Annotated in this window: 54 protein-coding genes (1 of these 54 running past the window's edge); 21 read left to right on the forward strand and 33 right to left on the reverse strand. The window is 64.9% G+C overall.

All coding sequences use genetic code 11. From position 1 onward, the window contains the following. Positions 1–258: 258 nt before the first annotated feature. The 4 genes from BMI87_RS18080 (at position 259) to BMI87_RS18095 (ending at position 4,699) form a co-directional block, all read left to right on the forward strand. Positions 259–981, forward strand: coding sequence for a GIY-YIG nuclease family protein (locus BMI87_RS18080; protein WP_146681661.1), 723 nt, complete (start codon positions 259–261; stop codon positions 979–981). An 81-nt stretch (positions 982–1,062) separates the two neighbouring features. Further along, positions 1,063–3,150, forward strand: coding sequence for an AAA family ATPase (locus BMI87_RS18085; RefSeq protein ID WP_146681662.1), 2,088 nt, complete (start codon positions 1,063–1,065; stop codon positions 3,148–3,150). A gap of 260 nt (positions 3,151–3,410) precedes the next feature. Then, a complete protein-coding gene (locus BMI87_RS23040; RefSeq protein WP_168175233.1) occupies positions 3,411–3,710 on the forward strand; it encodes a helix-turn-helix domain-containing protein in 300 nt (99 codons plus the stop codon). Then, complete coding sequence (locus BMI87_RS18095) at positions 3,599–4,699, forward strand: site-specific integrase (protein WP_078522942.1); 1,101 nt, start codon at positions 3,599–3,601, stop codon at positions 4,697–4,699. The genes BMI87_RS23040 and BMI87_RS18095 overlap by 112 nt, the downstream gene beginning before the upstream one ends. A gap of 251 nt (positions 4,700–4,950) precedes the next feature. Here BMI87_RS18095 and BMI87_RS18100 read toward each other — a convergent pair whose 3' ends face one another. From BMI87_RS18100 to BMI87_RS18190, 19 genes are all read right to left on the reverse strand, one after another. Then, the gene (locus tag BMI87_RS18100) at positions 4,951–6,852 is read right to left on the reverse strand and encodes a bifunctional sugar phosphate isomerase/epimerase/4-hydroxyphenylpyruvate dioxygenase family protein (protein ID WP_078522943.1); all 1,902 of its coding nucleotides are present in this window, start codon (positions 6,850–6,852) and stop codon (positions 4,951–4,953) included. A 13-nt stretch (positions 6,853–6,865) separates the two neighbouring features. Beyond that, positions 6,866–7,747: a shikimate dehydrogenase gene (locus tag BMI87_RS18105; protein WP_078522944.1), complete on the reverse strand. Its 882-nt coding sequence runs from the start codon at positions 7,745–7,747 to the stop codon at positions 6,866–6,868. Beyond that, positions 7,747–8,202, reverse strand: a complete 456-nt coding sequence (locus BMI87_RS18110) for a type II 3-dehydroquinate dehydratase (RefSeq protein WP_078522945.1) — start codon at positions 8,200–8,202, stop codon at positions 7,747–7,749. Before BMI87_RS18110 ends, BMI87_RS18105 begins: the two co-directional genes overlap by 1 nt. A gap of 25 nt (positions 8,203–8,227) precedes the next feature. Further along, complete coding sequence (locus BMI87_RS18115) at positions 8,228–9,523, reverse strand: TRAP transporter large permease (protein WP_078522946.1); 1,296 nt, start codon at positions 9,521–9,523, stop codon at positions 8,228–8,230. Beyond that, entirely contained in the window at positions 9,520–10,053 is a 534-nt protein-coding gene (locus tag BMI87_RS18120; RefSeq protein ID WP_078522947.1) for a TRAP transporter small permease, read from the reverse strand. The genes BMI87_RS18115 and BMI87_RS18120 overlap by 4 nt, the downstream gene beginning before the upstream one ends. Before the next feature lie 61 nt (positions 10,054–10,114). Then, positions 10,115–11,107 (reverse strand): TRAP transporter substrate-binding protein DctP, encoded by a 993-nt coding sequence (gene dctP / locus BMI87_RS18125; RefSeq protein WP_078522948.1) that lies wholly within the window; start codon positions 11,105–11,107, stop codon positions 10,115–10,117. A 167-nt stretch (positions 11,108–11,274) separates the two neighbouring features. Continuing rightward, entirely contained in the window at positions 11,275–11,961 is a 687-nt protein-coding gene (locus tag BMI87_RS18130) for a GntR family transcriptional regulator (protein ID WP_078522949.1), read from the reverse strand. A 186-nt stretch (positions 11,962–12,147) separates the two neighbouring features. Further along, positions 12,148–13,200 carry a ketopantoate reductase family protein gene (locus tag BMI87_RS18135; RefSeq protein ID WP_078522950.1) on the reverse strand — a complete coding sequence of 351 codons (1,053 nt, stop codon included), beginning with the start codon at positions 13,198–13,200 and terminating at the stop codon, positions 12,148–12,150. Between the two features lie 23 nt (positions 13,201–13,223). Then, entirely contained in the window at positions 13,224–14,012 is a 789-nt protein-coding gene (locus BMI87_RS18140; protein WP_146681663.1) for an SDR family NAD(P)-dependent oxidoreductase, read from the reverse strand. 14 nt (positions 14,013–14,026) lie between these two features. Further along, positions 14,027–14,884: an intradiol ring-cleavage dioxygenase gene (locus BMI87_RS18145; protein WP_078522951.1), complete on the reverse strand. Its 858-nt coding sequence runs from the start codon at positions 14,882–14,884 to the stop codon at positions 14,027–14,029. A gap of 14 nt (positions 14,885–14,898) precedes the next feature. Next, a complete protein-coding gene (locus BMI87_RS18150) occupies positions 14,899–15,963 on the reverse strand; it encodes a maleylacetate reductase (protein WP_078522952.1) in 1,065 nt (354 codons plus the stop codon). 60 nt (positions 15,964–16,023) lie between these two features. Next, positions 16,024–18,546 (reverse strand): ATP-binding cassette domain-containing protein, encoded by a 2,523-nt coding sequence (locus BMI87_RS18155; RefSeq protein ID WP_210402489.1) that lies wholly within the window; start codon positions 18,544–18,546, stop codon positions 16,024–16,026. A gap of 86 nt (positions 18,547–18,632) precedes the next feature. Then, the gene (locus tag BMI87_RS18160) at positions 18,633–19,700 is read right to left on the reverse strand and encodes a substrate-binding domain-containing protein (protein WP_078522954.1); all 1,068 of its coding nucleotides are present in this window, start codon (positions 19,698–19,700) and stop codon (positions 18,633–18,635) included. Then, complete coding sequence (locus tag BMI87_RS18165; RefSeq protein WP_210402490.1) at positions 19,687–20,715, reverse strand: ABC transporter permease; 1,029 nt, start codon at positions 20,713–20,715, stop codon at positions 19,687–19,689. Before BMI87_RS18165 ends, BMI87_RS18160 begins: the two co-directional genes overlap by 14 nt. A gap of 28 nt (positions 20,716–20,743) precedes the next feature. After that, entirely contained in the window at positions 20,744–21,724 is a 981-nt protein-coding gene (locus tag BMI87_RS18170) for a zinc-binding dehydrogenase (protein WP_078522955.1), read from the reverse strand. A gap of 1 nt (position 21,725) precedes the next feature. After that, entirely contained in the window at positions 21,726–22,760 is a 1,035-nt protein-coding gene (locus BMI87_RS18175) for a Gfo/Idh/MocA family protein (protein ID WP_078522956.1), read from the reverse strand. Continuing rightward, positions 22,760–23,044 (reverse strand): YciI family protein, encoded by a 285-nt coding sequence (locus BMI87_RS18180; RefSeq protein WP_078522957.1) that lies wholly within the window; start codon positions 23,042–23,044, stop codon positions 22,760–22,762. Before BMI87_RS18180 ends, BMI87_RS18175 begins: the two co-directional genes overlap by 1 nt. Before the next feature lie 10 nt (positions 23,045–23,054). After that, complete coding sequence (locus BMI87_RS18185; RefSeq protein WP_078522958.1) at positions 23,055–24,128, reverse strand: SDR family oxidoreductase; 1,074 nt, start codon at positions 24,126–24,128, stop codon at positions 23,055–23,057. A 33-nt stretch (positions 24,129–24,161) separates the two neighbouring features. Beyond that, on the reverse strand, positions 24,162–25,229 hold the full coding sequence (locus BMI87_RS18190) for a 2,3-butanediol dehydrogenase (RefSeq protein WP_078522959.1): 1,068 nt from the start codon (positions 25,227–25,229) through the stop codon (positions 24,162–24,164). Positions 25,230–25,433: 204 nt separating this feature from the next. On the opposite strand from BMI87_RS18190, the gene BMI87_RS18195 reads away from it, so the two are divergent. Then, positions 25,434–26,354 (forward strand): NAD(P)-dependent oxidoreductase, encoded by a 921-nt coding sequence (locus BMI87_RS18195; RefSeq protein WP_078522960.1) that lies wholly within the window; start codon positions 25,434–25,436, stop codon positions 26,352–26,354. Positions 26,355–26,416: 62 nt separating this feature from the next. After that, on the forward strand, positions 26,417–28,093 hold the full coding sequence (locus BMI87_RS18200) for an extracellular solute-binding protein (RefSeq protein ID WP_168175234.1): 1,677 nt from the start codon (positions 26,417–26,419) through the stop codon (positions 28,091–28,093). Positions 28,094–28,575: 482 nt separating this feature from the next. On the opposite strand, the gene BMI87_RS18205 is transcribed toward BMI87_RS18200, so the two are convergent. From BMI87_RS18205 to BMI87_RS18235, 7 genes are all read right to left on the reverse strand, one after another. Further along, on the reverse strand, positions 28,576–30,195 hold the full coding sequence (locus tag BMI87_RS18205; protein WP_078522962.1) for a Na/Pi cotransporter family protein: 1,620 nt from the start codon (positions 30,193–30,195) through the stop codon (positions 28,576–28,578). A 151-nt stretch (positions 30,196–30,346) separates the two neighbouring features. Continuing rightward, positions 30,347–31,183 carry an energy transducer TonB gene (locus tag BMI87_RS18210; protein WP_078522963.1) on the reverse strand — a complete coding sequence of 279 codons (837 nt, stop codon included), beginning with the start codon at positions 31,181–31,183 and terminating at the stop codon, positions 30,347–30,349. After that, positions 31,180–31,566, reverse strand: coding sequence for a biopolymer transporter ExbD (locus BMI87_RS18215; RefSeq protein ID WP_078522964.1), 387 nt, complete (start codon positions 31,564–31,566; stop codon positions 31,180–31,182). The genes BMI87_RS18210 and BMI87_RS18215 overlap by 4 nt, the downstream gene beginning before the upstream one ends. After that, positions 31,563–31,937, reverse strand: coding sequence for a biopolymer transporter ExbD (locus tag BMI87_RS18220; RefSeq protein ID WP_246832739.1), 375 nt, complete (start codon positions 31,935–31,937; stop codon positions 31,563–31,565). Before BMI87_RS18220 ends, BMI87_RS18215 begins: the two co-directional genes overlap by 4 nt. Position 31,938: 1 nt before the next feature. Beyond that, on the reverse strand, positions 31,939–32,619 hold the full coding sequence (locus BMI87_RS18225) for a MotA/TolQ/ExbB proton channel family protein (RefSeq protein WP_078522965.1): 681 nt from the start codon (positions 32,617–32,619) through the stop codon (positions 31,939–31,941). Then, the gene (locus BMI87_RS18230; protein ID WP_078522966.1) at positions 32,616–33,029 is read right to left on the reverse strand and encodes a hypothetical protein; all 414 of its coding nucleotides are present in this window, start codon (positions 33,027–33,029) and stop codon (positions 32,616–32,618) included. Before BMI87_RS18230 ends, BMI87_RS18225 begins: the two co-directional genes overlap by 4 nt. Beyond that, complete coding sequence (locus BMI87_RS18235) at positions 33,023–35,122, reverse strand: TonB-dependent receptor domain-containing protein (protein ID WP_078522967.1); 2,100 nt, start codon at positions 35,120–35,122, stop codon at positions 33,023–33,025. Before BMI87_RS18235 ends, BMI87_RS18230 begins: the two co-directional genes overlap by 7 nt. Positions 35,123–35,329: 207 nt before the next feature. Here BMI87_RS18235 and BMI87_RS18240 point away from each other — a divergent pair, with 207 nt between their 5' ends. From BMI87_RS18240 to BMI87_RS18265, 6 genes are all read left to right on the forward strand, one after another. Next, the gene (locus tag BMI87_RS18240) at positions 35,330–36,373 is read left to right on the forward strand and encodes a hemin-degrading factor (protein ID WP_146681664.1); all 1,044 of its coding nucleotides are present in this window, start codon (positions 35,330–35,332) and stop codon (positions 36,371–36,373) included. Beyond that, the gene (locus BMI87_RS18245; RefSeq protein ID WP_078522968.1) at positions 36,370–37,209 is read left to right on the forward strand and encodes a hemin ABC transporter substrate-binding protein; all 840 of its coding nucleotides are present in this window, start codon (positions 36,370–36,372) and stop codon (positions 37,207–37,209) included. Before BMI87_RS18240 ends, BMI87_RS18245 begins: the two co-directional genes overlap by 4 nt. 10 nt (positions 37,210–37,219) lie before the next feature. Beyond that, complete coding sequence (locus tag BMI87_RS18250) at positions 37,220–38,275, forward strand: iron ABC transporter permease (RefSeq protein WP_078523035.1); 1,056 nt, start codon at positions 37,220–37,222, stop codon at positions 38,273–38,275. Between the two features lie 2 nt (positions 38,276–38,277). After that, positions 38,278–39,057 (forward strand): heme ABC transporter ATP-binding protein, encoded by a 780-nt coding sequence (locus tag BMI87_RS18255; RefSeq protein WP_078522969.1) that lies wholly within the window; start codon positions 38,278–38,280, stop codon positions 39,055–39,057. 121 nt (positions 39,058–39,178) lie between these two features. Further along, complete coding sequence (locus BMI87_RS18260; RefSeq protein ID WP_078522970.1) at positions 39,179–39,514, forward strand: DUF1992 domain-containing protein; 336 nt, start codon at positions 39,179–39,181, stop codon at positions 39,512–39,514. A gap of 109 nt (positions 39,515–39,623) precedes the next feature. After that, positions 39,624–40,457: a CPBP family intramembrane glutamic endopeptidase gene (locus tag BMI87_RS18265; RefSeq protein WP_078522971.1), complete on the forward strand. Its 834-nt coding sequence runs from the start codon at positions 39,624–39,626 to the stop codon at positions 40,455–40,457. A 17-nt stretch (positions 40,458–40,474) separates the two neighbouring features. Here the strand turns inward: BMI87_RS18265 and BMI87_RS18270 are convergent, their stop codons facing one another. Continuing rightward, a complete protein-coding gene (locus BMI87_RS18270; RefSeq protein WP_078522972.1) occupies positions 40,475–41,302 on the reverse strand; it encodes a DUF6544 family protein in 828 nt (275 codons plus the stop codon). Positions 41,303–41,652: 350 nt separating this feature from the next. Here BMI87_RS18270 and BMI87_RS18275 point away from each other — a divergent pair, with 350 nt between their 5' ends. Then, positions 41,653–42,405 (forward strand): SDR family oxidoreductase, encoded by a 753-nt coding sequence (locus BMI87_RS18275; protein WP_078522973.1) that lies wholly within the window; start codon positions 41,653–41,655, stop codon positions 42,403–42,405. A 17-nt stretch (positions 42,406–42,422) separates the two neighbouring features. Here the strand turns inward: BMI87_RS18275 and BMI87_RS18280 are convergent, their stop codons facing one another. Then, entirely contained in the window at positions 42,423–43,163 is a 741-nt protein-coding gene (locus tag BMI87_RS18280; RefSeq protein WP_078523036.1) for a sulfite exporter TauE/SafE family protein, read from the reverse strand. A gap of 30 nt (positions 43,164–43,193) precedes the next feature. After that, positions 43,194–44,699, reverse strand: a complete 1,506-nt coding sequence (locus BMI87_RS18285; RefSeq protein ID WP_078522974.1) for a PLP-dependent aminotransferase family protein — start codon at positions 44,697–44,699, stop codon at positions 43,194–43,196. Positions 44,700–44,953: 254 nt separating this feature from the next. Here BMI87_RS18285 and BMI87_RS18290 point away from each other — a divergent pair, with 254 nt between their 5' ends. The 4 genes from BMI87_RS18290 to BMI87_RS18305 all read left to right on the forward strand — a co-directional run bounded on the left by BMI87_RS18290 (position 44,954) and on the right by BMI87_RS18305 (position 49,146). Continuing rightward, positions 44,954–46,327, forward strand: coding sequence for an aspartate aminotransferase family protein (locus BMI87_RS18290; RefSeq protein ID WP_078522975.1), 1,374 nt, complete (start codon positions 44,954–44,956; stop codon positions 46,325–46,327). Between the two features lie 93 nt (positions 46,328–46,420). Continuing rightward, positions 46,421–47,419, forward strand: a complete 999-nt coding sequence (gene tauA, locus BMI87_RS18295; RefSeq protein ID WP_078522976.1) for a taurine ABC transporter substrate-binding protein — start codon at positions 46,421–46,423, stop codon at positions 47,417–47,419. A 78-nt stretch (positions 47,420–47,497) separates the two neighbouring features. Beyond that, a complete protein-coding gene (locus tag BMI87_RS18300; RefSeq protein WP_078522977.1) occupies positions 47,498–48,283 on the forward strand; it encodes a taurine ABC transporter ATP-binding protein in 786 nt (261 codons plus the stop codon). Beyond that, on the forward strand, positions 48,280–49,146 hold the full coding sequence (locus BMI87_RS18305) for an ABC transporter permease subunit (protein WP_232621617.1): 867 nt from the start codon (positions 48,280–48,282) through the stop codon (positions 49,144–49,146). Before BMI87_RS18300 ends, BMI87_RS18305 begins: the two co-directional genes overlap by 4 nt. Positions 49,147–49,252: 106 nt before the next feature. On the opposite strand, the gene BMI87_RS18310 is transcribed toward BMI87_RS18305, so the two are convergent. The 3 genes from BMI87_RS18310 to BMI87_RS18320 form a co-directional block, all read right to left on the reverse strand. Then, positions 49,253–50,377, reverse strand: a complete 1,125-nt coding sequence (locus BMI87_RS18310; RefSeq protein ID WP_078522978.1) for a PQQ-dependent sugar dehydrogenase — start codon at positions 50,375–50,377, stop codon at positions 49,253–49,255. 239 nt (positions 50,378–50,616) lie between these two features. Further along, the gene (locus BMI87_RS18315) at positions 50,617–51,237 is read right to left on the reverse strand and encodes a DnaJ domain-containing protein (RefSeq protein WP_078522979.1); all 621 of its coding nucleotides are present in this window, start codon (positions 51,235–51,237) and stop codon (positions 50,617–50,619) included. Positions 51,238–51,514: 277 nt separating this feature from the next. Then, positions 51,515–51,913, reverse strand: coding sequence for a hypothetical protein (locus BMI87_RS18320; RefSeq protein ID WP_078522980.1), 399 nt, complete (start codon positions 51,911–51,913; stop codon positions 51,515–51,517). A gap of 175 nt (positions 51,914–52,088) precedes the next feature. On the opposite strand from BMI87_RS18320, the gene cobS reads away from it, so the two are divergent. Beyond that, positions 52,089–53,060, forward strand: a complete 972-nt coding sequence (cobS, locus tag BMI87_RS18325) for a cobaltochelatase subunit CobS (RefSeq protein WP_078522981.1) — start codon at positions 52,089–52,091, stop codon at positions 53,058–53,060. Continuing rightward, a complete protein-coding gene (locus tag BMI87_RS18330) occupies positions 53,057–53,644 on the forward strand; it encodes a hypothetical protein (RefSeq protein ID WP_078522982.1) in 588 nt (195 codons plus the stop codon). Before cobS ends, BMI87_RS18330 begins: the two co-directional genes overlap by 4 nt. 91 nt (positions 53,645–53,735) lie before the next feature. Here BMI87_RS18330 and BMI87_RS18335 read toward each other — a convergent pair whose 3' ends face one another. After that, complete coding sequence (locus BMI87_RS18335) at positions 53,736–54,335, reverse strand: NADPH-dependent FMN reductase (protein WP_078522983.1); 600 nt, start codon at positions 54,333–54,335, stop codon at positions 53,736–53,738. 279 nt (positions 54,336–54,614) lie between these two features. Between BMI87_RS18335 and cobT the strand changes: the two genes are divergently transcribed. Then, positions 54,615–56,492, forward strand: coding sequence for a cobaltochelatase subunit CobT (gene cobT / locus BMI87_RS18340; RefSeq protein WP_078522984.1), 1,878 nt, complete (start codon positions 54,615–54,617; stop codon positions 56,490–56,492). After that, positions 56,492–56,771, forward strand: partial view of an aminopeptidase P family protein gene (locus tag BMI87_RS18345; protein ID WP_078522985.1) — the beginning only. Its footprint extends 1,520 nt past the window's final position; the window shows 280 of its 1,800 coding nt (coding positions 1–280); it begins with the start codon at positions 56,492–56,494; its stop codon lies beyond the right edge, outside the window. Before cobT ends, BMI87_RS18345 begins: the two co-directional genes overlap by 1 nt.

Below are 56,771 nucleotides of genomic sequence, written 5' to 3' on the forward strand. Positions count from 1 at the left end.
GCGTCCGGAACGTTTGCTGCCTTCAGACCGGAAACCATCTCCTGCATGAAGCCCGTCGGGCCGCAGATGAAGTAGTCCGCCCTAGCGGGATCGCTGATCTGCACGAGCCAGTTCGGATAGAACACCCTTGCGCTCGAATGCGAGACCTGCGGCAACATTCATGCGAGCCGATATTACGTGCTGATGAATTTCCAGCCCGAATGCCCGCATTGCGTTGAGGCGAGGTGGCAAGAGACGGCGCGCGAAGCTGGCTTCGAGTTGCTGCGACGCGATCCCCAGGACCGGCACTATGCCTTTTACAGGGCGCTGTGCGGCCATGAGGTGCGGCGGCAGTTTGGCTCTGTGCTGCGTGTCGCGCGTGGCGAGTTCGGGCCCGAATGTGAGGCCTGCCAAGAGGCCCGCGATCGTGAAGACGCCCGAGCCAGGGGCTGGGATCTGGTCGGCGCTGACCCGAAAGGCAAGGCCGATTACCGGATCTATTGCCATGCCGATGGCTGCGGTGCGCTGTCCCGGATCACGCGTGGCAATATGGTCACTGGGCGCTTCACCTGTCCTGGCTGCGGAGCGGGATGGTCGACCGAGCCGAGCTATCTCTACGCGATGCGCTTCGAGCTGCAGCCTGGCAAGCACGCCGTCAAGCTGGGCTACTCGCGCATTCCGGAGTCGCGGTTGAACTATCAACTGCACCGCGACCCGGAGTTGCCGCGCGAGCTGCTTTGCAAGGTGCCGATGCGCACGGGGCGCCACGCGCAGCGAATTGAGAAACGCGCCCACAAATGGCTCGCCACGCAGCACCCCGGCATGGAGCTGCCGCATTCGGAATTTGCCGCATATCTTCGGGTCAAATCCGAGGTTTATCGCGCCGAGCTCGAACCTGTGATCCTGCGCCTGCTCGATCGGATCGCGCGGAAGGAAGCGCGTGCCGCCACCAAGAGCTTCGCGCGGCAACGGTCGCGCTCGAAGCGCATGCGCGACTCCTGACCTGTCTCTGCGCCCCCTCCTGCCCCCGGGTGGGAGAGGGCTGTGTATTCTTCCTTTCCAACCTCGACCGAGGATCCGTTCATGCCCCACTCCCTTCCCACCACTTCTTCCCCCTTAAAAGAACTCTTCAACTCCGACCGAAAGGTCGCTTTCGCGGAGAAATTTCTCCGCCACCTAATGAAGCCCTGCGAGCCTCCATCGGCCTCCGATCCGGAGGAGCTCGACGACGATCAGGCGGAGATGTTTGCCTTCTCGATCGAGACCCTCGCCTTCGCGCTTCGCTTTGCGCATCTCCTTGGAGATGAGGCCGCCGCTCATCGGATGCACGAAGGCGGCAGCTGCACGCTGGTTCAAGTGCGCCCTGGACGCGATCTCGTGCTGGCGATGGCCGATCTGCCGGGCCTCCTCCCCCGGTTGAGAAAATTCCTTGGCTTGCGCCGCAAGGAAGACATCAGACTTGTTGCGCGCGTCGACGCCTCTCCGCGCGGCGCGTCGGCCTCCGAACGGGCGCGTCAACATCAACGCTTCCGGCAGACGCAAGACGAAGCCATCAGCTTCGGCGATCCGCTTCTCGCCGTCGCAGCCGACCCTTCTGCTTTTACGAGCGTTGCGCGAACGATCTGTCCGGCCCCCCTCGTAATGCCGCCGGTTTCGCGCGCTCTGATCCTCGAGCTTCTGCGCATCACGCATCCCGAGACCGAAGAGAGGTCTTGGGGCGCGCTTAACGACGCTCTGCCCACCGATGACGCACTTCGCCGTCTCGACGGCCCGTTGCTGACGCCGGCTTTCAAGGCAGCAACGGCAGCCGAAGTTGCCGAAAGGCTAGTAGAATACTCTGCTGCCTGTGCACCGAAACAAGTCCGCGCGCTCGATCGCGTGCAGGGTCTTGGGCCGATCCGTCCTCAGCTCGATCGCCTACTTGCAGGCTTCAGCTGCTGGCAATCTGGCGAGGCCGACTGGTCGGCGCTAAACACGAGTGCGTTGATCTCGGGGCCAACCGGCTGTGGCAAAACAATGCTAGCGCGGGCAGTCGCCGAAGAGCTCGGCGTTCCGCTGGTGGCCACGAGCTATGCAGAGTGCCAAAAGGCCGGACACCTCGGAAAGATGCTCGCATCTCTTGACGAAGTCGTCTTGGAAGCGATCTCGAAGGCGCCCTGCGTCCTCTTCATCGACGAAATGGACAGTTTCACAAGCCGTGGCACCAACCACCAAAACAGCGAATATCAACGACAGGTGATCAATGCCATGTTGCTTCAACTCACGCGGCTGGCCGAGACACCGGGCGTGATGGTGCTTGCAGCAACGAACCATCCAGACGTTATCGATCCGGCGCTGCGGCGCGCAGGGCGGCTCGATCTGCACCTGAGGATGCGCTACCCGGACCGAGCCGGGCTCAAAGCGATCTTGCGCGATACGCTCGGCGCACCGGATCTCAATGTGACGCAAGGCGCGGACCTCTTGCTGGGCGCCAGCGGGGCGACCGCTGCCAGCGTCGCGCGCTCCGCGCTTGGCATTGCTCGGCAACTCGGACGCGCAGTCACCTCTGACGACCTTTGGCATGCCGCGCTGGAGGTCGCGCCGGCCGCCGCGACTGACCAACTCGAACGGATCGCAATCCATGAAGCGGGCCATCTCCTTGCGGCGTTTAGCCTGTTGCCGACGTTTCCTACACGTGTCGTGATCGGGCCGTTCGGCGGATACATCGAAGGGGCCGATGCGCCATTGCTCACCGAGAACAACATTCGTGCCGCGATTACTGTTGGTCTCGCGGGGCGGGCTGCGGAACAGGTTATGCTAGGATCGGTTTCGCGCGGCGCCGGCGGGTCGGAACACTCCGATCTCGGCGTCGCCACCCGCCTCGCCCTCGATACCGTGACGAAAATGGGATTGCTTGGAGGAGAGCTATTCTGGGCACCAGTTAAGAGTGATCAACTCGTGTCTCTGCCTGAGCAACTGCGCGCCCACGTCGTCGGAATTCTCGATGAGGCATATCGCGCCGCGACAAATTTGATCGCGGAAAATACGCAGTCGCTCGAATTCCTCAAAAATACGCTGCTCGAACACCGGGAGCTCGAGGCAGACCGCTTGCAAGATCTCGCATCACGAGTGTTTCCGCATTCCACCCGACTGGGAAGGAAAATTCTGGACACCCATCTCAAACCCAAATGATGGAATCCGCGATGTTGCACGGAGCTTCTCGGCGCATGATGTTCGTAGATGCGAAAAAATCGCAACTATCCTGAGTTATCAACATCTTCGAACGATGCTGGCGAGCAAATACGCGGTTTAGGCCAGAGACATAGCTTAGAATTGATGCATCAGCGGGCCCCGTGAGCTTGCGGGGATGCAACCGAGCGATGCGGCTATGGCAAGGCAAGACAAAGATAGAAACTGGGTCCGCTTCTCTCCCCGACATATCGGGGGGTGGGATGGATGATATTCCGAGACTCTTAACCCCGAGAGAGGCAGCGGACCGGCTGCGCGTTTCCACAAAAACGCTGCGGCGCCTCCGCGCGTCTGGCCTGCCGTTCATCACCCTCACAAGTGGATCAATCCGCTACGACGCACGCGATCTCGCCGACTTTGTCGGACGGAACACGAAAAGGATCGAACCGAAATGCCCTATCGACCCAAAGGTTCGCGCAACTGGCACTACGACTTCCAAATCAGGGGTCATCGATTTTATGGATCTTGCGGGACCGACGACTTCGAGGAAGCGAAGGCAGTAGAGGCAGAAGCTCGGGTCGCCGCGCGAAACGCTCCCGAAATTACGCGAAACTTCACGCTGTCCGAAGCACTCGGAACCTACTTCGCGGATGTCAGCCAAGACCAGCCAAGCGCTAGGACAACGAGAAGTCAGTTCAGATCGATCCTCACGGTCATAAAACCTGCGACACCTCTTTCCCAGTTGACTGATGCAGACCTTATGCGGCTCCGGTCCAGCCGGCGCTCAGAGGTATCAAACGCGACTGTAAACCGAACTTTTGCCTCGCTTGCTCGCGCCCTTCGGCATATGGAGAACAAGCACGGCGCCGCAGTTCCAAACCTCAATTTCAGCGCGACGAGGCTTCCCGAGCCGAAAGAACGCGTCAGGGAACTGACGATCGCCGAGCAGAAACGGCTGTTCGAACATCTTCGCCGCGACCTGCATCCGCTGGTCCAGTTCGCACTCATGACGGGCGCGCGACAGGGATCAATCTGCCAACTGCGCTGGCGTGATATTGACGTCGATACAGGACGAATGAAGTTCAAGATGAAGACCGACACCGGCACATCTGCAAAGTCGATGAATTTTCCGATGAGCCGGGAGATCAAGGCAATGCTCGCGACGCTTGAAAAATCTGACGATCCCGATCACGCCCCTTACGTCTTCACATTTCGGGTCCACAATCGAAAGAGAGCGGCACGTCGGCGCATTCTCCAAAACTCGACCGCGTTCGAGCATTTCCGAAAAGCTGTGAACGCGGCCGACATCGAAGACTTTCATTTCCATGATCTCCGCCACACCTTCGCGACGCGGATGCTTCGGCAGACACAAAACATTAAGCTGGTGTCCCGTCTCTTGGGTCACTCTGAGATCACGACGACGAGCCGATATGCCCACGTTTTGGACGAAGATCTGGCAAATGCTATCGATGGTTTTTCAGCGTTGTCCAACAATGCCTCCCGAAAACTCTCCCGAAGCCCCAAGAAAATCAAATCAAAAACAACGACTTGAACGAATCCCTGTCAGCTTCCCAAGCTGAACGCGCGGGTTCGATTCCCGCTACCCGCTCCAGCTTACTCGAAATCGTAAGAGACTGATTTCTGGTGAAAATCACACCAGAGACTGAGCATGCCGCCATTTCACTGCGAAACGGAAAAACGGACAGTACGCGGGAGAATGGAGGATCAGCGGCAAGCCGAGTTCGGCGTCTCCCTGCTCCCGTCTCCAAGACACTTGGGGACATTTCACCGAGTCGCCGTCACTCAGAGGTCGGGCATGCCCTTCACGCGGCCAAACCGCTTCTGCGCGGCGATCCGGAACGGGGCGTTGGCCGCGCCGAAGCCGGCATAGCCATTCCGTCTTTCGAGGATTTCGAAGAACATGCCCCCTGCGAAGGGCCGCGAGTAGAGCTGAAGAAAGGCGCCGTTCGCATCCTCGTCATAGAGAATGTTGGCCGAACGCAGCCGCTCCAGAAATTCCGGCGACAGGTCGAAGCGCGCTTCGAGATCCGCATAGTAGTTCGCCGGCATCGGCAGCGGGTCGAAGCCCAGATCGGCCAGCGCGGCGGCGGTCTTGAGCATATCGTCGGTTCTCAGAGCCACATGCTGCACAGACGCGCCGAAGCCATGCGTCAGGAAATCGCCTGCGAGGGTGCGATGGGTCTCGGCTCCGTTGAGCGTAACCTTCAGACCCTTTCCATCGGGGCGCGCGCGCGATGCGATGGCTTGGCTGCGAACGAGCCCGTCCGGGTCGATCACGTCGACCATCGGAGCTTTCTGCATGTCGAACAGCGTCGTGTAGAAAAGCGCCCAGCTGAGCATCTCGTCATATTCCATCGTCTGCGCCACATGGTCGATGGAGGCCAGGCCGGCGTCTCGGTTCGACATGTCTTCTGCAGGCTCAAACTCGACGTCCCAGACTTCGCTGAGACCGCTCGAGGCATCCACGAAATGCAGCACCGAGCCTCCAAGCCCACGGATCGCCGGGATGTCCAGTTCCCCCGGCCCGACCGGCTGCGAGAAGGTATCGGCGCCGAGCGCTCGCGCACGCGTGACCGTCGAGGCCGCATCCGCGACCTTGAGGCCGATGTCGCAGACATTGGTGCCGCGCGCTGTCCATGTGGAGGCCGCAAAGCCCGTGGTCTCGGAATTGATGAGAATGCGGATATCGCCCTGACGCCAGACTTCCAGCAACTTGTTGCGATGCCGCCCCGACATGCGGAAGCCGAGGGTCGTGAGCAACGTCTTCAGCGCCTCCGCCTCCGTGCCCTGCGCCGCGAACTCGATGAACTCGACCCCGTCCACGGCGACGCGCGCGGGAATTTCGTCGATCTTGTCTTCCAGCCCGGGCTCGCTGCGGCGAACGTCATCCATCAGCGCCACCAGTGAGCGATAGCCGTCGCGTGCGATGGTCCGTGTCGGGCCGCCGCGGAACTGATCGTTGAAAATCTCGAGGCTCGCCGGTCCGTCATAACCGGTGGCCATCACGGCGCGCATGAAGCCTGTGACGTCCAGGTCGCCCTCGCCCGGCATGTTGCGGAAGTGGCGCGACCAATAGAGCAGGTCCATATCGATCGCCGGAGCATCGGCAAGCTGGACGTAGAAAATCTTGTCTCCCGGGACCCGCCGTATCGTATCCGGGTCGATCTTGCGGGCGAGCGTATGGAAGCTGTCGAGGATCAGGCCGACATTAGGATGATCGGCCCGGCGCACCACTTCCCACGCATCGCGGTGGTCCCAGACATGGCGCCCCCATGCCAGCGCTTCGAACCCGACGCGGACGTCGTAACCTGCGGCAAGCTCGCCCAAGGCGGCGAAATCGTCTGCCATGCGATCGATCCCGCCAAGCGCCTCGGGATGGACCGAGGAACAGACCAGCATGTCGCGGGTGCCGAGCTCGCGCATGAGCTCGAACTTATGCTCGGCGCGTCTCAAAGCGCGGTGGCGTAATGGCTCCGGCAGACCCTCGAAGTCGCGGAAGGGTTGGAAGAGGAAGATCTCCAGCCCGTGATCGCGCACCATCTGGCCGACCTCGCGCGGCCCACCGTCATGGGCGATGAAATCCTGTTCGAAAATCTCGATCCCGTCGAAGCCCGCAGCGGAGATCGCCTCCAGCTTTTCCTGCAACGTTCCCGAGATCGAGACAGTGGCGATGGCGGTTTTCATGGGAGGCCTCCTTTCAGGATGTGGCCGGGTCGGTTTTCGCGAGATCGCTGCGCAAGCGGGCGACGTCGAGCGGCAGACCCGTGAAGAGCTTCCAGGCATCGACGCCCTGCCAGATGAACAGCTCGTAACCCGAGATGACCTGCAGGCCCGCCGCCTGTGCCACAGCGAGGAATTCAGTCTCGACCGGCGTGTAGACGGCGTCGAAGGCCCATGCGCCGGTGATTGCGGATGCCTCAAGTGGCGAGCCCGGATGGCCGGTCATGCCGACCGGGGTCGCGTTGATGAGCCCCTCGGCGCCTTCGGAAATCTCGGCGGCGTCCCGCCCCACGGTGACGCGAAGTCCCGGTTTCGCCGCTTCGAGTTCCGACGCGAGAACCTCGGCCTTCTCGATGTCGTGGTCGGCAAGGCGGATCTCGGCGGCATCGAGCGCAACCAGCGCGAAGGCGATGGCTCGCCCCACGCCGCCGGTGCCGATAAGCAGGGTGGCTCCGGGCGGAGTGCCCCCTCGCGCGGCGCGGTAGGCGGAGATGAAGCCGGAGTGATCGGTGTTGTGGCCCTCGGCTCCGGTGGGTTCGAAGAGGACGGTATTCACCGCGCCCAGCCGTCGGACCATCGGGTCGGAGATCCGCACCAGCGCCGCCACCTTCTCCTTGTAGGGATAGGTGATATTGAGCCCCCGGTAACCCTGTGCGGCGCAGTCGGCGAGGATCGTCGCGTGATCCTGACCAAGCTCGCGCGGGACAAGCCGGTCATAGGTCACTTCGCGCCCGTTCTGCAGCCCGGCCAGCCGATGCAGGCGCGGGGCCTGCGAGACGGCGATATTGTCGCCGATCAGACCCAGCCGGATGACCGCGTCGTCCGACGCTATCTCAGAAGGGCTCTCGGGGGCAGGCATCACTTGGCGCCTTTCACGAGTTGGGCAATCCGGGTGATCGCGAAGCCGTAGCCCGCGATGCCGAAGCCTTCGATTTTCGCCGTCGCCGCTTTCGAGACGTAGGAGGGGTGGCGGAATTCGTCGCGCCGGAACAAGGCCGAGACGTGAACCTCGAAGATGGGCCCGTCGAAGATCAGCAGGGAATCGAGGATCGCGATGGAGGTCGAGGTGAAGCCCGCCGGGTTGATCAGAATGGCGCAGGCGTTGGTGCGGGCCCATTGGATCCAGTCGACGATTTCGCCCTCGTGGTTGGATTGGCGAAAGTCGATCTCGACCCCCGCCGCGGCGGCCGCATCGCGGCTCAACCGCTCGGCGTCTTCGAGCGTGTCGTGCCCGTAGATCTCCGGCTGGCGCGTGCCGAGCAGGTTCAGGTTGGGGCCATTGATGACCAGGATCGGAAGGTCTTTCTGGGCCATGTGGGATCTCCTGATTTGCGGCCTGTCAGCCGCCGTAACCGTAAAGCCGGGGCAGCCACAGCACGGTGCCCGGCACGAAAGTGATGATCGCGAGTCCGACGATCATGATGATGAGGAAGGGAACGAGATGCCGGATCGTCTGGCCGATCGGGGATTTGGTGATCCCGCTGACCACGAAGAGCAGCAACCCGTAGGGCGGCGTTGCGAGCCCGATCATCGTGTTGACCACGACGACCACCCCGAAATGCACCGGGTCTACACCGAGCGAGACCGCTGTCGGCAGCAGGATCGGCACGATCACGAGGAGGATCGCATTGGCTTCCAGCAGGCATCCGAGAACCAGCAGGAGCACGTTGACCAGCAGCAGGAAGGTGACGCGGTCGAGCTGCATGTCGCCCAAGGCGCCGCGGATCTCGTTCGGAATCTGCTCGACCGTGACCACGTAGTTGAAGGCCAGAGCCCCGGCGATCAGGATGCCCACGCTCGCCGTGGATCGCGCGGATTGGCATACGGTCTCATAGGCCGCGCGCAGGCTGACGGAGCGGTAGAGGAAGGTTGAAATCAGGAAGGCATAGAGCGCGGCGAGTGCGGCCGCTTCGGTCGGCGTGGTGATGCCGCCATAGATGCCCACGAGAAGGATCACCGGCATCAGCAATGCGGGCACGGCGCGCAGCGTGATGCGGGGCATCTCGCGCACCGGCACGTGCACTTCCACCGGGAAGTCGTGACGGCGTGCCTGAATGGCGTTCATCACCATCAGCAGAAGCGCGAGGATCAGACCGGGCCCCACGCCGCCGAGAAAGAGGTAGCCGATCGAGGTGTCGGAGACGAGCGCGTAGAGCACCATCGGGATCGAGGGCGGTATGATCGGGCCGATGATCGCGGCGGCGGCGGTGATCGCCCCGGCATAGGCGGGCGGATATTTCCCGTCCTTGGTCATCAGTTGGATGATGATCTTGCCGATCCCCACCGCGTCGGCGATGGCGGATCCAGACATGCCCGAGAAGATCAGCGACGACACGACGTTGACATGGCCAAGCCCGCCCCGGAAGCGCCCCACCAGCGCGCGGCAGAAATCCAGCAGCCGGTCGGAGAGCGAGCCGATATTCATCAGGTCAGCCGCAAAGATGAACAGCGGGATCGCCAGCAGGACGTAGGAGCCGTAGAGCCCGCGCAGAACCTGCTCGGCGGCGATGCTCATGTCCTGTTGTTCGAGCAGAAGATAGAGGATCGAGGCCCCCAGCATGGCATGCCCAATCGGCAGGCCGACGATGGCAGTGGCGACGATGGCTGCCACGGCGAGGGTGAATTCCCAGCTCATTCGGAGAAATCCTTGCGCGCGACATGCGTCAGGTCGGGATTGTCATCTTCGGGGCCCTGACCGCGCAGCTCTTTGATCAGAATCCAGCCATAGCGCAGGATCGTGACCGCCGTGAAAATTGCGAAAACGGAAAAGACGTAGCTGAAGGGGATCTTCATATAGGCTGTCTTCTCGATCTTCATGAAGGAGATGTAGCTGAGGACATCCGGCAGCGAGGCCGCATAGACCCCGACGATGAAGAGCGAGAACAGGATGCGGAACACGCGGCGCACCTTGGGCCGGACCGCGCCGTAGATGATGTCGAAGCGGATCTCGTCTTCTTCGCGCGCCGAGACGGATTGTCCCCACAACACGACCCAGAGCCACGCGATGACGCACAGCTCGACCGTCCAGCCGACGGGGTGGTTCAGGACATAGCGCATGAAGACCTGAACGATGAAGGCCAGGAACATCGCGGCCAGAAGCAGCGCCGGAACGGCGTCGGCCAGACGGCGCGCTACGTTCCGCCAGCGGCGGCTCGCGTTTTGCATCGGTTTGCCTTTCGAGGGGCGAAGGGCCTACACGGCCCCCCGCCCTCAATGTGTCCGGGGGTCAGGCCTGGATCGCGTTGATCTGTTCGAGCATCCCCTCGGGCCAGCTCTTGGCGAAGTCGCTGGCGAGATACTTCTTCTGGGCGTAGTCCCGGAAGGCGGCGCGGTCGGGTTCGTAGACCTCGAGGCCCTGCTCCTTGAAGAAGTCCACCAGTTCCTGCTCGCGCTTGAGGTGCTCCTCGGTGCTGGCGGCGATTTCCTTGTCCACGGAGTCCTTGAGCAGCTTTTGCTGATCGGCGCTCATATCGTCCCAGACCTTCTTGGAGATACCAAGCACGTCGAAACCGACGAGGTGGCTGGTCAGGGCGATCTGGCTCGTGACCTCATAGAACTTCATGTTGTAGTCGTTCGGCAGCGGGTTGTCCTGACCGTCGATCGCCCCGGTCTGGAGCGCGGTGTAGACCTCGGAATAGGCCAGCGGCGTCGGGCTGGCGCCGATCGCCTCGCCAAGGAACTGCCACGCGTCGCCGCCCGGCATGCGCAGGGTCATCCCCTTCAGATCCTCGGGCGTGTTGATCTTCTTCTCGGGCTTCAGGTTGACCTGACGCGCGCCGAAATAGACCGGCGCGAGGACATGGAGCCCAGCCTGCGCTGCGAGGTCGTTCAACTGCTTGCCCACGTCGCTGTCGAAGACGGCTTTCATATGGGCCGCATCGCGCAGCACGTAGGCGGCGGTCAGGATCGACCATTCGGGCACCTGGTCGGCCAGCTTCTGCGGCGCCACGAGGCCCATTTCCAGCGTCCCGCGCTGGATCGAAGTCAGTTCGCCCCCTTGGGGAACAAGCGTCGACTGGTTGTAGACCTGCAGGTCGAAATCCTTGGCGACATCCTCGGAAATGCGGGCAAAAGCCTTGGCGCGAATGTCGTTATTCGACACCACCGAAGACAGGCGGAGCCGTTTGCGATCTTGAGCGAATGCAGTGCCTGCCATCAGGGTCGCGGCTGCGCCAGCGGCCCCTGTCGCCAGCACGCTGCGGCGAGTCAATTTGGTCATAGTTCCTCCCTTTCGCCGCATCGAAAGCGGCTCATTCAATTCGGCATCTCAAATTTCATATGTCAACTTTAAAAATATCATACATTTTTATTTTTGACGGACAAAATCACGAGCGGGTGTTCTTCTCCACCCGCTTGCCGACTGTCAGACGCCGTCGTTCAAGAAGTTCAGGGAACGCGACCGGTCGCCAGAATGTGGTCGACGCCGCTTTCGACATGGGAGATCAGCAGCTCCACAGCCGCATCCGCATCGCGGGCCAAGGTCAGGTCGCGCAGGCGAATGTGGTCTTCCTTGGCCTTCTCGCCGCGGAATTCCAGAATGATCATGTGATAGCGCATGAAGCGATCGAAGACCGAGGAATGCGTGCGCATCAGGTTCGGCCTGTCGCACGCCGCGATCATAGCGAAGTGGAAATCCCAGTCGTGACGCACCCAGGGTTGCACCGGGCCGTCGCCGCCCGCGATCAGCTCGCGTTCGATCGTCTCCAGTTTGTAATGCGACGAGACGACCCCCGCCTCCCACTCGATATCGCCATTCGCGATGGACTGGCGCAGAGCGTGAGTCTCGAGCAGCAGACGCAGGTCGGCCAGATCGCGCAGGTCGGCCTTGCTGATCGGTGCCACCTCGAAGCCGCGCTGCCCCTCGGCGGTGACGAGCCCCTCATTCGTCAGGCTGCTGAGCAATTCGCGCAGCGTCGTCACGCTGATATCGTATTTCTTGCGCAGCAGATCGAGCTTCAGCTTCTGCCCCGGTTTGAACCGCCCATGCACGATGTCGCCGCGCAGGCGCCGGTGGGTGATGTCACCGACAGTCTCCCCGGGATGTCCACTGATATCGAACTTATGTATCTTCACGTCGCGCGTCGATCTATTGCCATTTCCCTCCGCTTATCGCCTTGCGCGAGGCATCATCCAAGCAATTTATCCGAATTCAGGCGCAATCCGCTGAACGTGCGACAACCTTTGCTACCGAAAAACCACCGGCGACGGCGCAGCCTCATGCAAGCTGCCGAAGGGTTTGCGAGCGAAGCAGACACGTCCCTACTGCGCCAGCCCCCGGTAATGCGCTACAAGTTCGCGCGCGTTGTCGGGGTGATGCCTGCGCCGGCCGGCCTCAATCTCCTTCGCCATCTCCACGACCTTGCGGTTCATCGGCGCCGCCTTGCCGCGCGCTTCGAGGAAATCGACCACAAGCCCGTTCACCTCGTCAACCTCCGCGCGGCGTCCTTTGCGCCAGTCCTGCAGCGAGGTTGTAAGCGTGTCGTCGCGCGAGAAGGTCCGCAGCACCTTGTCGAAGATCTCGTCGACATAGCGCTCGGGGTGATTGCTCATGACCGGCGGCATCCCGATGATCGGCATGACCGTGGCACCATCGGCCAGCGCCGCGTCCATCGCCTCGTAGCCCGCCTTGCGCATTACCTCGAGAAACTCGGGCTGGCGCGCGGCATCGTTGAGTGCCGTGTCGATGATCGCCGAGGGGATCAGTTCCGCCGCATTCACCACGAGCTTCATCCATTTGGCGGAATGGATATCCTCGACCACCTCGACGGTGCCGGAATGACGCAGGATATTCGCCACATCCTCGACTCGGTGTTGCTGCTCGGGGTCGAGCGCGCCCAGCGCGAACCAGCTTTCATCGGTGTCGTTCTGGCGCGTGGTGATGCCAGGTTCCCACATGTTCGAGGCGATCTCGATCACCGCGCCGATCGTGCGATGCTTGCCGACGATCTCTGCGATCGCCTCTTGGGTCATACCGTTTTGCAGCCCCACGACGAAGCCGTCCTCTGCCAGAACCGGCTTGATCATCTCCGCCGCCCAGCGGGTGTCATAGGCTTTCACCACCATGAAGACGAGATCGAAGGGCTCCTTGATCTCGGCGACCTCGCACAGGTGCAGCGCCTTGACCGGCGTGTGTAGCTGGCGGGTCGGCATATTGACCGTCAGGCCGTTCGCCCGCATCGCTTCGACATGGGCGGGCCATTGGTCGATGAAGGTGACGTCGAGCCCCGCCAGCGCGAAATCGGCGGCGACCGATGCGCCCTGCGCACCGGTGCCGATAAAGGCGATCCGAGGGAAAGGGGTTTGCTTCGTCATCGGGCGTATCTCCTCGGTTGCGGTCATTGCATGATCATCCCGCCGTCGATCTGCAGGCATTGGCCGGTCATGTAGTCGGAGTCCGGCGAGAGCAGGAAAGCCACCGTTCCGGCCACATCTGCAGGCGTCGACGTGCGGCCGAGCGGGATTCCGGCGGCGAAGTTGCGCAGCGCCTCGCCCGGCTCGGAGGAGACGCCCATTTCCATCAAATCCTTGTCGAGCACCGTCCAGAGGTCGGTCTCCACCACGCCGGGAGCGAAGGCGTTCGCGGTAATTCCGTGCGGGGCAAGGGTGCGCGCAGCCGCCTGAGTCAGGCTGATGACGGCGGCTTTGCTCGCGCAATATGGGGCGAAATCACCGAAGCCGGCGCGACCGGCCATCGAGGCGGTGTTGATGATCTTGCCTTTCCGCTTGGCCGCGATCATCGCCTTCGCCGCTTCCTGAATGCCGATCATCACGCCCATGCCGTTGACCGTCATGATCTGGTTCCAGTTCTCCTCGGTCGTCTCGAGGAACGGCTGCGGGCGGTTGAAACCTGCGTTGTTGACGATGGCATGGAGAAAACCGAACTCCGCCTCGCAGGCGACAATGGCCGCGCGGGTGGCAGCCCGGTCGGTGACGTCGGTCTTGCAAAAAATCGCGCGACCGCCCTCGGCAGTCAGGGCCTTCGCTGCCGCCTCGCCTGCCGCGGCATCGAGATCCGCGATCACCACGCCATATCCAGCCGCCGCCGCACGCCGGGCGATTTCGAAGCCGATGCCCCGCGCAGCGCCCGTGACGACGACGCCTCCCATCTCGTCTTTGTCCAACATGATAGCCTCCCCGCTCACTCGGTCCGATGCAGCACGAAGTCGTAATTGGACTCCCACAGTGTCTCGCCATTCTCGACCGGGGTGAACTCGGCAATCAGGGACTCCTTGACGCCGAACACCGCATCCGAGGTCAGGTATTTGTCGCCCGCCACGAAAGTGTGGGTCGTCACCGGATCGAAGCCCTCGGCGCTGACGATGAAATGCATATGCGCGGGGCGATACGGGTGACGCCCGAGCTTGCCCAGCATCTTGCCCACCGGACCGTCATCGGGGATCGGGTAGGAGACCGGCTTTATGCCCTCGAACCAGTAGCGCCCGGCCGGCCCCGTGGTGAACACGCCGCGATTGTTGTTGCGCGGCTGAATGTCGGGCTGCTGGACGTCGTAGAAACCGTCCTCGCTGTCCGACCAGACATCGATCCGCGCGCCTTCGACCGGCTTGCCGTCGAGATCGGTGACGGTGCCATAGAAGCGGCAGGTCTCGCGCCCGCCCGCTTGGGTGATGTTCGCGCCCATCTCGTATTCCGGCACGCCATCGACATGGAATGGCCCGAGCACGGTGTTCTCGGTCGCCCCGGTCGGACGGCGATTGTTGATCGCATCGACCAGCATCGAGACCCCAAGCACGTCGGAGAGCAGAATGAACTCCTGCCGGTTCTCGTCGCAGATCTGGCCGGTCTTGGTGAGGAAATCGATCGCGACATCCCACTCGGCTTGGGTCAGCTCGACGTCCTTGACGAAGGCATGCAGGTGACGGACGAGGCTCGCCATCACGGTCTGGAGGCGCGCATCGGTGCTCTCCGAAACCCGGGCGTTGACGGTTTCGACCGAGGCGTCCTCGGTGAAATAGGCGATCTTCGGCTCTTGGGTCATGTCATTCATTCCTATCAGGTCGTGACGGGGCGTTGCCCGGCATGGGCGCGGGTCAGCAGGTCGAGAATGCCGTCGCGCGTGACGTCGCGCGGGTTCTTGTAAGGGTTCTGCACGGCCATATCGGCGGCGCGCGCCAGATCGCTTTCCCTGAGGTCAAAGTCGGCCAGCGCGAGCGGGGCGCCGACGGAGCGCGCGAAGTCGTAGAGTCCGCCGCCCAGATCGCCGCCGAACAGCTCGGTCGCTCGGGCGAGCTGCGCCGACGCGGCCTCGGCGTTATAGGCGGCGGTATGCGGCAGCAGGATCGCGTGGGTCTCCGCGTGGGGCATGTCGAACCCGCCGCCGAGCGTGTGGCAAAGCTTGTGATGCAGCGACATGGCGACCGCGCCCAGCACGGTGCCGCAGAGCCACGACCCGTAGAGCGCATCGGCCCGGGCATCGCGATCCTCCGGCGTCTCGACGATCCGCGGCAGCGCCGATTTCAGCGCACGCAGCCCTTCGACCGCCATCAGCGAGGTGACTGGGTTCGCATCGGGCGCGTAGAGCGCCTCGACCGCGTGGGCCATCGCGTTCAACCCGCTCGCGACGCTCATCGCGACCGGCAGGCCCAGCGTCAGATCGGGATCGTAGATCACGGTTTCCGGGCGGATCTTTGGATCGCGGACGGTCGTCTTCTGCCCGTTCTCGGTCTGGCCGAGAATGTCGGTGACCTCGGAACCGGCATAGGTCGTCGCGATCACCACCTGCGGCGCATCGTTGCGCCAGGCGATGGCCTTGCCCAGACCGATGGTCGAACCGCCGCCAAGCGCCACGACGCAATCGGCCTTGGTCTCGTTATAGACTTCGAGCGCGGCCTCGGTCACCGCAACGGGCGTGTGCATCGCAGCTTCGGTGAAGGTTCCGGCCGCCATCTCCCCGAGGTCTTTCGCAAGCGCCTCGGCATCGGATTTCTGGAACGGCGTCGACAGGATCAGCGCACGGGCGCAGCCCAGTCTCTCCACCTCCTCGGCGACGTTCGCCAAGGTCCCGGAGCCAAAGACGATGCGCCCCGGAGTGGATGTGTAGATGAACGCTTCAGGCATGGTTCCTCCCTGCGCCTCGCACAGACGAGGCGTTGAATTGAGCCAGCGTGGGCCGCGAGGTTACTCCTCGCGGCGCCGACGCGCGGTCGTGTAGATGAGCGCCGCCACGAGGATCAGCACCCCCTGGAAGCCGTATTGGTAGGCCTGCGACAGACCGAGGAAGGACACGGCGTTAAGCACTTCGGTCAGAAGCACCGCGCCCAGCAGCGAGCCGATGAAGGTGCCGCGCCCGCCGAGAAGGCTGGTGCCGCCCAGCACGACCGCGGTGATGCTGCCCAGCGTGTAGTTCACGCCTTGCGCCGGGTCGCCGACGCCGATCTGTGCCATCAGCATGATCGCCCCAAGCGCGGTCAGCAGCGACACGGCGATGTAGCCGAGCACGAAGGTCCGGTCTGTGCGCACGCCGATGCGCCGCGCGGATTCCTCATGCGAGCCGACTGCGCGAAGCTGCCACCCCGCCCGCTTGCGGCGCAGGCCCAGCTCCATCGCGATGGCGATCGCAATCATCACGACGAAGGCGACCGGCACAGGGCCGAAGCTCCGGGTGAGCGTGTCGATCACGTCGAAGGAGATGTAGCCGCCCGGCCCCTCGCGCAGCACGAAGCTCATGCCCTGCAAGCCGATGAACATCGCCAGTGTGGCTGCGATGGGGGTAAAGTTGGCAAACCGGATCAGCACGCCGTTGATCAATCCGACGACGATCGCCGCGCCGAACATCAGCGCGAAACCAAGCGCCATCGTCGGGGCCGGGCTGCCATCGTTGATGAAGAAAGATCCGATCACCACGAGGAAACCGGCGAGCGGCCCGACCGACAAATCGATCCCCCCCATCAGCAAGGCGATGGTCTGCCCCAAGGCGATGAAGCCGAGCGCGGTCGCGAGGATCAGGATATTCGAGACGTTGAAGGACGACAGGTAATTCTCGTTCTGCGCGCTCACGAACAGCGCGAGCAGCACCGTCACCAGCGCGAGCGGCACGATGGTCGCATTATCAGTCTGCACGAAATGGCGCAGTTTCGCGCCGAAGCCCTCTTTCGCCTGATGCTCTTCATCGACGTGATGCGCATGCGTGTCGGCCTCGACCGCAGCACCGACGATGCGGGCCTCGGTGATGTCGTCACCGCGCAGGGTCTCGACGATACGTCCCCGCGACATGACAAGAACGATGTCGCACAGCCCTTCCAGTTCCGCCGCATCCGAGGAGTTGACGATCACCGGGGTGCCCGCGTCCGAGACTTCCCGCAGGATCCGGTAGATCTCGAAACGCGCGCCGACATCGACGCCCTGCGTGGGTTCGTCGGCCACGATGAAGCCCGGCTCCGACAGAAGCGCGCGGGACATCACGATCTTCTGCTGGTTGCCGCCCGAAAGCTGGGAGACCTTCGCCTCGACGCCCGCGGCCTTCACCGCCAGTGAGGAGAAGACCTCCTGCACCTTCTGCATCTCTTTCTTACGATCCAACACGCCGCCCGAGGCATATTTGTCGAGCGAGGCGAAGGTCGCGTTTTCCCGGATCGTCAGATCCGCGGCGAGGCCTTCCGAGTGGCGATCCGACGGCATGAAGGCCGCCGCGTGTTTCAGCTCTTTCGGCGAGAGCGTCCGGCCATGAAGCTTGATCGCGCCGCGATAGGGCTGAAGGCCCACCAAGGCGCGCATCAGATCGGACTGGCCGTTGCCCTCGACACCGGCGACGCCGACGATCTGGCCGCGCCCGAAGGCGAAGGCCACATCCGAGAATTTGCGCCCGCTGAGGCCTTCGACCTCGAAGTTGATCGGGGGATTGGCGTCGGCGCATTTCGGCGGGAAGGCAGAGGCCAGACGGCGCCCGACGATAAGATCCAGAAGTTGCGAATTGCTGATCTCGCTCGCAGGCGCGCTGCCCCGGTGGCGGCCATCGCGCAACACGGTCACGCGGTCCGCGATCTGACGCAACTCGGCCAGACGGTGGGTGATGTAGATGACGGCGGTGCCGGAGGCTTTCAGCGCCCGAACCTTCGCGAACAGCATATCCGTCGCGTCCTGATCAAGCGCGGCCGTCGGTTCATCCAGAATAAGCACACGCGGCTGGACGGCGAGCGCTTTCGCCAGCTCCAGCAGGTGTTTTTGCGCGATGGTCAGGGTATCGACACGCGCGTTCAGCGGCACCTCGAGGCCGACCTCTTCCAGCAGACGCTGGCCGACGCGGTCCTTGCGGTCGCCCTGGAAAACAGAGGCAGGCAGAGAAACCTGCAGGTTCTCGAGCACCGTCATGTCGGGCAGGATTGCCGGGTGCTGATAGGAGATCGCGACGCCAAGCGCCGACGAGCTTTCCGGTGACAGCGGCATCACGTCCCGCCCGTCGAATTCGATCCGACCGGTGCTAGGCTGGAGAACGCCGGTGATCAGGTTCATCAGGGTCGATTTCCCGGCCCCGTTCTCGCCCAGGATCGCATGCACCTCGCCTGCGTGAATGTCGACGCTCACGTCGCTCAGGGCGCGGACCGCCCCGAAGGATTTCGACACGCCGCGCAAGCGGATCACGGGGGTGCCCGTTGACGTTTCGCGGAGCCCGTCCGCCTTCTCCATCGGTTCGATTTCAGCCAATGCTATCATCCGTTTAGTTCCGCCGATCTGAGGGGGTTGGCGCGGCAGTCTCCGGGCGGATCGCGCCGCCCGGAGACAGGGGGAGGTTACTGGCCGACGGCCTTCGCCTGCTCGTCACCCGAAAGCTGAGCAGAGAGATAGATCGCGCCGGGCAGATCCGAGCGACACTGGACGGGGTTGGGATCCCCATCGGTCGAGTCCTCGAAGTTCGGAGCCTTGAAGATTTCTTCCGACGGCGGGGTGCCACCGGTCGCTTCTGCGATCGCCCATTGCACGGCGAGACGAACGTTGTCGTTGCCGGTCGCGACCGTGAAGAGCTTGAAATCAGGGTTGTCCGCGTGGGTCTTCTCCCAGAAGCAGCCGAGCGAGTTGCCATCCGAGGTCGCGAGCGCCGGGATCGAGCGGTCGAAATTCGCGAACACCGGCAGAGCGCCCACGAGCGACGGACCGAAGTCGGACACGATCACGTCGATATTGTCATGCTGCGCGATAGCGGCCGACAGCACCTGCTGCGTCAGGGACGGATCCCAGTTGGTGACCGCGAAGGGGTCCGGGTTCAGGAACTTGTAGCTGTCGTCGAGGATGTTCTTCATCCCCTTGAGCTCGTCCAGACCCTGGCTGTTGCCCGCCGGGCCCGACAGGAACAGGATGTTCGCGCCGTCCGGGAAGTTCTCCTTGATCCACTTGCCCCAGCTTTCGCCGTCATAGACGAAGTCGGCACCGACGAAGCGGGTGTAGTTCTTGCCAGCCTCACCGCCAACATTCACGCGGTAGGGCACGACGACCGCGCCCGAGCGGTAGGCTTTGGTCAGTGCAGGCAGGATCGCGGGGCCGGCATCGCCGAAGACGACCATCGCATCGACACCGCGCGCCGCCATCGAGTTGATGTCGGAGATCGCCTTCTGCGTGTCGCCCTGACCGTCGGCATAGTAGTAGTCGGTGATGCTCGGACACTTCGCGGCTTCCTCCTTGCCCGACGCGGTGGTCACCAGACGCCAGCTATTGCCCCCGAAACCGTCGAGCAGCGCCAGCGAGGCTTTGTTCGGGCCGCACCAGGAGGGTGCGTCCTCTGCGCTGGCCGCCGAGGCCGAGAGGGCAATTCCAAGCCCCAGCGCCATATAGGCAGCGCATCCTTTCAGGTTAGACAGTTTCATGGTTCTCCTCCTCTGTAGAACTTGTCTGTTCTTTCTTGAAACGGTTCGTCCATTCGATCGAGTAGACCCCGATGCCGAATACAAGAGCGAGCGCCTGCACGATGGTCTGCGCCGAGTAAGGCACACCGATCGACAGAGCGAACTGGCTGAGCTGGTTGAGAAAGAAGGCGGCGATGACGACCGAGATTGGAAAGCCGCGCCCTCCCAGAAGCGAGGTCCCTGCCAGCACCACGACGGCGACCGAGGGCAGAAGCAGGCTGTTGCCTTGAAATGCCGTGGGTTCGCGGGTGATGCCTGCGATCAGGATGCCCGCGGTGCAGTAAAGGATCTGCGCCGCCACATAGGCCATCGCCTGATAGGGTTTGACGCTCAGACCCGCCGCACGGGCCGCCTTCGGGTTGGCCCCGATCGCCTCGAAGCGACGGCCAGCTACCGTCTTTTTCAGGCCGAAGGACACGAGGGCCAGAATGGCGAGGGCGAACAGCACCGAATGGGGAATCCCCAGGGTCTGACCGCCCGCGATATGGGCCAGCAGGTTCGTCGTGATCCGCGGCACGCCGCCCGAGATCGCGAAGACCGCCGAGAACAGAAGCGCGTTCATCCCGATGGTCGCAACGATCGCGTTCAGGCGGAAATAAGCGACCATGATGCCATTGAGCACCCCCGCGGCGAGCGCGAAGCCGACCGCGATGATCAGGGCGGGCAGAAGCCCCGCGTCCTGCCCATTGGGCATGTGGGTCGCGATCACCACCGCGAGAGATACCGAGCCCGGCACCGACAGATCGAAGCCGCCCTGCTGCACCACCAGCATCTGGCCGAGCCCGACGATGCCAAGCACCGCCGCGAAAGGCAGGCTGCCCATCAGCGACCCGGCGGTGACCGCCGAGGGTGCGAAGATGATGCAAAGGAGGATGAGCGCCAGCGTCGAGGCGACGATGGTCACGAAGCCCTTCGACAGGGACATCGAAGAAAGTCCCATCGAACCTCCGAAGCTATGCGGCGTCGTCTCAGCCATGTTTTCTCCTCCTCCCTCGCGTCGCGTCTCAGCTGATTTCCAAGGTGACCTTGACCGCCTTGTCGGGCGACTTGCCCAGCTCCAGCGCGGTCATCGCATCATCGATGTTGTAGCTGTGGGTCTGGATCGGCGAGAGATCGAGCCCGGTGCGCTCCAGGAACCGGATCGCTGCCGGCCAGACGCCGGGCGAGCCGATGCAGCCTTTCACGTTGAGGTTCTTGATCTGGATCTTGCCCAGCTCGACCGGGAATTTCTGGCCGATATTGATGCCGACCATCGAGACATCCCCGTCGTCGCGGGCATAGTCGAAGACATTGGCCAGCGAAGCCGGATGGCCCGCGCATTCGACCACGAGATCGGCGCCGCCCTTGGTCATCTCCTGCACCGCTTCGATCGGATCGCCATCGGTCGGATCGATCGTGCCATCCGCGCCGAGCTTCATCGCGATCTCGCGGCGCAGCGGCACCGGATCGACCACGATGACACGGGCACCCATGCCGATCGCGGCGGCTGCCGAGACGAGGCCGATCGTGCCCCCGCCCGAGACGACCACCGTATCCGCCGCGCACACACCACCATGGCGCAGCACCGCGTAATACCCGCAGGTGAAGGGTTCGATCAGCGCGCCTTTTGCGTCATCGACCGCATCGGGCAGCTTGTGCAGCCATTCGGGACGCGCGGCGAAGAATTCGCGATCCGCACCATCCATCGAGAAGCCGAAGTGATGGATACGCTCGGGCGTGTTGATCACGCATTCGCCGACTACGCGGTCCCCCGGCTTGAGCCCGTCGACATTCTTCCCGACCTCGACGACTTCGCCGACCCATTCATGGCCCGGAACGACCGGGTAGGAAATCGGGATGATATATTGACCGGCCAGCAGCTCGTAATCCGAGTGGCAAATCCCGACGCGGCGCGACTGGATCAACACCTCGTTGTCCGTAATGCCGGGCGTCTGCACCTGCGTCACGATGGGCTTGTTCGGTTCGTCGAAGATCAGGGCTTTCATGTCAGGCTCCAACTTTCGCTGCGGCGGGTTGCGCCACGCGTTCGATTTGACCGCTGCGGGAGGAGGCGAAGACCGCCTCGAGCAGCGCGATATTGTCGACCAGATGATCGGCGGTGACCGGGTAGGTTTCCTGTCCGCGCACGGCGCGGGCGAAACTCACCAGGTTGTCCTTCACGGGCTCGGCCTTGCCGATCTCGACGGTCTCGATCGGGCCGCCAGCCATGGCCGAGGTCACGATCCAGCCGTCGGGCGCCTCGACATGCGCCTTGTCGCGAATGTCGATCCAGCCTTTCGAGCCGTAGACCGTGAAGCGGGACATGAACGGGTTCGACAGAGAAGCCGACACGTAGGAGGTCCCGCCTCCGGCGAATTTCACATAAGCCGCGACCGTGTCGCCCTGCGGCAGTTCCGAAGACAGCTGCTCGCAGATGCACAGCACGCTTTCCGCGCGGCCCAGAAGGCGGACCGACAGATCGAGCAGGTGAATGCCCGTCGCGGTCATGCCGCCTGCCGGAGCTTCGCTCGCCTGAACGCGCCAGTTGCTCGGGTCCATGCCGACGAACTTGTCGTGGCTGAAATTGGCCTCGATCTGCTGGATACGGCCCAGCTCGCCCGCATCGGCCTTCGCCAGCATCTCGGCGATCGGCGGCTCCCAGCGGCGCTCATGGCCCATGCCGAGAACCAACCCAGCGTCGGCGCAAAGCGCGACCGAACGGGCGGCTTCTTCGGCGGTGAGCGCGAGCGGCTTTTCGCAGAAGACATGTTTGCCTGCCGCAACGGCCTTGGCGATCTGATCCGTGTGCAGAGAGTGCGGCGTCGCCAAAACGACAGCCTCGACCTCGGGATCGTTCAGCGCATCCGCATAATCCGCGCTGAGCGTCACGCCCTTCTCGGCGCAGAGATCGCGCACCGCGTCGAGGTTCGGCTCCACCGCGCGGACGACCTTGATGTCGTCAGGGGCGCTCGACAGAACGGCGAGCATCTTCTGCCCCCACCAGCCCATGCCAACGAGGGCGATTTTGACCGGCGCCGACATCAGCGGTTGTCCACGCGCTTGGAGAACGGACGGATCGAAACGGACTTCCACAGACCGACCTTCGCGAAGGGGTCGTTGCGGTTGAACTCCTCGACCTCTGCGAGGCTGTCGGCCTCCAGCACGAAGCAGCTGCCGATCATGGTCTCTTCGTCATCGGCCAGAAGCGGGCCCGAGATCACCGTCTTCACCGGCGCCTGAGCCAGATAGGCCTTGTGGTCCTCGTAATTGGCCAGCCGCTTGTCGACGGCACCGTCATGGTCGAGGCAATGAATCACGTAATGCATCTCTGTCTCCTCACTTCGCCGGAATGATCTTGCGCGCGCGCAACTCGTCGAAGACGTCGAAGAAGCTGTCGGGCGTGCTCTGATAGGCGTCGAAGCCCAGCTTCCGGCTGTTGGTCATGTCGGTGAAGCATTCCAGCTCGCGGCCGAGATCGGCGTCGCTGTGCCACCACGAGGCGAGCTTGGTCACAGGGATGTCCTGCAGCCCATATTGTGCGACCATCTCGGACCAGATCGCGGGCGCATCCGCCATCTGCTCTTCGAGCGGCGTCGTGTGACCGGGGTATTCCGCGACCTCGAGGCCGAAATACTCGGCGATCCGCGCCCAGAGCCAAGTCCAGCGGAAGACGTCGCCATTGGCGGTATTGAAGGGTGTGTTCGCAGCTTCCGGCGTCGTCGCGGCCCAGTAGAACTGTTTGGCGAGGATGCGCGCATCGGTCACATCGGTGACCGCGTTATATTGCTCGGGCGAACCGGGATAGAGGAACGGCTTGCCGGTGTGCTTGCAGATCGATGCATAGACCGCGAGCGTGACCGCCATGTTCATGTAATTTCCGACCGTGAAGCCGATCATGGTGTGCGGGCGGTGCACCGACCAGGTGAAGCCGTATTTCTCGGCCATCTCCAGCAGCACATCTTCCTGCGCGTAGTAGAAGTTCGGCCCCGGCAGACGCGGGCTCGATTCGAGGAAGGGCGTGTAGGGCGTGACCTTGGCGTAGTCGTCGAACGAACCGAGGTAATGCTTGAGGCCCGTCACCAGCGCGCCGTGCTTGATCGGCGCGCCTGCGATCCCCTCGAAGAGGTTGCGCACCATCATCCCGTTCACGCGGACATTCTCTTCCTCGTTGGCCTGACGCGACCAGGTGCAATAGAACACATGCGTCACGTCCTTGGCCGCAGCCAGCGCGGCCTTGCTGCCCTCTGCATCGGTCAGGTCTGCGGCAATGTGCCGGTCGGACCACTCGAGATCGACATCGCTGCGCGACACCGTCACGACCGTCCAGCCGTGAGATTTCAATTCGCGCGCGGTGTAGCTGCCCGAGAGGCCGGTCGCCCCGACAATCAACGCAATATTCTGTTCAGCCATGGGTCTTCGCCCCTTTCTTGCAGTTCCGTTTCGTCAGGTGGTGACGAGAATTTTCAGATGTTCCCCGGCAGGATCGAGAAGCGCCTCGAAGCCCTTGTCGACGACATCTTCCGCCGCGATCCGCGAGGTGATGACTTTCTCGATCGGGAAATTGCCCGAGGCGACCATGCGGCCGATCCGGGGCCAGATTTGCGTCGGGTAGCACCAGGTCGCTTCGACCGAGATGTCCTTGAGCGCCCAGAGCATCGCGTCGATGCTGGCGGGTTTCATGTGCAGGCCCACCTGCACGACCTTGCCCTGGCGGCGCACCGCTTCGGCGCAGGCGTTGAGCGAGGCTTCGAGCCCGACACATTCGAGCGCGACGTCGACGCCGACGCCCTCTTCGGTCAGATCGCCGACGACGGTCGGCAGCTCGCCGCTGCGCGGGTCGACGACATGCGCATAGGGCGCGATTTCCGAGATGATCCGGCGACGGTTCGGGTTCGGCTCCGACACGATGATCGTGCTCGCACCCGCCGCCCGGGCCGACAGCACCGTCAGCGCACCGATCGGACCGGCGCCCGAGACCAGAACGGTCGAGCCCGCCTCGACGCCGCCGCGATCCACGCCGTAAAGCGCAACCGCAGCCGGCTCGATCATCGCGGCCTGGTCATCCGTCAGCCCCTCGGGCACGGATTGCGCGTTGTAATCCTTGATGACGGCTTTCTCGCCCATGCCGCCCCAGGCCCAGCTCAGGCCGATGCAGCCCAGTTGCGGCGAGAGGTGATAGAGGCCGCGCTTGCCATAGTAGTCATTGCGTGGCGCCACGAGAGGCTGAACCGAGATACGCTCGCCCACCGCGACATTGCTGACCTCGTCGCCCACTGCGAGAACCTTGGCGGAGAATTCATGTCCAAGAATCTGCGGGTTGGACGCGCCGGTATAGATATGCGGTTCGGACGGGGTGACGATCGGCCCCGCGATATATTCGTGAAGATCGGTGCCGCAGATACCGGTCACGATCGGCGCGACCAGAACGTCATCCGGCGCCAGTTTGCTCGACGGTTCTTCGACATCCTCGACGCGGATGTCCTTCGCTCCGTGAAAACGAACAGCTTTCAAAGCTTTTCCTCCCTTTCCAAGTCTCGCGATCCTCTGGGTCTGCCGGGATCACCCCGACATCGAGATCGCCATTTGGCTGCGACGATTCGTAACAAACCAATCCGGCCATCACTGCAGAAAAATTTCCGCTTCGGATAAATTACATCCATCACCACCGTTTTGGCGACGTAATGTCGGCCCAACACATAAGTGGGAGATATAAGCATGAGCCAGACCCAGGTGGCAGACACTGATCAGATCGATACGCAGCAGACGCTTGGCTGGATCGGCGTGGGCAAAATGGGCGGCCCCATGGCGCGCAACCTCGTGGCGAGTGGCGCGAAACTTCTTGTCTCCGATCCGGCGAAGGACAGCCGCGATCGCCTGACCGCATTGGGCGCATCCGAGGCCGCGTCGATCTCGGATTTCGCGGGCGCAGGTATCGTCTTCTCGACACTGCCGAACGATCAGGCTTTGCTGGATGTCGTCGGCAATGGAGATGACGCAGGCCTCGCGACCACCCTGCCCGCGGGCGCGACGCTGGTCGAGATGAGCACGGTCTCCCCCGAATGCTCCGAAAGCGTTGCGAAGGTTCTCGCAGCCAAGAAAATAAACTATGTCAGAGCGCCGCTTTCCGGCAGCACCGACATGGCCGCGAATGCCGCGCTCACCGTGCTCGCCTCGGGCGACCGCGCGGGCTGGGACCAAGCGCTCCCCTACATCCGCAAACTCTCGGCGCGGCAGTTTTTCCTCGGAAACGGCGAAGAAGCGCGCTACATGAAGCTCGTTTTGAACACTCTGGTCGGCGCCTCTTCCGCGGTGCTCTCCGAAGCCTTGGCCATCGGCGCCAGCGGCGGCCTGACCCGAGCCGATATGATGGATGTAATTTGCGAAAGCGCAGTGGCCTCGCCCCTGTTCAAATATAAGCAGAAGCCGGTCGTCGAAGATGACTTCACGCCCGCTTTCACAGTGTCTCAGATGATCAAGGATTTCACGCTCATCAGCGAAGCCGCCCGACGCAACAGCGTGCCGCTGATGACAACCGGCCTGATCCTCGAGCTTTATAGAAGCGCCTCAAACGCGGGCATGCAGGACGAAGATTTCTTCGCATTGGTGAAATGGCAGGAAAAGTTGTCGACAAGATGAAATTGGCGGAGCAGCATTCGGAGGCCATGCAACCTCAGGATGCTGAACTCACGAGTCACGAGTTGTCCCGGATCGTCGATTTCCTCCGGCAGCTTCGTGCGCCCTTCGACGCGAACATGCCCGGCGGCAAGCCGGACGTGTATTTCAACATCACGCTCGAACTGGTCGACGCGCATCTGCGTGTGAGCCCGATCGACAAGTCGGGCCTGATCAGCCTCGCCGATGTGCCCTACAGCACCGGCAACCGCATGATCCTGAAGATGATTGAGGACGGCCTGATCCGGCAGGTGCCGCGCGGCAACGGCCTGAAGACGCATTTCCTCGAACCCTCCGACACCCTGCTCAACACCTTCATGGACTACGCGAGCTACGTGAAGGGCCACCTGGCGAAGACCTTCGGCTTGCGGCGCGGGATGGAGACCAGCGAATACTATTTCGGCGGCAGCTATTTCGCCTCGCAGATCATCTCCCCCGTGCGCGGGGAGGACATCTCCTCGATCAACCTTGGCGATATCAAGTTCCTGCTGAACGACGACAACTACTTCATCGCCATGCGCAACATGTGGTCCGATTTCCGCAACGATTTCGGCAAGCGCAGCAGCTTCGATCTTCAGCGACTGCCCGACCTCTACGCCAATACGCGACGCACCCTTTCGGAGATGTCGCCGCGCTATGATGTCGTCGCGATGAACATGCCGTGGCTCGGGGAATTCGCCGAGCGTGGGGAGCTCGCCCCGCTGGACGATCTCATCTCGGATGCCGCGATCAACGCGCTGGATTTCCATCCCTCCGTTTGGGGGACCGGCAACTGGAAAGGGACGCAATACGGCATCCCGCTCTATTGCACGATCGAGATTCTCGCCGCCCGCAAGGATCTGTTCGAGAGCCGCGGCCTCGCCTATCCGAAGACCTTTGACGAGACCATCGCCGCCGCGCGGGAATTCCATAACCCGCAGGACGACTTCTACGGCATCGCGTGGAACGGGCAGCGCGGCATGCCCATCGCGAACTCCTTCATGTTCTTCCTCGCGGCCTGCCGCACCACCGTCATCGACATGCCGCTGCGCAACCAGGAGAGCTGGAGCTTCGACACGTTCGAAAAGCTGAAGCTTCAGATCGACACCGAAGACGCGCTCGAAGTGATCGAATACATGAAGCAGCTCGTCGAGGTGTCGCCTCCCGACATCGCGACGATGGATTGGGAGCGGCGGATCCACTACTTCATGTCGGGTCAGACCGCGCTTGCCTATTGCTGGACGATGCGCGCGGCGCGCTTCGAGCATGAGCTGAGTTCCCGTGTTGCCCGCCGCGTCGCCTACCTGCCGCCCCCCTCGCGCCGGATGCGTCGCGTGTCGGCCCCGATCGGCGGCTTCCTTCTGACGATCCCCGCCTATGTCGAACCCGCGCGCCAGAAGCAGATCATCGACGCAATCGCATGGATGGTCTCGCCCGAAGCGATGAAAGAGCACGTGAAGAACGGCTTCCCCGTGGCACCGCGCTTCTCGGTCTGTGCCGACCCGGAGGCGCTGGCCTCCTCCCCCATCGTCAGCATGGTCGACCGGATGGCGCGCAAGAACGAGCTGGTGACATGGGCGCGCCCGCCGGTGCCGGAATTCAACCTGATCGAACGCACGCTCGGGGAAGAAATCCACGACATCGTTTTCAACGGAAAATCGCCCCAACGCGGCCTGAGAGACGCGGAGAACCGAATTCTCGACGCCGTCCGATCCGCGGGTTGAGACTGCTTCCCGCTGGCTGCCCCCTCGCGCTCGGGGGTAACGTTTGGCTGAGCAGCCATGGGTCATCCAACCGGCCGAGACGGGCGCCCGGGTAGCGTTCATGCCGAGGGTTGCAGGTTGAAGCAATCGCCCAACATGCGGCATCGAGACGCCGATCCTGATGCTCATCCCGGAGTTTCTGAAGGTGCTCCTCTCCCCTCGTGGAGCGCGAGCCTGCGCTTCGTCACGTCGATTATTGGGTTTCTACCTATTCGACCTGGCTGACTGCAGCGGAGAAAGCGCGGGACCACGTGCTCGATCTGCATATGGCTATTCTCAACGAACGTTGTGGATCTAATTTTTGGATGGCAGGTCGACACGTCATCCACTTCGGGATGCCCCAAAGCCCCTAGACGGACCCTCCGTGGGTAAGTGACGGGGCACGGTGGGATGCGCGCGCCATGCCGCATGAGCGAAGCAAGTCGGCCCGCTTCGGGATGCCGTCAGGCGAGCTCGGCAGCAGGCGGCGGCGCGGCCTCGGGGGCGGAGACGGCCTCATGGCCCAGATTGCTCTGAACCTCGCGCTCATATTCCCCGACGCGTTGGACGTTGTGCATGATCCGCGTGAACCAGCGCATCGCATCGGTCGCCTGAAACGTCTCCTGCATCGTATAAAGCCCGACATGCTCGCCCAGCAGAAGCCCGCGCCGGTGCCGCGCGAAGCGATGGGCGACCGGATCGGCCATCAGCCCCATCCGCGCCCCGATCTGCGGCAGATCGAGCGGACGTTCGGGCGACAGGCAGGCGGCGAACCATTGCGCGGGCCGCGGCGTGATCTTGCCGCGCAGCAGGATCGCGATGTAGCCGCGATGTTCGGCCTGCTCCACCAGCCGCATCAGATGGTCGGCCTGATGCATGAGGGCTGCAAAGGCGGCGGCCTCGGTGGGCTTGTCGCGCGGGACCGAAATCTGCGCCATGTAATCCTTCAGCTCATCGAGCGCGATCCCGACCCGCGGGCCCAGTGCCGACATCCGCCGCAGATCGCGCGCAGGGCCGATGGCCAGCGAATAGGCCGAGAAGACCTCGCGCGCCGCCCAGATCACCATCGCATGGGCCGATTGCATCGCCGCGCCCTCGTCGCTCAGCAGGTGGCGGTCCAACTCGGGCGGTGCGCGCCCGCCCAGATCGGGGCGCAGCTTCGCGACGAGCGTCGCGAATTGGCGTGTGACGGGCAGAAAGACCAGCGTCCCCAGCAGGTTGAAGCCGGTGTGAAACAGCACCAGCGCGGTATCCACACCGGTGCGCGCGGCCAGCGCTTCCAGAGGCCCCGCGATTAGCTGCAGCAGCGGAAAGGCGATCACCATCGTCCCGCAATTGAACAGCAGGTTCGCGATTGCGGTCTGCTGCATCGCCCGCGATCCCCCGAAGGCGGCGATCAGGGCGGTGAAGGTCGTGCCGAGGTTCATCCCGATCACCGCTGCCGCCGCCTGTATCAGCGGCAGCGCGCCGTTGCTGACCAGCACCAGAACCACCGCGATGGCCGCCGAGGAGGATTGCATCACCACCGTGACCGCCAGCCCCAGCGCCGCCATCGCGAGCAAGCCGCCCACTCCGGTACCGGGGATGCGCTCCACCGTGATCCAGTCCGCAGCCCCCGACATGCCCTGTTGCATCATGTCGAGCCCGATGAAGAGCAGGCAGAACCCCGCAAGCACGCGCCCGATGCGCGCCGCGCGGCCATGCGAGAGAAACAGCGTCAGGCTCGCGAAGAACAAAAGCCCCATCGCCACCGCGCCGAGCTTCAGCTTGAAGCCGACCAGCGACACGATCCAGCCGGTGACGGTGGTGCCGATATTGGCGCCGTAGATCACGCCGAGCGCCTGCGTGAAGCTCAGCAGCCCCGCGCCGACGAAGCCGACCGTCATCACCGTGGTCGCCGAAGAAGACTGGATCACTGCCGTCGTGACTAAGCCGCTCGCCACACCCTTGAGTGGCGTGGTGGTGAACCGTGCCAGCAGGCGGCGCAGGTTCGCGCCTGCCGCTTCGCGCAGCGCCTCGGTCATTATCTTCATGCCGAGCAGGAACAACCCGATTCCGCCCAGTGCCGACAGTGTCTCCGACATGGCTTTCCACCCTTCGCCGTCGACAATGCGACCACGCGGTGCGGAATTCAAGCGCTGGCAAGAGCGCCGCGCAAAGCTCTGTTTTACCGGATGAATCCGGTTCTGACTGACCTGTGCAAGTTGCCCTCCGGGTCGTTTTAGGGCCGCGGCCTTAACCGCGGGCGATAAATTCGAAGGAGAACTTCATTCCCGGCTTCGGAGGCGGCGGGAACGGCGCGGCCCGGCGGACATGGTCGAGCGCCGCCGCGTCGAGGCCCGAGGAGCCGGAGCCGCGCAGGATGCGCACCGTACTCAGCCGCCCGTTTGCTGAGATCACGAAGCCGACCACGGCGCGCCCCCGGCCCTGCCCGCGTCGCTTCGGCGTGGACTGGATCTTGCGGATGACCGAGGCCGCGTATTGCCGGGGCGATTGACCGGATCGGGCCGTGCTGGGGGCCTTGGCGGGCTGGCCTTTATCGGCGGTGTTGCGCGCCTTGGCCGCGCCTTGCGAGGTGCCGCGCCGGGCATCGCGGGCGGCATTTCCCGCGTTGCTTGGGGAGGCTGGTTTCGCTTCGCTTTGCGCCTGTTTTCCGGGCTTGGCCCTTTGCTGCGGCGCGGGGCGTTTGGGGCGCGCTTCGGGGCGCTGGCTTTGCTGCGGTGCGAGCGTGCTCTCGGCGCGCAGGGTCTCGGGCGTGGGGGTGACGGCGGCAAGTCGGTCTGGCGCTGTGGGCGCGGACGGGCTTGCCGCATCTGGTGTGGTGGGCGTCTCCGGCTGCACCGGGCGCGTGACCTTGCGGGCAATCGGCTCGGCGCGCTCCGGCGTAACCGGCGTGGCGCGTCCTGCCGCGAGATCGGCGAAATCATTGCCAAGAAGCGGGGCCTCCTGTGCGACCTGACCGCCTGCGGGCGGCAACTCCGGCGCGGCTACAGGCGTCTGCGCCAGCCCCAGCGCATGCAGCCCGGCCGAGACCGCAAGCGCCACACAGGCGATGAGCGCGCCCCGGTTCATGGCGCTTCTCCCCGCTCGGCCACGAGGCGGATACCCTGCGCCCCGGCCGCGCTGAGATCGCGGGCCAGCGCCACGAGCGCGGGCGCAGGGGCCGCGCGGTCGGGCAGGATACGGGCCACGCCGCCTGCCTCGGGCGGAAGCTGTGCGATGAAGGCGGACGCATCCGCGATGCCCTCGGGCCAGAGAATCTCACCCTGCGCGCTCAGCGCCGCCCGACCCGGCTCGGGCGCGCGAGCGCCTTCCGGCAAAGCGACAAGCTGCAGATCGGCGGGCGGGCGTGCGGCGAGCGTGCCGGCCACGAGGAAGAAGGCCAGCAGCAGGAAGACCACGTTGATCAGGGTCAGGATCGGCTCGCTCCGGCGGCGGGTGAAACGCGTGCTCATCCCAGCACCTCCGCTTGCAGCCCCGGCACAGCGCGCAGCCGCACCAGCAGATCGGCCAACCGTTGGCTCGAGGTGTCAGGCTCGAGGCTGACCAGCAGGCGCGGCGGGGGCTGTCCGAAATCGTCCCGCAAGGCCGCCTCCAGCGCGTCCAGATCCACCGCCTTGCCGTTCAGGCTGATCCGCTCGGGCCCGAGCTGCAGGAAGGCCAGCTTGCTCTCGGGCGCAGCCGCGCCCCCTGCCCCGCGCGCCGCGATCGGCAGTTCGGTCATGCGCGAAAAGCTCGAGGCGAGCATGAAGAACATCAGCAGCAGGAAGATCACGTCGATCAGCGAGGTCATCGACAGGCTGCGGCGGCGAAGCGGCTTGCGCATGTCATTCCCCGGCGGTTTGCACAGCGCGATTGAGCTCGGCCCGCGCGGGTGCGCCCTCGGGCAGCGCCGGGCCGCAGAGCGCCTCGATCATCAGCGCGGCAGTCTGGCTTTCGCGGGCGATGCGGCTCTCGACGAAGGACAGAAACAGCGAGACCGGCATCGCGATCCCGAGGCCGAGCGCAGTGGTCAGAAGCGCAACCCAGATGCCGCCCGCAAGCTGCGCGGGATCGACCGAAGCGCCTGCGCTCTGCAGGGTCTGGAAGGCTTCGATCATGCCCAGAACCGTGCCGAACAGGCCCAGAAGCGGCGCGGTCTGCGCGATGGCGTCCAGCAATCGCATCCCGGCCTCGCTGCGGGCGGCCTGGATTTCGGTCTCGGTCTGCAAGCGAGTCCGCAGCGCCTGCGGCTCGGGGGCCGCCATCGCGCGGCGGGTCAGTTCCGCCAGCGGACCGCGGGCGGACGCGAGGCTCTGGCGCGCCGCCCCGCGCTGGCCCGCCTCCCACAGATCGAGCGCGGCCTCCAACCGCGCGTGAGCCCCGATCCGCAGGCTCGTCAGGTGCCAGAGCTTCCACAGCACGGCCGCCCCGGCGATCACCGAGACACATAGCAGCAGCGCCACGACCCAGCCCCCCAGCGCCACGAAATCGCTCAAACCCTGTTGGATTGCCGCAAGAGAGATCATCCCGTCACCTCCGTTCCGTCGACGCGCGAGCCGGTTTCCAGAGCGTCCGCGCAGGCCGCCTCGTCCGCGCCCTCGCAGGTCTCGACGCCATTGATCAGGATCTGGCCAAGCGCGGCGCAGCGCAGCCCCGCCAGATCGAATTGCCGCACGCGGGGCTTGCCCGCGGGCAGGTCGCGGAAATCGAGGAGCAACAGCCGCTCGACCGCGCCCGCGCGGGTGAAGATCACCGCCTCCACCACCAGCGCGTCGAGATCGCTCCCCAGCCCGTTCTCCGCCAGAAAACTCAACCGGCAGGCGTTTTCGGCCTCGGTTGCCCCGGCCAGCGTCAAGCTGAGCCGGGGCGCGCCCTGCGCGGAGATGCCATGAGGGAGGCACGCGCAAAGCAGTGTCAGAAGCGCCGCCCTCACCATGTGAAGGCCTTGGCGACAGAGAGTTTCACGTTCCGGCCCGGCGCGTTGTCGAGCGAGAGGTTGTTGCGGTACTCGCGGTCGAAGACGTTCTCGACCGTCAGGTTCACCTCGATCCCGGCGAGCCGTTCGGGTTGCCAGCTGACGAAGAGATCATGCGTGGCGTATCCCGGCGCCGAAGTGGAGGCGGACGCCGTCTCGATCCCGCTGAAGCCCTGCACGCGCCAACCCGCGCGCACGCCCTGATCGGGGAATTTCGCCCCCAACGTCAGCGCGATATTCTCGGCGGGCGTGTCGGTGAGGGTCTGGCCCGTCGCCTCGTCCTTGGATTTCACCTTGGAATAGGCGAGTTGCCCGAACCAGCGATCGGCCTCGTAAGACGCCTCGATCTCGCCGCCCCAGATTTTCGCCGAGTCGACATTGCGGAAATAAGGCACGCCGACCGAGCCGGAGGGGTTGGCCGCGATCAGATCGGTCAGATCGTTGTGGAACAGCGTGGCTTTGGCGGAAAGGCTGTCGCCATCCGACAGAAGGCCCGAGGTCTGATAGGTCACGCCCAGCTCGACCGTGGTGGCTTTCTCCTTGTCGAGATTGAGGCTCGCAGTGCGGCCTGCCGCCCCGATCCCGTCGGTCTGGTAGAGCTCGTCCAGCGTCGGCATCCGCTCGGTCCGCGCGAGCGAGCCGAAGACGCCCCAGGTGTCGTTGAACTGATAAAGCGCCGCGATCTTCGGCGAGATCGCCGTGCCGTCCTGATCGGTACCGCCTTGCGCTGCCGCCGCCGCATCGGGCGAGAGCCACGCCCGGTCCACGCGCAGGCCCGGCGTGATCGTCAGCTTGTCGTTCCAGACGAATTCGCCCTGCACATAGAGGCCCAGCTTGTCCTCGGTGCCGCCCGGGTGGAAGGCGGGCTCGCCCACCGAGGAATTCGCATAGCGGTTCTGATGCGAAAGCTGCGTGCCGAAGGTCAGGTAGTTCTCCCACGCGCCGCGCGACATCTCGACGGTGTTCTCGAGCTTGAGCGCGGTGGTCTCGTAGCTCGCCGTATTCGGGCAGAGCACCGAGAAACGGCCCGGCGAACACATCATCCCGAGCGAGAAATTATCGCGCTCCGTCGAGGTTTTCGAGTAGCTCAGCTGCGCTTCGAGATCGAGCCACGGGTTGCTCACACCTTCATTCGCGTAGGTCAGGCTGAGCGTGTCGTCGATCGCGTGCAGGTCCGAGGTGCCGAAAGCCGAGGCCAGCGCCCCGCCGGTCTGCGCGACGGCCGCATCCTTCAGGTCGCTATCGGTGCGCGAGGCCGAAAAGGTCAGGCGCTGATCGCGGTTCTCGCCGAAATAGTAGTTCGACTTCAGCAGCGCCGACCAACGGTCGCCCGCGGTGGCCGGGATCGTCTGCCCCGCGCCGTCTTCCATGTCGTCGGACGTGCCCCGCGAATAGCTGAACAGCATATTCGCATCCTCGCCCAGTTTCTGGGCATAGGTCACCGTGCCGATCTTGCCGTCGCCATTGCTGTCATAAGCGCCCTTGAGCCGGACCGCGCCGGTCTGCCCCTCGGGAATGAAATCGGTGGCGTCCTTGGTGGTGAAATTCACCACGCCCCCGATCGCGCCCGAGCCATACATCGTCGACGAGGCCGGACCGCGCAGCACTTCGACGCGCTTGTAAAGCTCGGGATCGCCGAAGAAGGAACCGGTGCGATACTGCTCGAAGAATTTCACCGCACCGTCGACGGTGATGATGATGCGGTTCTGGCTGCCGGTCTGCTCGGCATTGCCGATACCGCGGATGTTGAAGGCCTGCCCCAGCATCCGCGCCGAGGCGCCCGCCGCCTGCACGCCCGGCACGTCGGCAAACAGATCGCCCATCGTGCGGGGCTGTTCCTCGTCGAGGTCCTGCTGGTCGATCACCGTCACCGCCTGCGGCGTGTCGATTGCCACTTTCGGCGTACCCCAGCCATAGATCAGGCGGCCCAGCATCGTGTAGCCGTCATCGGTCCCGCTCTCCTGTGCGAGTGCCGGACCTGCGGCGGCGATCAGCGCGAGGCTGGTAACTGTCGTGAAAAGCCGCATCCGCGCGGCGCGAGGCGTCGTAGCCATGGTTGTCCCCTTCGTGGTCTGCATGGGGCTGGCGTGACGCTGGCAGCGCAGAAACTGTCTTGATTTCGATGATGTGACCAGCTAGAGAATCCGACAAAACTAGTCAAGTATATTCCTGAGATATATTTGATCCCATCCGCGCCCAGCTCGAGGCTTCGCCCTCTCGCCAGATTCGCGCCCTTTGCGAAAACGACGAGAGGACTCCCCATGCCCGCAGACGGCACCCTGCCCCAACAGCTTTCCCCCGAAGGTATCCGCGCGCTCCGCGCCGAGCGCCCCGAGATGCGCGCGCGCGATTTCGCCTCTCAGCATGGCATCGCGGAGGCCGAACTGGTCGCCGCCCAGATCGGCACGACCGCCACCGCGATCGAAGCCCATCCCGATGCGATCATGCCGCGCCTGACCGCGCTTGGCGACGTAATGGCGCTGACCCGCAACGAGAGCTGCGTGATCGAACGGCGCGGCACTTACGAAGACTATCACTCGGGCGCGCATGCGCAGATGGTGCTCGGCAAGGAGATCGACCTGCGTCTCTTCGCGCAGCACTGGGCCCATGCCTTCGCGCTGGAGGATGGCGAGAAACGCTCGATCCAGGTGTTCGACCCGGCGGGCGATGCGATCCACAAGGTGCATCTGAAACCCGAGAGCGACGTGGCGGCCTTCCACGCGCTCGTCGCGGCGCTTCGCCTGCCCGTGCAATCGGATCAGCTCGATCTTGCGCCCCGCGCTCAGGTCGAGGCCGCGAAATCGCTGCCCGAGAAGGCCGAGACCCTGCGCGCGGAATGGGACAAGCTGACCGACACGCATCAGTTCCTGCGGCTGGTCTCGAAGCTTAAGATGAACCGGCTCGGCGCCTACCGGATCGCGGGCGCGCCCTATGCCACCGAGATGTCCCCCGGCGCGGTCGAGGCGTTGCTGACCCGTTGCGCCGCCGACCGGACGCCGCTGATGATCTTCGTCGGCAATGCGGGCTGCATCGAGATCCACGGCGGTACGATCGAGACGGTGAAGCCGATGGGCCCGTGGATCAACGTGCTCGACCCGCGCTTCAACCTGCATCTGCGCGGCGACCACATCGCCGAGGTCTGGCTGGTCGACAAGCCGACGAAGAACGGCCCCGCGCTCAGTCTCGAGGCCTTCGACAAGCAAGGCGCGCTGATCACGCAGATCTTCGCCTCGCGCAAGGATGGCGGCGTCGAGGCGTTCAACGCGACGATCCGCGCATTGCCGCATCTGGAGGGTCAGGCATGAAGCGTCTTGCCCTGATCGCCGCCCTTCTCATCGCGGGCCCGGCACTGGCGGAACCTGCCCGTGTGATCTCGCTCGGCGGGGCGGTGACCGAGATCGTCGTGGCGCTTGGCGCGGAGGACCGGCTCGTCGCGCGCGATACCACCTCGGAATATCCCGAGCGCATCACCGAGTTGCCCGATGTGGGCTATGTCCGCGCGCTCTCGGCGGAAGGTGTGCTGGCGCTCGCTCCCGACCTGATCCTCGCCGAAGCCACGGCAGGCCCGCCCGAGGCGGTGGAGACGCTGAAGGCGGCGGGCGTCGATTTCGTCGCGCTGCCGGGCGATCCCAGCGTGCAAGGCGTGCGCGAGAAGATCGCGGTGGTCGGCGCCGCGCTTGATCGCGAGGAGGCAGCCGAACGGCTCACCGCCAGTTTCGACGCCGAGATGGACGCGGTGCGCAAATCGGCGGGCGCTGTCGCCACGCCGAAGCGGGTGCTCTTCGTGCTGTCCTTACAGAACGGCCGCGTGATGGCAGGAGGCGAAGGCTCCTCCGCGGAGGCGATCATCGAGCTTGCAGGCGGGGTGAATGCCGCGACTGGGTTCGCGGGATACAAGCCCGTAACCGACGAGGCGATCCTTGCCGCCGATCCGGATGTGATCCTGAAGATGGATCGCGAGGGCGAGATGGCGGTGACAAAGCGCGACATCCTCGCCCACCCCGCGCTGGGGCAGACCCGCGCAGCCCAAGGCGGCGCGCTGGTCGCGATGGACGGGATGCTGCTTCTGGGCTTCGGGCCGCGCACGCCGCAGGCCGCGCAAGCTCTGCATGCGGCGCTTTATCCCGGGGCGGAGGGCTGAGGCGATGGCGATGACCTCCCTCGCCCTGCCCGACGCCATGCGCCGCCCCTGCCCGCCGCTGCGGCTCGGGCTCATCGCGCTGCTGGTGATCGCGGCGGCCCTGTCGCTCGGGACCGGGGCGGCGGGGGTCTCGCTGCCGCAGGTGCTGGGCCAATGGCTGACCGGCGAAGAAATCTCGACCCGCGACCGCGTCGTGCTGCTCGACATCAGGCTGCCGCGGCTGGCCATGGGGCTGATGGTCGGGGCGGCGCTCGCGGTCGCGGGCGCGGTGATGCAGGGGTTGTTTCGCAACCCGCTCGCCGATCCGGGCATCATCGGCGTCGGCGCGGGCGCGGGCCTCGGCGCCGTCGCGATGATCGTGCTGAGCGGTTTCCTCCCCGCTACTATCGCCGCCTTTTTCGGCACATGGCTGGTGCCGGTCGCGGCCTTCGGCGGGGCGTGGACGGCCACGCTGCTGCTCTACCGGGTTGCCAGCCGGGGCGGTCAGGTCTCCATCGCGACGCTGCTTCTGGCCGGGATCGCGCTGGCCGCGCTGGCGGGCGCGCTCACCGGCATCCTGACCTACCTCGCCGATGACACGCAGCTGCGCGATCTGACCTTCTGGGGCATGGGGTCGCTGGCTGGCGCGAGCCACATGAAGCTGCTGGTCGGCGGGCTGCTGATCGGGCCTGCGCTGATCCTGACCCCGCGGCTTGCGCGCGGGCTGAACGCGCTGGCACTGGGCGAGGCGACGGCGGCGCATATGGGCCATGATATCGAGCGGCTCAAGCATCGCGCGGTGATCGGCGTCGCGGCGCTGGCGGGGGCGGCTGTCGCGATGGCGGGCGGGATCGGCTTCGTAGGCATCGTGGTGCCCCATCTGCTGCGCATCGCGGGTGGGCCGGATCACAAGACGCTGCTGGTGGATGCGGCCCTCCTCGGCGCGGCGCTTCTGGTGCTGGCCGATCTGATCGCGCGGCTGGTGGTCGCGCCTGCGGAACTGCCCATCGGGATCGTCACCGCCATTCTGGGCGCGCCGGTCTTCCTGTGGATCCTGATCCGCCGTCAGGGATTGGGAGGGGTCTGAACATGCTGGAGATTTCCGATCTGCATGTCGCGCGGGGGCGTAGCGACGTTTTGCACGGCCTCTCGCTGAGCGCCAAACCGGGCGCGGTGACGGTGATCCTCGGCCCGAATGGCTCGGGAAAATCCACGCTGGTGCAAGCGGCCTCGGGGGCGCTGCCCTATCGCGGGCGGATCGCCCTGCAATGCCATGAGATCGCGCAGACGTCCGCCTGGCGTCTGGCCGCGCTGCGCGCCGTGCTGGAGCAATCCAACAGCGTCGCCTTTCCCTTCACCGTGGCCGAGGTGGTGGGGATGGGGCTGCATGCCGGGATCGAGGCGGATCACCCCGAAATCGTGTCTGCCGCTTTGGCCGAGGTCGGGCTGAGCGATCTGGCCCATCGCCCGATCCAGTCGCTGTCGGGCGGCCAGCAGGCCCGCGCCCATCTGGCGCGGGTGCGGGCGCAGGTCTGGCAGCCGGTCAGCCATGCGGGGCCTCGCTGGCTTCTGGTCGACGAGCCGGTGGCGAGCCTCGATATCGCGCATCAGCTCGAGGTGATGGCGATCCTGCGCCGCTTCGCCGATGCGGGCGGCGGCGTGGTCGCGGTGATGCATGACCTCAACCTCTCGGCGCAGCTGGCCGACGAGATGGTGCTGATGCGCGAAGGCCGGATTGAGGCGCAAGGGCCGCCCGAGGCGGTGATGCGCGGGCCGGTCCTCAGTCGCACCTATGGGTGCGAGTTGCAGGTGGGCGCGGCGGCCTCGGACGGGCTTTGGGTGCTGCCGCAATTCGCGCGACCGGCCTGAGCCCGCGCACCGTCCTTTCACAGGTTTCGCACAGAAGTCTGAGTGTTCGCATCGCCACAAGCGCGCTATGCTCGCGGCAGTGCCGCCTCTCGCGCGGCGCCGGAACAGGCAGGACCGTCGCATGACCCAATCCTTGAACCGCCTCGTCGAGCGGCAAATCCAGAAGGCCCTCGCGGAGGGACAGTTGAGCGGGCTTTCCGGCGAGGGCAAGCCGCTCCCGGATCGCTCGGGCGAGGCGTTCACCGATATGGCGACGGCCGTGGCGTCGCGCATCATGGCCGAAGCCGGCGCGTTGCCCGAGGAGTTCAAGCTCAAGAAGCTGCTGGAGGCCGCCAAAGAGAGCTACCGGGAGGCCGAGGGCGACGATGCCAAGCGCGTCGCGATGGCGCTGATCGCCGATCTGGAGCAGCGCTACAACATCGCGGTAGAGGCGCGGCGGCGGTTCATGGCCCCTTAGCCTGACGCGGGTGTTCGAGGGTCGATCTGGTTGACCCAGAACAAGGAAATCCGCGCGAAAAACGGTGACGGTGACGCGCTTCCTGACGTCACGCTCCAAGGCCGCCCCAATGTCTGTCGCTCGCGAACACCCGACCCCGACATCCACGGCGCGCGCATTGCTCGCCTTTCTCGCGCTGACCTTCGCGATCACCTGGGGCGTGATCGGCAGCTACATCTTCTGGCCTGACGCCATGGCCGCGCGGTTCGGCCAGATCAGCGGCGCGCACCCGCTCTTCTTTCTGGCCACCTGGGCCCCGGCGATCGCGGCCTTCACGGTGGTCGTGACCTCCGCCGGACTAGGCGGCTTGCGCCGGTTCCTGTCGCGCCTTCTGATCTGGCGCTGTCCCGCGCCGTGGTGGGGTTTCATCCTGCTCGTGATCCCGCTCGTTTACATGATCGGCTCAACGATCAAGGGCGGCCCCTTCCTCGCACCGAAACCGCCCGAGGGCGTAGGCGCGATGGTCAGTCTGATGTTCATGATGCTGCTTCTCGGCCCGATCGAGGAGTTCGGCTGGCGCGGCGTCGCGCAACCGCTGTTGCAGCGCCATGTCGCCCCGTTCTGGGCGGGCGTGCTGATCGGCGCGATCTGGGGCGTCTGGCACCTGCCCGCCTTCTACCTCGCCGGGGTGGTCTTCGCGCAATGGAGCTTCCTGCCCTTCTTCATCGGCAATATCACCCTCGCGGTTCTGGTCACGCCGATCTTCAACGCGGCGCGGGGCAGCCTTCTGTTGCCGATGCTGTTCCACTGGCAGCTCATCAACCCGTTCTGGCCGGATGCGCAGCCTTGGGACACGTGGATTCTGGTGGGCGTCGCCGCGATCGTCGTCTGGTGGAAGCGCGACATGATGTTCACGCGCGAAGGCGCCGTGACCGAAGTGATCCCCGGTGAAGTGCGGCCATGAGGCACGGGTAGGCGCCGTTACCTGGGAAAGCGGATGTCGGTGACATCGGCGATATAGAACGGGAAATAGGCCTCCGTCTCGAAGTTGTTCCCCGCCTCCACATGGGTCGGGAGCCAAAAGCCCTCGACCTCGCGAAACTCTGAAAGATAGCCGCCGAAGGACTGAAGCCGGTGGCGCTTTTGCGGGTTCGCATTGCTCCAGCGCTGGAAGCTGACCTGCTCGGGGCGACCATCCGTGGCGACGGTGAGATCGACCGCCTGCTCCAGCCCGTCATGGCGCATCGTCATCCGGGCGATGTTCGCGGAGACCGGCTCCCACGTCACTTTCGAGCCCGGCAGCACTGCGGCGGGCGTCCAGAACACCGCCTCGGCCACGTAGCGCCCGAAGGCGGAGCGTTTATGATCCGCGCTGCCGCCGAACCGGGCCACGGGGGCGAGGCCCGCTATCCAGAACCGGGTCCATTTGGCGCTGTCGGAGCCGCTGAGACGCATCCCGCCAGTCCCGCCCGACATCGCCCAGACGAAGCCCTGCGGCGCGGCGAGCACCTGCGTGGCGCGCATCGGCATGTAGCCGGGGGCAGATTTGTCACCCATGCCGAACTGCCCCTGCATCTCCAGCCGCGCGACGGTGTGAAGCGGCGTTCCCTCCGCGATGGCGAAGGTGAAAAACCGGCGCGCGGGCTCGGGAAGGTCGGCGACCATATCGGCGGAGAAGCGCGGCGGATCGGTGGGTTGAAACGCACTCAAGCGGGCCATCTCGTCCCGGTCTGCCCGCAGGTCGAGACGCCGCCTTGCGAAAAGGCCGAAAAGCCCGACGGCGACGATGGTCAGAACCCAAAGAGCCATGCGAGTTTGCTACCTTTCCATTTCGATCCGCGAGACGCCAATCGCGAGGCGCCTTGAACTTGAGGATAGCACACTAGCTTGCCGCGCTTCGATCCGTTCGGCGCCCCCGCATCCCGAGAACGGACCGCCACCACGCGGATCACATAGTCGCAGTCACGCGCCCGTGAAATTGCAGTTCCGGCCCCCTGCCCCTATCGTGCCGCGACAATCGCCGAGTAGGCGCGCAGGACTGGCCCCATGGGAAATCCCCGACTGGCCCTGTCGCATCGGCAGATCAGAGAGACAGACTGGCCGCGACCGCCGCGCCGAGATGCGCGGCCCGACAGGTAGCAAGACAGGAAGGCCCCTTCATGACCAAGATCGCCCTCATCACCGGAGCCACCGCAGGGTTCGGCGACGCCATCGCCCGCCGTTTTGTCCATGAGGGCTGGAAGGTCATCGTGACCGGGCGCCGTCAGGAACGGCTCGACGCGCTGGTCGACGCGCTCGGCGGACCTGAGGTCGCGCATCCGCTGTGCTTCGACATCCGCGACGAGGCGGCGACGCGCGCAGCGCTCGACAGCCTGCCCGAAGGCTTCGCGCAGATCGACGCGCTGATCAACAATGCGGGCCTCGCGCGCGGCACCGCGCCCGCGCAGGACTGCGATCTGGATGACTGGCGCGCGATGATCGACACCAATATCACCGGGCTCGCGGTGATGACGCGGCTCACGCTGGATCGGCTGATTGCGCGCCGGGGGCTGATCGTGAACCTCGCCTCTATCGCGGCGAACTGGCCCTATCCGGGCGGCAATGTCTATGGCGGGACGAAAGCCTTCGTGCAGCAGTTCTCGCTCGGGCTGCGCTCGGACCTGTCGGGCACCGGCGTGCGCGTGACCTCGATCGAGCCGGGCCTGTCGGAGAGCGAATTCACGCTGGTGCGCACGGGCGGCGACAAGGCGGCCTATGACAAGCTCTATGCCGGAGCCGATCCGCTGCAGCCCGAGGATATCGCCGAGAGCGTCTACTGGGTGGCTGCGCTTCCACCGCATGTGAACATCAACTCGATCGAGATCATGCCGGTGAGCCAGAGCTGGGCACCGTTCCAGATCCACCGCGACTAAGGGTCACGCGGGGCCGATCACAGATAGACCGAGAGGCCCCGCCACCCTGCCAGCACCGCCGAGATCGCCATCACCCCGATCGCGATCTTGCGGTATTGCGCATGATCGAGCCGCGCGAAAGCCGCCGTGCCCGCCCAGGTGCCCAGCGCCATCGGCGGCACGGAAATCGCGGTGAGCCAGAGCACCTCTCCGTCAATCGCACCTGCGAGCCACAGCCCCGGCACCGCGATCACCGAAGCCACGAAGAAGAACAGCAAAAGCGACGCCCGCGTCTGCGCAGGCGGCGTGCCCGCGCCGAGATAATAGACCACAGCGGGCGGCCCGGGCATCGCGGCCAACCCCGAAAACGCCCCCGAGGCCACACCCGCCAGCAGCGCCAGCCCCGAATGCGGCTGCGGGGCGGTGGGCTTGTAGCGCAGCAGCATCGCGAGCCCGGTCAGCACCAGCACCGCAATTGCCATCCGCGCGGCATCGGGGCTGAGCGCACTGAGCGCCCAGATCCCCAGTGGCGTCCCGATTAGCGAGCCCGCACAGAGCCGCAGGAGCGAGGGCCGATGCACCGCGCCGCGCAGCTTGACCAGATCGTGCAGCCCCACGACCACCTGCAACAGCACCGCCATCGCGACAGCCTCCAGAGGCGGGATGAACAGCGACAGGATCGGCACGGCGGCAATCGCGAAACCGAACCCCGCCATGCCGCGCAGCACCGCCGCATAGGCCACGGCGAGGATCACATAGAGGGTCGTGGCGTCGAACATCATCGGCTCCGTCAGGGTCTTTCCCTCGCCCTAGCTCGCCGCCTGCGCGCCCGATTGGTCCAGAGCGGCATTTTCGTTGGGGCCAGAGACGCCCTCTTGCGCCAGCCGCGCCGCGATCTCGCCCAAGAGGCGCATCCCCGGCACGATGGCCTCGGTCTGGATCAGCGACAGGCCGAGCCGGATGAAGCGCCCCGCCTGTTCCGGGGCCACGAAGGGATCGCCGTTTTCCAGAAGGATACCTTCCGCCCCCGCCGCTGCGATCAGCTCGCGCCCGTCGACGCCCGCGGGCAGCTCCAGCCAGACCGAAGAGCCGCCATGACAGGGATCGGGCGCGCGGAAGCCGGGCAGCAGATCGGGCAGATGTTCCATCACCCGGTACCAGCGGTCGGCATGGGCCGCGCGCAGCTTGCGCAGCAGCGACAGGTAATGCCCCTCGGCCAGAAAGATCGCGGCCGTGCGCTGGTTGTTGAGCGGGACCGAGCGATGCACCAGCCGCCGCAGCCAGCGCGCCTCTTTCACCAGCGGCTCGGGGGCCACCAGAAAGCCCAAGCGCACCCCCGGCGCGAGCGTCTTCGACAGCGTGCCGAGATAGATCACCCGCCCGTCCCGGTCGCGCGATTTCAGCGCCGGTTCGCGGGCGAAGGCGACCTCGCCCTCATAGTCGTCCTCGATGATCAGGAAATCGTCCTGCGAGGCCCGCGCGAGGATCTCGTCGCGGCGCGGCCCGGGCATCATCACCATCGAGGGGCAATGCGCGCCCGGCGTCAGCAGCGCCAGATCGAGCCCCTGCCCCGACGCGATCCGCGCGCCTTTCTCATCGATCGGCAGCGGCACGGATTGCGCGCCGGACATCTCGAAGATGAAGCGCGAATCCGGGTAGCCCGGCATCTCGCAGCCGACCCGCTTGCCCGCCCCCGCCAGAAGCTGGGCGAGCAGGTAGAACCCCTCCTGCGCGCCGAGCGTGATCAGGATCTCCTCTGGCCGCGCATAGATGCCGCGCTCGGGCAGGATGCGGGTGCGGATCTGCTCGATCAACATCGGATCGTCGTCGACCGCCCGATCCGCCGCCCACCAGTCGAGCGAGGCCCGCCCCAATGTATCGCGCGAGGAATTGCGCCACGCGTTGAGCGGGAACAGTCGCGGATCTACCTGCCCGAAGATGAACGGATAGGGATAGTCCTGCCAGTTCAGCGGCTTACGGATATGGTTGAGCTTCGACGGGGTGACGCCGATACGCGCTTTCCAATCGACCACGGAGGCGCCCGCGACGCTCTGCCCTTTCCCCTGCCCGCGGGTGGCGACGAACAGCCCGCGGCGCGGCTGCGCCTCGAGATAGCCGCGCGCGACCAGCTCGTCGTAGACGGCGGTGGCGGTGTTGCGCGCGATGCCCAGCTTCTCGGCCAACGCGCGCGAGGACAGCACCTTTTGCCCCGGTGCCATCTTGCCCGCGTGAATCGCCGCGATCAGCGCCTGACGCAGCTGGCTTTGCAGCGGCTCGGGGCTGTTACGGTCGATGGAGACGGGCAAGCGGTCCATGATCTGGCTCCTTTGAATTGCCCTCGCATCTGCGCTCTGGCCCCATGGAAGAGCAAGGTCGAGCGGGCCAGATGTCGCCCGATCTTCGGCAATTGCCCATTTTCCGGTCATCTGCCCGGCTGAGGGCTTAAAACCTCTGCCCGAAATACATCGATGCCGAAATCTGGCCCCATCGGAATTGGCGCTCTGGCCCTCACATGCTGCACCGCGGAAAGGCTTGATGGGCGCCGAACCCAAAGGAAAGGGAAACTCCGATGGACGGTCAGTTCAACGATATCAGCGCCACGGTCGAAGCCGACCGCGCCCATGTCTGGCACCACCTGTTCCAGCACGCCGCACTGGACCACCGCGATCCGCGCATCCTTGTCGAGGGCAAGGGCATGACGGTCTGGGATCAGAATGGCCGCGACTATCTCGATGCGGTCTCGGGCGGCGTGTGGACGGTCAATGTCGGCTATGGCCGCGAGAGCATCGCCAATGCCGTGCGCGATCAGCTTCTGAAGATGAACTATTTCGCAGGCTCGGCGGGCACGATCCCGGCGGCGCAATTCGCCGCCCGTCTGGTCGAGAAGACGCCGGGTCTGAGCCGCGTCTTCTTCGCGAACTCGGGCTCGGAGGCGAATGAGAAGGCCTTCAAGATGGTGCGCCAGATCGCGCATAAGCATCACGGCGGCAAGAAGTGGAAGATCCTCTACCGCGAGCGCGACTACCATGGCACCTCGCTGGGCGCGATGGCGGCCTGCGGTCAGGAACAGCGCCGCGACCAGTATGGCCCCTTCCCCGACGGGTTCGTCGCCGTGCCGCATTGCCTCGAATATCGCGCGCAATGGGATGACGAAGTTTACGGTCTGCGTGCCGCGAACGCGATCGAAGAAGTCATCCTGCGCGAAGGCCCCGACACGGTGGGCGCGATCTGCCTCGAGCCGATCACCGCAGGCGGCGGCGTCATCACCCCGCCGGCGGGCTATTGGGAGCGGGTTCAGGAAATCTGCACCAAATACGACATCCTGATCCATATGGACGAGGTCGTCTGCGGCATGGGCCGCACCGGCGAATGGTTCGGCTACCAGCATTACGGCATCAAGCCCGATTTCGTGACCACCGCGAAAGGGCTGGCCTCGGGCTACGCTGCGATCTCCTGCCTGATCACGACTGAGGACGTGTTCGAGAAATTCCGCTCCGATCCCGACGACCCGATGAGCTATTTCCGCGACATCTCGACCTTCGGCGGCTGCACGGCAGGCCCGGCGGCGGCGCTGGAGAACATGCGCATCATCGAGGACGAGAACCTGCTCGCGAACACCAACGCGATGGGTGATCTACTGATGGACCGCCTGATGGAGCTGAAGGAAAAGCACGCCGTCGTGGGCGATGTGCGCGGCAAGGGCCTGTTCTGCGGGCTGGAACTGGTCGCGGATCGCGCCACGAAGGAGCCGCTCGACGAGAAGCTCGTCGAAGGTGTGGTCGGTGCCTGCGACGCGGAAGGTGTCATCATCGGCAAGACCTCGCGTTCGTTCAAAGGCTTCAACAACACGCTGTGCCTGAGCCCCGCGCTGATTGTCGGCCCCTCCGAGATCACCCGGATCACCGAGACGATCGACCGCGCGCTGGCCAAGCTCAGCGCCTGACACGGATCAACACTGGCCCGGGCGGGCAACCGCCCCGGCCCCTCCCCGAAAGAGGCCGCAAACGGCCCGCTCAACCAACAGACGAGGATAGACATGTTCAAGAAAACCGCCCGTTACGCGACGCTCGCGCTGATCGGCCTGCTGCCGATGGCCACGACCGCCTCGGCCGAAACGCTGATCATCGGCAATTTCGGGACGCCGATCCCGATGATGACCAAGGTGAAGACCGAGGACTATGCAAAGGCGATGGGCTACGATGTCGAATGGCGCAAATTCGCCTCGGGCACCGACGTGATCGCCGCGATGGCTTCGGGCGACGTGAAGCTCGCTGCGCTCGGCTCCTCGCCCTTCGCGATCGCCGCCAGCCAAGGCGTTCCGATCAAGTTGTTCATGATCGGCGACGTGATCGGTCAGGCCGAGAGCCTGATCGCGCATGACGGCTCGGGCATCTCGTCGCTGGCCGACCTCAAGGGCAAGCGCGTGGCCGTGCCGGTCGGCTCGACCGCGCATTTCTCGCTCACCGGCGCGCTCAAGCATGAGGGCATCTCGGAAAGCGACCTGACCATCCTGTCGATGTCGCCCGACCAGATCGCCGCCGCGTGGGAGCAGAACGCCATCGACGCCGCCTGGATCTGGGATCCGGTTCAATCGCAGCTGCTGAAATCGGGCACCCGCATCATGGGCGCGGACGAGACCGCGAAATGGGGCTACCCGACCTTTGACGGCTGGGTCGTCAACAGCCAGTGGGCCGAGGAAAACCCGGAAGCCGTCGCGGGCTTCGTGAAGGTCACCGCCGAGGCCGACGCCGCCTATATCGACAACAAGGACGCCTGGACCGCCGATAGCGACGAGGTGAAGGAGATCGCCACGAATACCGGTGCGGATGCCGCGCAGGTTCCGGGTATCCTCGGTGGCTACACCTTCCTCAAGCCTGCCGATCAGGTCGGCGCAGACTGGCTGGGTGGCGCGATGGCCCCTGCGATCAAATCGACCGCCGAATTCCTGAAGGAAGCGGGCCGGATCGACTCGGTGGCCGATGACTACTCGCAGTTCATCACGCTCAAGCCGCTGCAAGACGCGATGGGCGAATAAAGACACGCCCCAGCGCCCGGCCAGAGATCTGGCCGGGCGTTTCCCATTCCCCAGCTCCGCCCCGGAAAGGAAGCCCAGATGCTTGAAATCCGCCGCGCCTCCGTACTCTACCCCGCCCGTGACAAATCCGAGCCGGTCGAAGCCCTTCGCAATGTCGAGCTGACCATCGAGCCGGGCGAATTCGTGGTCGCCCTCGGCGCCTCGGGTTGCGGGAAATCGACGCTCCTGAACCTGATCGCGGGCTTCCTCGCGCCGAGTTCGGGCCAGATCAAACTCGACGGCGCCCCCGTGACCGGCCCCGGCCAGGACCGCGCCGTGGTGTTCCAGAAACACGCGCTGATGCCGTGGATGAACGTGCTCGACAACCTCGCCTTCGGCCTGAAGCTGCAGGGCGTCTCCAAGGAGAAACGCTACAAGGTCGCCCGCGAATTCCTGACCGTGCTGGGCCTTGAGGGGTTCGAGGACAGCCCCGTCTACATGCTCTCGGGCGGGATGCAGCAACGCGTAGGCATCGGCCGGGCGCTGACCGCCGATCCGCGCATCCTGCTGATGGACGAACCGCTCGGCGCGCTCGATGCGCTGACCCGCGAACGCGCGCAGGAACTGATCCTGAAAATCTGGGAAGCGCAGGGCAAGTCGGTGTTCCTGATCACCCACTCGGTCGAAGAGGCGCTCTTCATGGGCTCCAAGCTGATCGTGATGTCGCCTCGTCCGGGCCGGATCACGCATCGCTTCGACCTGCCCTTCTCGCGCCGTTTCCTCGCAGGCGAAAGCGCCCGCGACGTGAAGGCATCCCCCGAATTCATCGCGATGCGCGAGACCATTCTCGGCATCATCTTCGCAGACGAGGAGAAGGCCGCATGACCATGGATATCCAAGATGACAGCCGCCCCGCCCCGATGATCAAACGCATCTTCCGCCAAGCGCCCACCAAACCCGGCCAGACCTATGGCGTGCCGGGCGAAGGCAATACGATCAAGATCTCGGTCGTGGCCGTTCTGGTGGTGCTGGGTCTGTGGCAGATCGTGACGGCCTCCGGGCTGATCGCGCCGCTGTTCCTGCCCTCGCCCGTGGCCGTCGTGCAGAAGCTCTTCGGGCTGATCTCGACCGGCTTCACCGGCGTGCCGCTCTGGGAGCATATCCTCGTCTCCGCAGGCCGCGTCTTCGCCGCCTTCGCGCTGGCCTGTATCATCGGCATTCCGCTGGGCCTCGCGATGGGGATGAGCCCGGTGATGCGCGGGCTGTTCGACCCCTTCCTCGAGTTCTACCGCCCGATCCCGCCGCTGGCCTATCTGCCGCTGATGATCATCTGGTTCGGCATCGGCGAGACCTCGAAAGTGCTGCTGATCTTCCTGTCGGTGCTGGCCCCGGTGGCGCTCGGTGCGCGTGCAGGCGTCCGCTCGGTCGCGATCGAGCAGATCCACGCCGCCTATTCGCTGGGCGCGAGCCGGGCGCAGGTGCTGCGCGAGGTGGTGCTGCCCTCGGCGCTGCCGGAAATCCTGACGGCGATGCGCATCGGCGTGGGCTTCGGCTGGACGACGCTGGTCGCCGCCGAAATGGTCGCGGCGACGATGGGACTTGGCTACATGGTCCTGTCAGCCAGCCAATTCCTGCAGACCTCGACCGTGCTGGTGGGCATCTTCCTGATCGGCGGCATCGCGTGGTGCTTCGATCTGGCGATGCGCTGGGTCGAGAAGAAGGTCGTGCCGTGGAAGGGCCGGATGTAAGCCCACAACGCGAAAGGCCGGGCATGATCCGCCCGGCCTTTGTCCAAGGCGGCGGCGCTGCGCTGAGAGGCGCGCGCCACCGTTTTCATTTACGCACTCGGGAAGATCACTTCGGCACCAGCTGATAGAGCGCGCCGTCCCCCGCATCCTCGATGATCCAGACCTCGCCCTTGGGCCCCACCGCCACGTCGCGCACGCGCATCTGCAAATCCCAGCGCGCGATCTGGTCCGAGCCGTCGCCCGCGATCAGCGCGAGCCCATTGCCCGCAAGCCCGCCGATCAGCATATCGCCCTGCCAGTCGGGGAAGTCGCGCCCCTCATAGACCGCCATCCCAGAGGGCGCGATCACCGGCGTCCACCAAAGCTTCGGCGCCGCGAAATCGGGCCGCGTGTCGTGATCGGGGATCGGCTGACCGGAATAGTGCCGCCCATTCGACACCGCGTTCCAGCCGTAATTGCGGCCCTTCTCGATCAGGTTCAGTTCGTCGCCGCCGCGCGGCCCCATCTCATGCTCCCAGAGCTTGCCGTCGGGCGTGAAGGCGAGGCCGTATTGGTTACGGTGCCCCTCGGTCCAGGTCTCGGCGCGCACCCCGCCCGCCCCTTCATGGGGGTTGCCGGGCGCGGGCTCGCCGTCGCGGGTCAGGCGCAGGATCTTGCCGCGCGGATTGTCGGGGTCCTGCGCGGTGTCGGGCTGCATCCGGTCGCCCACCGTGAGGTAGAGCATCCCGTCCGGCCCGAAGGCCACGATCCCGCCGGGCTGGCCACGCCCGCCGGGCGTCTGCTGCCAGATCGTCTTCAGCTGCGTCAGCTGGCTGCCGTCCAGCACCCCGCGCGCCAGATGCAGCGCGTTATCCGGCGCGACATAGGTGATATAGACCTCGCGCGTGTCCGGAAAATCGGGCGGGACAGCGACGTCGAGCAGCCCGTTCTGGCCGCTATATTGCACCTCCGGCAGCCCGCTGATCGCCTGCGCTCCGCCGCCCGTGACATGCCACATCTTGCCCGACTTGCCGGTCACCAGAACCGAGCTGTCGGGCAAGGGCGCGATGGCCCAGGGGTTTTCCAGCTGCGCGATCGGCTTGAGCACGAAAGGCAGATCGCGGCTCGCGGGTTTCTCGCCCACGTTCTGCGCGGCGGCTGGCGTGGCGAGCGGCGCGAGGCCGAGGCTCGAGAGAACGGGGATCGTCAGGGCGAGCGCCAATGCGGCGCGCAGGCTCGGGAACGGGTTCATGAAGCACCTCCTCCCCTAGAGATGGGGCGGGGGCGCAGGATGGGAAGGGGTCTAAGGGGCGCTGCCCCTCTGCCTGCGGCATTCACCCCGGGATATTTCAAAAGAGCGAAGACATGTAAAAAGGCGTCTTCGCTCTTGCACAAATATCCCGGGGGACGCGCGTCAGCGCGGGGGGCAGAGCCCCCGCTTCCTTAAGATAAGATTTGTCGCCCTCCGGCGACGGGGGCAGCCCCCTACCGTCACTTGAAGTTGCGGCTGTCCTTCAGCTGATCCCAGGCCCAGACGACCTCTTGCAGCATCTCTTCCTGAGAGCGGTCGCCGCCGTTCATATCCGGGTGCAGCACCTTGATCAGCGCCTTGTAGCACTTGCGGACCTCGGCCTTGGTCATCGAGTCCTTCGCCTCGAGAATATCGAGCGCGCGACGTTCGGTCGGCGGCAGCTTGCGGCCCATCGTCCGGCCGGGGTTCTTCGTGGCGTTGTCGCCGAGGATCTCATGCGGGTCCGAGATCCCGTGACGCGCCCAGCCGGCCTCTTCCTTGGCCTTGCTGAAGGGCTTGGTCGGGCGCTCCCAGACAGTCGCATTGTCAAGGAAGGCCTGGAATTCTTCCTCGGACTGACCCTGGAAGTAATTCCAGTTCAGATTGTACTCGCGGACGTGATCCTTGCAGAACCAATAGTAGTCATCGAGAATTTTCGGGCTTTTCGGCGCACGGTACTTGCCCGGCTCGTTGCAGCCTTCCTTGTCGCAGATCCGGGTCGAGGTCTCGAAAGCCCCCGACATGCCGCGCCTGCCACGCGAGCGGCGCTTCTTGTCCGCCGCGGCCGAAATGTTGAAGCCGAAAGGATCGCTGTTGCTCATGCTTGCCTCTTGCCTGCTGCCCGAATGCCACTTCGGGGCGGCGTTTGAGGCCTGCCTCCGAGTCGGGTCACGCAGTCTACTGGAAATGACAGATGTTGAAAGGGGGTCGGGCGGAAATGGGGCCGCTATCTGCTCGGATCAAGGGTCGGTGCGGGGCGCCCCTACGACAACACAACCGGCGCGCCGAGATGGGGCGCGCGGCAGGTCTTGGAACTGGCGGCTCAGGACGGGCGGCGCCGCTTTCGGGACGCAGCCTTCGCAACGCCCCTGCCCCGCGTCAGTCTTCGTCTTTGGAAGACCCGTCCCGGTTGGCGCGCAGTTTCGGCGCGCGGCCCTCGGGCGCATCGGCGAGAAGCGCGCGGCGCTTGGCCTCGGGCGCGTCCTCGTCATTGGCCGCATCCTCGGGATCGGGATGCGCGCCGACCGCACGCGCCGGATCGGCGCTGGCGGGACGGCGGAAGACGAGCAGGTTGTGATAGACCGTGGATTTGCCGGTGAGCCCGGTACGCTCTTCCGCGGGCAGGGTCTCTGCGCGCAGGTATTCCCAGCCGCGCGTGGCCATCTCGTTCATCACGCCCGAGAGCGCATGGGCGAAACGGTCCGCGCCGGATTTCAGGCCGCGCTCCTTGTCGCCGCGCGCGGGCGCCGGGATGACCTTGTATTCGTAATGCTGCATGATGCACCTCAAGCTTTGCGGCCTTTCTAGCGGATGGCGGGTCCGGGTCAACTCAAACCAAGCCACGCTGGCGGGAACGGGCCGATAGCAGCCTCGCGCATCACGCGTCATCGCCCCCTTGCACGCCTGCGCGCGATGGTTCACAAATCGACCCAACCACGAAAGGACGTCCGCGATGCTCGACCAGACCGCCAAGCCCACTGAAGAAATCGACCTGCGCGAGGTGTTCGGCCTCGATTCCGACATGAAGGTCAAAGGGTTTGCAGAGCGCACCGACCGCGTGCCGGAGATCGACTCCACCTACAAGTTCGACCCCGACACCACGATGGCGATCCTCGCGGGCTTTGCCTACAATCGCCGCGTGATGATCCAAGGCTATCACGGCACCGGCAAATCGACGCATATCGAGCAAGTCGCCGCCCGCCTGAACTGGCCCTGTGTGCGCGTCAATCTCGACAGCCACGTGAGCCGGATCGACCTGATCGGCAAAGATGCGATCAAGCTGGTCGACGGCAAGCAGGTCACCGTGTTCCACGAAGGGATCCTGCCCTGGGCGCTGCGCAACCCGACCGCGATTGTCTTCGACGAATACGATGCGGGCCGCGCCGACGTGATGTTCGTGATCCAGCGCGTGCTGGAGGCCGACGGCAAGCTGACGCTTCTGGACCAGAACGAAGTCATCACGCCGAACCCCTATTTCCGCCTGTTCGCCACCTCGAACACGGTGGGTCTGGGCGACACGACCGGCCTCTATCACGGCACCCAGCAGATCAACCAAGGTCAGATGGACCGCTGGTCGCTGGTCTCGACGCTGAACTATCTCAGCCATGACGCCGAGGTCGCGATCGTTCTGTCGAAGAACCCGCAATACAACACCGAGGCCGGCCGCAAGACGATCAGCCAGATGGTGACCGTGGCCGATCTCAGCCGGACCGCTTTCATGAATGGCGATCTCTCGACGGTGATGTCGCCGCGCACGGTGATCGCATGGGCACAGAACGCGCGCATCTTCGACAATATCGGCTATGCGTTCCGTCTGAGCTTCCTCAACAAATGCGACGAGTTGGAGCGCCAGACCGTGGCCGAGTTCTACCAGCGCCTCTTCGACGAGGAACTGCCGGAATCGGCGGCAGCTATCGCCTCGTGATCCCGCGCCTCGCGATCCGGGGCGCGCTTCTCGCGGCGTTGCTGCCCTTCGCGGCGGCAGCCCAGGAGGCGCCCAAGGATGGCGAGATTTTCGCGGCCCTTACCGGGGATTGGAACGGCGACGGCACGCAGGATGCGGCGATGCTGGTGCAGAACGGTGCGGATGCGGCCGATCTGGTGATCTATCTCGGCGATCCTACTTTCGGGCTGAAACGCGAGATGGCGGTCGAACGGGTGGTCTTTTCGGGCCAGATGGGCGGGCAGACGCCTGCGCTCGAGTCGCTTTCCGACAGCGCGTTCAAGCTGCATTCCGAACAGATCGGGATCGGGCGCACCCCTTGGGAAAGCGCCTATTCCATCGCGTGGCGCAATGGCGGCTTCGTCGTCTCGGGCTACAGCTACCGCTATTACGACCGGATCGATCCCGAGGATACCGGCACTTGCGACGTGAACCTGCTCAACGGCGATTACGTCATGACGCGGCGCGGCCAGACCGCGAAGGGCTCGCAGGATCGCCGAGCCTTCCCGCTGAGTACGTTGCACGCGGACTGGATGCCGATGATCTGCACGGGGCTTTTCCAGTAATCGCAGCTCTTGGAGGCGCGCATAAAAACGCCCGGCGCGGGGGCCGGGCAAACTCGTTACTCTACTACTACGGCAGACCGGACCTTTTGGATCACGCGGCCTGACGATTTTCTGTCTCGCCCTTGGCCAGCTTCGCGGCCTGACCCCAGAACGCCATGTCGTCGAGCAGCGTTTTCGCCGGACCGTCCAAATGATCGCCCAGCTCCGCGATCGGCGTGCCTTGCGCGGCTTTCACGAAATCCGCACCGCCGATGCTGACCGCGCCCGCGACCGGGACCATGCCGAAATTGATCGCGACGAGCCGCAGATGCTCGACCGCGCGGGCAGCGCCCACGCCACCATAGCCCACGGTGCCCAGCGGCTTGCGACGCCAGCCCTCAAACGCATAGTCGAAGGCGTTCTTGATCGTGGCCGGGATCGAGTGGTTATACTCCGCCGTCACCACGATGAACCCGTCGAATTCCTTGAGCTTTTCGCCCCAAGCCTGCGCCTTCTCGCTGGTCACGGGCTTCGCTGCAGGCGGAGCCACCTCGTCGAAGAAGGGCAGCGCGGCTTCGCGCAGATCCAGAACCTCGTAGCGCATGTCGTCGCGCGCATCGATCTTGGTCTCGAACCATTCGAGTGCGCGGTCAGCGAAGCGCCCTTCGCGCGTCGTGCCGACGATCAGGCCGATGTTCAAAGTCTCGCTCATGTCGAACTCCTTTCGGGTATGTCGTCCGGTGTGTCGCACGGGGCCCTCGATTGGGGAAGTCGGGCCACAGGGGGAGGCGTGCGTCTCGTGTTCAACTCTACGTAAGCCCTGTTTGAGCCCATCCAACCCGCCCGCTATGTGCACAGGTGAACGGATGCCGCGCGCCAGCAGCGGGAACTTTCCCAGCCCCCCGCCCCGCGCAAACCAGGCCGATCTGCCGCGCGCGTCTCGCGCGATCGGCTCTTGCGGGCGGACGCGCGCGATGCTTTATCTGAGGCTATGAGCAAGCCTTCCGACAACCCCGCGGATCCCTTCAAAAAGGCGCTGGCCGAGGCCACCAAGACCATGGCCGACGCGCCCGATATGACGGTGAGCTATTCGGTCGACCCTTCGGGTATGACCGCCGACACGATGCGCCTGCCGCAGGTCTCGCGCCGGATGACGCGTGACGAGGTTCTGCTGGCGCGCGGCACGGCCGATGCGATGGCGATGCGCCGCCGCCACCACGATGCCGCGATCGACAGCCGCTATGCGCCCTCGGGCGATCTGGCGAGCGCGATCTACGAGGCGATGGAGACCGCGCGCTGCGAAGCCTTGGGCGCGCGCGACATGCCCGGCACGCTGTCGAATATCGACGCCAAGATCGCCCATGAGGCCGAACGCAAGGGCTATGCCCAGATCCGCGCCCCCGAAGAAGCACCGCTCTCGGTCGCCGCGGGCTATTTCGTGCGCGAACTGGCGACGGGCCGGAAACTGCCGCCCGGCGCGGATAACGTGCTCGACCTGTGGCGCCCCTTCATCGAGCAATCGGCGGGCGACGATCTGGAGAACGTCAATCACGTCCTCGCCGATCAGGCCGCCTTCGCGCGCCTCACCCGCAAGGTGATCGCCGATCTCGGCTATGCCGATCAGCTGGGCGACGATCCCGACGAGGATATGGGCGACGAGGCCGAAGACGAGCAGGAAGAGAACGCCGACGAGGAACAGGGCGAAGAGCAGGCCCGCGACGAGCAGGAGGACGACGAGGCCGAGGCCACGCCGGAATCCAGCCAGGAAGCGCAAGACGACCAGACCCAGACCTCCGTCAGCTCCGACGATCTCGCCGATCAGGAAATGAGCGACGAGATGGACATGCCGCAGGCCGATGCGCCGCTGGAGCCGCCGCCGCCCCCGCCGCATTCGCAGGCCGATCCGAATTACGCCGTCTACACGACCGAATTCGACGAGGAGATCGCCGCCGAGGACTTGGCCGAACCGGCCGAGCTGGAGCGTCTGCGCCTCTATCTCGATCAGCAGCTCGACCCGCTGAAAGGCGCGGTCTCGCGGCTCGCCAACAAGCTGCAGCGCCGCCTGCAGGCACAGCAGAACCGGTCGTGGGAATTCGACCGCGAGGAAGGGATGCTCGATGCGGGCCGCCTCGCCCGCGTTGTCGCGAACCCGACGACGCCGCTCAGCTTCAAGGTCGAGAAGGATACCGAGTTCCGCGACACGGTGGTGACGCTGCTGCTGGACAATTCCGGCTCGATGCGGGGCCGCCCGATCTCGATCGCGGCGATCTGCGCCGACGTGCTCGCCCGCACGCTGGAGCGCTGCGACGTGAAGGTCGAGATCCTCGGCTTCACCACCCGCGCCTGGAAAGGCGGGCAATCGCGCGAGAAATGGCTCGCCGATGGCCGCCCGCAAAGCCCCGGTCGCCTCAACGATCTGCGCCACATCATCTACAAGCGGGCCGACGCTCCGATGCGCCGGACGCGGGCCAATCTGGGCCTGATGATGAAGGAAGGTCTGCTGAAGGAGAACATCGACGGCGAGGCGCTGGAATGGGCGCATCGCCGGATGCTCGCCCGCTCGGAGCAGCGCAAGATCCTGATGGTGATCTCGGACGGCGCGCCGGTGGACGACTCGACGCTGTCGGTGAACCCCGCGATCTATCTGGAGAAACACCTGCGCGACGTGATCGCGATGGTGGAGCGCCGCCGCGCGGTGGAACTGATCGCCATCGGCATCGGCCATGACGTGACGCGCTATTACCAGCACGCGGTGACGATCACCGATGTGGAGCAACTGGCCGGCGCCATGACCGAGCAGCTCGCCTCCCTCTTCGACAGCGATCCGCGGGCCCGCGCCCGCTTCCTCGGGATCAAGAAGGCTATCTAATGTTTCAAGATTTCTCGGTGCAATCGCGCCCCGAACTGGGCCCGCCCCGGCTGGCGGCGCTGCGCGAAGCCATGTCCGAAGCCGGGCTCGACGGCTTCATCATTCCCCGCGCCGATGCGCATCAGGGCGAATATGTCGCGCCCTGCGATGCGCGGCTGGGCTGGCTCTCCGGCTTCACCGGATCGGCGGGCTTCTGCATCGCCCTGCCCGAGATCGCGGGCGTCTTCGTCGATGGCCGCTACCGGGTGCAAGTGCGCGCCGAGGTCTCGCTCGACCACT

Origin of the sequence: Thioclava sp. F28-4 (genome assembly GCF_002020045.1) — a bacterium.
Classification (GTDB): domain Bacteria; phylum Pseudomonadota; class Alphaproteobacteria; order Rhodobacterales; family Rhodobacteraceae; genus Thioclava; species Thioclava sediminum.

Bases quoted from the DNA above. Each gene is read 5' to 3' on its own strand.
- BMI87_RS18085 (WP_146681662.1), top strand. From the start codon at position 1,063: ATGCCCCACTCCCTTCCCACCACTTCTTCCCCCTTAAAAGAACTCTTC.
- BMI87_RS23040 (WP_168175233.1), top strand. From the start codon at position 3,411: ATGGATGATATTCCGAGACTCTTAACCCCGAGAGAGGCAGCGGACCGG.
- BMI87_RS18095 (WP_078522942.1), top strand. From the start codon at position 3,599: ATGCCCTATCGACCCAAAGGTTCGCGCAACTGGCACTACGACTTCCAA.
- BMI87_RS18100 (WP_078522943.1), bottom strand. From the start codon at position 6,852: ATGAAAACCGCCATCGCCACTGTCTCGATCTCGGGAACGTTGCAGGAA.
- BMI87_RS18105 (WP_078522944.1), bottom strand. From the start codon at position 7,747: ATGCCTGCCCCCGAGAGCCCTTCTGAGATAGCGTCGGACGACGCGGTC.
- BMI87_RS18110 (WP_078522945.1), bottom strand. From the start codon at position 8,202: ATGGCCCAGAAAGACCTTCCGATCCTGGTCATCAATGGCCCCAACCTG.
- BMI87_RS18115 (WP_078522946.1), bottom strand. From the start codon at position 9,523: ATGAGCTGGGAATTCACCCTCGCCGTGGCAGCCATCGTCGCCACTGCC.
- BMI87_RS18120 (WP_078522947.1), bottom strand. From the start codon at position 10,053: ATGCAAAACGCGAGCCGCCGCTGGCGGAACGTAGCGCGCCGTCTGGCC.
- dctP (WP_078522948.1), bottom strand. From the start codon at position 11,107: ATGACCAAATTGACTCGCCGCAGCGTGCTGGCGACAGGGGCCGCTGGC.
- BMI87_RS18135 (WP_078522950.1), bottom strand. From the start codon at position 13,200: ATGACGAAGCAAACCCCTTTCCCTCGGATCGCCTTTATCGGCACCGGT.
- BMI87_RS18140 (WP_146681663.1), bottom strand. From the start codon at position 14,012: ATGTTGGACAAAGACGAGATGGGAGGCGTCGTCGTCACGGGCGCTGCG.
- BMI87_RS18145 (WP_078522951.1), bottom strand. From the start codon at position 14,884: ATGACCCAAGAGCCGAAGATCGCCTATTTCACCGAGGACGCCTCGGTC.
- BMI87_RS18150 (WP_078522952.1), bottom strand. From the start codon at position 15,963: ATGCCTGAAGCGTTCATCTACACATCCACTCCGGGGCGCATCGTCTTT.
- BMI87_RS18160 (WP_078522954.1), bottom strand. From the start codon at position 19,700: ATGAAACTGTCTAACCTGAAAGGATGCGCTGCCTATATGGCGCTGGGG.
- BMI87_RS18165 (WP_210402490.1), bottom strand. From the start codon at position 20,715: ATGGCTGAGACGACGCCGCATAGCTTCGGAGGTTCGATGGGACTTTCT.
- BMI87_RS18170 (WP_078522955.1), bottom strand. From the start codon at position 21,724: ATGAAAGCCCTGATCTTCGACGAACCGAACAAGCCCATCGTGACGCAG.
- BMI87_RS18175 (WP_078522956.1), bottom strand. From the start codon at position 22,760: ATGTCGGCGCCGGTCAAAATCGCCCTCGTTGGCATGGGCTGGTGGGGG.
- BMI87_RS18180 (WP_078522957.1), bottom strand. From the start codon at position 23,044: ATGCATTACGTGATTCATTGCCTCGACCATGACGGTGCCGTCGACAAG.
- BMI87_RS18185 (WP_078522958.1), bottom strand. From the start codon at position 24,128: ATGGCTGAACAGAATATTGCGTTGATTGTCGGGGCGACCGGCCTCTCG.
- BMI87_RS18195 (WP_078522960.1), top strand. From the start codon at position 25,434: ATGAGCCAGACCCAGGTGGCAGACACTGATCAGATCGATACGCAGCAG.
- BMI87_RS18205 (WP_078522962.1), bottom strand. From the start codon at position 30,195: ATGTCGGAGACACTGTCGGCACTGGGCGGAATCGGGTTGTTCCTGCTC.
- BMI87_RS18210 (WP_078522963.1), bottom strand. From the start codon at position 31,183: ATGAACCGGGGCGCGCTCATCGCCTGTGTGGCGCTTGCGGTCTCGGCC.
- BMI87_RS18215 (WP_078522964.1), bottom strand. From the start codon at position 31,566: ATGAGCACGCGTTTCACCCGCCGCCGGAGCGAGCCGATCCTGACCCTG.
- BMI87_RS18220 (WP_246832739.1), bottom strand. From the start codon at position 31,937: ATGCGCAAGCCGCTTCGCCGCCGCAGCCTGTCGATGACCTCGCTGATC.
- BMI87_RS18225 (WP_078522965.1), bottom strand. From the start codon at position 32,619: ATGATCTCTCTTGCGGCAATCCAACAGGGTTTGAGCGATTTCGTGGCG.
- BMI87_RS18230 (WP_078522966.1), bottom strand. From the start codon at position 33,029: ATGGTGAGGGCGGCGCTTCTGACACTGCTTTGCGCGTGCCTCCCTCAT.
- BMI87_RS18235 (WP_078522967.1), bottom strand. From the start codon at position 35,122: ATGGCTACGACGCCTCGCGCCGCGCGGATGCGGCTTTTCACGACAGTT.
- BMI87_RS18240 (WP_146681664.1), top strand. From the start codon at position 35,330: ATGCCCGCAGACGGCACCCTGCCCCAACAGCTTTCCCCCGAAGGTATC.
- BMI87_RS18245 (WP_078522968.1), top strand. From the start codon at position 36,370: ATGAAGCGTCTTGCCCTGATCGCCGCCCTTCTCATCGCGGGCCCGGCA.
- BMI87_RS18250 (WP_078523035.1), top strand. From the start codon at position 37,220: ATGACCTCCCTCGCCCTGCCCGACGCCATGCGCCGCCCCTGCCCGCCG.
- BMI87_RS18255 (WP_078522969.1), top strand. From the start codon at position 38,278: ATGCTGGAGATTTCCGATCTGCATGTCGCGCGGGGGCGTAGCGACGTT.
- BMI87_RS18260 (WP_078522970.1), top strand. From the start codon at position 39,179: ATGACCCAATCCTTGAACCGCCTCGTCGAGCGGCAAATCCAGAAGGCC.
- BMI87_RS18265 (WP_078522971.1), top strand. From the start codon at position 39,624: ATGTCTGTCGCTCGCGAACACCCGACCCCGACATCCACGGCGCGCGCA.
- BMI87_RS18270 (WP_078522972.1), bottom strand. From the start codon at position 41,302: ATGGCTCTTTGGGTTCTGACCATCGTCGCCGTCGGGCTTTTCGGCCTT.
- BMI87_RS18275 (WP_078522973.1), top strand. From the start codon at position 41,653: ATGACCAAGATCGCCCTCATCACCGGAGCCACCGCAGGGTTCGGCGAC.
- BMI87_RS18280 (WP_078523036.1), bottom strand. From the start codon at position 43,163: ATGTTCGACGCCACGACCCTCTATGTGATCCTCGCCGTGGCCTATGCG.
- BMI87_RS18285 (WP_078522974.1), bottom strand. From the start codon at position 44,699: ATGGACCGCTTGCCCGTCTCCATCGACCGTAACAGCCCCGAGCCGCTG.
- BMI87_RS18290 (WP_078522975.1), top strand. From the start codon at position 44,954: ATGGACGGTCAGTTCAACGATATCAGCGCCACGGTCGAAGCCGACCGC.
- tauA (WP_078522976.1), top strand. From the start codon at position 46,421: ATGTTCAAGAAAACCGCCCGTTACGCGACGCTCGCGCTGATCGGCCTG.
- BMI87_RS18300 (WP_078522977.1), top strand. From the start codon at position 47,498: ATGCTTGAAATCCGCCGCGCCTCCGTACTCTACCCCGCCCGTGACAAA.
- BMI87_RS18305 (WP_232621617.1), top strand. From the start codon at position 48,280: ATGACCATGGATATCCAAGATGACAGCCGCCCCGCCCCGATGATCAAA.
- BMI87_RS18310 (WP_078522978.1), bottom strand. From the start codon at position 50,377: ATGAACCCGTTCCCGAGCCTGCGCGCCGCATTGGCGCTCGCCCTGACG.
- BMI87_RS18315 (WP_078522979.1), bottom strand. From the start codon at position 51,237: ATGAGCAACAGCGATCCTTTCGGCTTCAACATTTCGGCCGCGGCGGAC.
- BMI87_RS18320 (WP_078522980.1), bottom strand. From the start codon at position 51,913: ATGCAGCATTACGAATACAAGGTCATCCCGGCGCCCGCGCGCGGCGAC.
- cobS (WP_078522981.1), top strand. From the start codon at position 52,089: ATGCTCGACCAGACCGCCAAGCCCACTGAAGAAATCGACCTGCGCGAG.
- BMI87_RS18335 (WP_078522983.1), bottom strand. From the start codon at position 54,335: ATGAGCGAGACTTTGAACATCGGCCTGATCGTCGGCACGACGCGCGAA.
- cobT (WP_078522984.1), top strand. From the start codon at position 54,615: ATGAGCAAGCCTTCCGACAACCCCGCGGATCCCTTCAAAAAGGCGCTG.